Consider the following 55866-nt stretch of genomic DNA (forward strand, 5'->3'; position numbering starts at 1 on the left):
GGCTCCTCGACGCGCAGCGCCTCGATCCGGGCCGCCCGGTCCGGCAGGTCGTACAGCGGGAGTTCGGGCCGCAGTCCGGTGGTGTGGGTGAGCAACTGGAGGACGGTGAGGCCGTGGTGCGCGGCGGCCGGGTAGTCCGGCAGGTGGTCCGCGACGGGGGCGTCGAGGCCGAGGGTGCCGCGTTCGATCTGCTGGAGCGTGGTGAAGGCGGTGAAGAGCTTGGTGAGGGAGGCCAGGTCGAAGGGGGTCGCGGGGGTCACCGCGACCCGTTCGGCGCGCGGCAGTTCGACCGGCCCGCCCAGCTCCTCGTCCCAGCCCCGGTAGCGCAGCGCCCAGCCCGCCGCCGCCTCGACGGCGACGACGGGTCCGCGTCCGGCCAGCACGACGAGGCCCGCGCACCAGGGGGACGGGCCCTCGGTGAGGGCGCGCGCCTCCTGGACGAGGAGCTTGGTCTCCTGCGGGTCGAGTCCGGCCCTGGCGGGGCTGTCGTACCGCAGTCGCGGGATGTTCAGTCCTCGCTCACCTCTTCCGCCGGGTGGGGCCGCGCCTCTTTCGCGGAGGCCGGGAGCTTCTCGGTGCGCACCGTGGCGGAGGCGCGGCCGGCGCCGGGCCGGCACAGCGCGAGGAAGCAGCCGAGGGCGATCAGGACGCTCGTGAGCTGCACGACGGCCATCGGTACGGCGGTGTGCTCACCGGCGATCCCGACGAGCGGGGAGGCGATGGCGCCGATGAGGAACGAGGAGGTGCCGATCAGCGCGGAGGCGGAACCGGCGGCGTGCGAGGCGCGCTGCAGGGCCAGGGTCTGGGCGTTGGGCAGCACGAGGCTCATCGAGGACATCAGGACGAAGAGTCCCACGGCGACCGGGACGAGGCCGGCCTTGCCGAACACCCCGGAGGTCATCACGAGCAGGGCGAGCGCGGCGACGGTGATCAGGCACAAGCCGGCGGCGGCGGCCTTCTCCAGGCTGACCCGGCCGACCAGGACGCGTCCGTTGATCTGGCCGACGACGATCAGCCCGACCGAGTTGACGCCGAACAGCAGGCTGAAGGTCTGCGGAGAGGCGCCATAGATTTCCTGCATCACGAACGGCGAGGCGCTCACGTAGGCGAACAGCGCGGCGAAGGTGAACCCGCCGACGAGGACGTGCCCGGCGAAGACGCGGTCGGCGAGCAGCGAGCGCATGGTGCCCAGCGCCTCGCGGGTGCCGCCGGTGTGCCGGTCGGCGGGGGCCAGGGTCTCGGGCAGGCGGCGCAGCACGACGAGGGTCAGGAGGGCGCCGACGACGGTCAGGACGACGAAGATCCCGCGCCAGTCGGTGAACCGCAGCACCTGTCCGCCGATGAGCGGGGCGACGATCGGGGCGACCCCGGAGATCAGCATGAGGGTGGAGAAGAAGCGGGCCATCTCCATGCCGTCGTACAGGTCGCGCACGACGGCGCGGGCGATGACGATGCCGGCGGCTCCGGCGAGGCCCTGGAGGAGCCGGAAGCCGATGAGCAGGCCGACGCCGGGCGCGAAGGCGCACACGGCGGTGGCGGCCACGTAGATGACCAGTCCGATGAGCAGCGGCCGACGTCGCCCCCACCGGTCGCTCATGGGACCGACGACGAGCTGGCCGAGGGCCATCCCGGTGAGGCAGGCGGTCAGCGTCAACTGGACGGTCGCCGCAGGCGAGTCGAGCGCCTCGGTGACCTTGGGCAGAGCGGGGAGGTACATGTCCATGGACAGCGGCGGCACGGCCGTCAGTCCGCCCAGGACGAGGGTGACGAGCAGGCCGGCGCGACGCTGGGCGGGGAGCCCCGGGGGCGACGCTGCGGCCTTGGATATCGGTCGGTCGGTACGGTCCTGTCGCGTGCCCTGGGCGCGCTTGGGCATTTCGCCTCTCCCCTTGGTGGAATCGGTTACCTATGCTCTCAGCTCGGACGGGGTGGTGAAGACCGTTCGAGGAGGGCTGTGACGAGCCGTTTCACTCCGCGGCGGCGGGCCCGAGGGCGTACTCGCCGGTAGCCGGAGGGGGGTGGTGTCCGCCCATGCCGAGGGACTGGTGACGAGATGACGGCGAAACGCGGACAGGACGGACGCGTGCGCTGGGGCGTACTGGCGACGGGCGGGATCGCGGCGGCCTTCACGGCCGATCTGCTGACGATGCCGGACGCCGAGGTGGTGGCGGTGGGCTCCCGCACCCCGGAGGCGGCGCGGGCCTTCGCGGACCGTTTCGGGATACCGCGGGCGCACGGCTCCTGGGCGGCGCTCGCGGCGGACGACGAGATCGACGTGGTGTACGTGGCGACCCCGCACTCCGCCCACCGGGAGGCGGCGGGCCTGTGCCTGGAGCGCGGCCGGGCCGTGCTGTGCGAGAAGGCGTTCACGCTCGACTCGCGGCAGGCGGTCGAACTCGTGGGCCTGGCACGGGAGCGCGGGCTGTTCCTGATGGAGGCGATGTGGACGTACGTCCATCCGCTGGTGCGCAGGATCGTGGGGCTCGTGCGGGACGGGGCGATCGGCACGGTGCGCGCGGTGGAGGCCGACTTCGCGCTGGGCGGCGAGTTCCCGCCCGGGCACCGGCTGGTGGACCCGGCGCAGGGCGGCGGGGCGCTGCTCGACCTCGGGGTGTACCCGGTGTCCTTCGCGCACCTGCTGCTGGGTGAGCCCTCGGGGGTGCAGGCGACGGCTCTGCTCTCGGACCGGGGCGTGGACCTCCAGACCGGGATGCTCCTGTCCTGGGAGAGCGGCGCCCACGCGCTGCTGCACTGCGGGGTGACGGGGGCGAGCAGGACGGGCGCGACGGTGGTCGGTTCGCACGGCCGCATCGAGATCCCGCGCGGCTTCCACATGCCGGAGAGCTTCGTGCTGCACCAAGCGGGCGCCGGGCCGCGGGAGTTCCTGGCCTCGGCCGAGGAGGGCGGCACCGGCTACGTCCCGGAGGCCGCCGAGGTCATGCGGTGCCTGCGGGCGGGTGAGAAGGAGTCGCCGCTCGTGCCGCTGGAGGGCACGCTCGCGGTGATGCGCACGCTGGACCGGGTCCGGGAGCAGGTGGGCGTGCGCTACGACACGGTGTGAGGGCGAGGTGGGCGCCCGCGTGCGCGGGCGCCCACCTCGTGCGGCGCTCAGCGGGCTCAGGCGGGCTTGAGTCCGGGGTTGCCGGCCTCGGTGACGAAACTGCCGGCGGTGGTGAGCGGTGCACCGGGGGTGGTGACGGCGGACACCGTCTTCCATTCGGCGCGGGCCGCGTCCTGGCCGAGGGTCACGACGGCGTAGCCGCGCCGCCCGTTGTAGAACTTCAGGTGCGGGTTGGCGGCCATGTAGGTGTCCCAGTTGGCGGGCTTGTCGGAGCCGTCGCCGCCGCTGGTGATCGAGCTGGTGACGATCTCGGTGCCGAGGGTCTTGGAGGCCGGGTCGTCGAAGTCGGCCTTGATGTCGAAGCCGTAGTGCACGTGGACGTCGCCGGTGAGGACCAGCAGGTTGTCCTGGCCCGCGGACTGCCAGCCGTCCAGGAGCCGCTGCCGGGAGGCGGGGTAGCCGTCCCAGGAGTCCATCGACAGCTTGTAGTCGGGCGTCGCGCGGTCCTTGCGCTGCGCGAAGGTGACCTGCTGCGGCAGCACGTTCCAGGTGGCCTTCGACTCGCGCCACCCGTCGACGAGCCAGCGCTCCTGCGTCGCCCCGGTCAGGGTGCGCGCCGGGTCCTCGGACTCCGGCCCGGGAACCTGCCAGCCGTCGCCGTACGCCTGGTCGCTGCGGTACTGGCGGGTGTCGAGGATGTCGAACTGCGCGAGCCGGCCGTACTGCCTGCGGCGGTACAGCTGCATGTCGGCGCCCTCGGGCTGCTGCGGGGTGCGCAGCGGCTGGTGCTCCCAGTACGCGCGGTAGGCGGCGGCCCGGCGCAGCAGGAACTCCTCCGGCGGGACGTCGTTCTCGGGGGTGTCGCCGGCGTAGTTGTTCTCCGTCTCGTGGTCGTCCCAGGTGACGACGAAGGGGTGCGCGGCGTGCGCGGCGATCAGGTCCGGGTCGGACTTGTACAGGCCGTAGCGCAGCCGGTAGTCGTCGAGGGTGACCGTCTCCCGGTTGTAGTGCGCGGGCAGCCTGCGGTCGGTGTACTTGCGGTTCCCGCCGACGGCGGTGACGGCGTACTCGTACAGGTAGTCGCCGAGGTGGAAGACCACGTCGAGGTCCTCGTCGGCGAGGTGCCCGTACGCCGTGTAGTACCCGTCGTGGTACGCCTGGCAGGACACGGCGGCCAGCCGCATTTCGGTGAGTCTCGCGTTGTTCGCGGGAGCGGTGCGGGTGCGGCCGGTGCCGCTGATCCACTGGCCGGCGCGGAAGCGGTAGAAGTAGACGCGGTCGGCGTCCAGGCCCTTCACCTCGATATGCACGGAGTGCTGGAACTCGGGATGGGCGACCGCGCTCCCCTTCTTCGCGATCCGGGTGAACCGGCTGTCGTGCGCGAGTTCCCACTGCACGGTGACCCGGGAGGCGGGCAGCCCTCCGTCGCTCTCGTACGGGCTGGGCGCGAGGCGCGTCCACAGCAGTACGGAGCCGGGCAGCGGGTCGCCCGAGGCCACTCCGAGCGTGAACGGGTCCTTGACGATCTTCGCCGGGTCCAGCGCGGCGGCGGCGGCCGAACCGGCGGCCGGCAGATTGGTCGCGAAGGCCAGCGCGGCGGCGGCCCCCGTCACGGTGAGGAACCGGCGCCGGTCGAAGTGACGGGCGAGGGTACGGAGTTCCGGGGCGGTAGTCATGAGGAGTATCTGACGGGCCGACGGGGACGGGGTCCCGTCCGCCACGCGGCTTTGGCATGTCCACCGAATGAACCCTGACCGGCGGGCTGCGGCGGGAGGCCGGGGCGAAGCGGCCACCGCGACCATCCGGCCCGTCCGGTACCGGAAAAGGACAACTCCCCGCGCACCACGCTTCCTTGCGCATATAATCAGCCCTTCTTCACCGAACACGCACACACGGAGCACAACTTGCGCATACGCATCACGGCCCTCGCCCTCGCCGCCGTCGGCGCCCTGCTCGCCGCCGCCCCCGCCGAGGCCGCGCACCAGAGCGGGCTGCACATCGGGCTGGTGCAGTTCGACAGCCCGGGCAAGGACACCCGCAGCAACGCCTCGCTGAACGCCGAGTGGGTCAACATCCACAACAACTCGACGTCGGCCGTGCAGCTCAAGGGCTACAAGCTGAAGGACAACACCGGCTACACCTACACCTTCGGCAGCTACAGGATCGGTGCCGGCAAGACGGTGAAGGTCAGGACCGGCAAGGGGAAGAACGTCCCCGGGACCGTGTACTGGAACCGCGGCTCCTACGTCTGGAACAACACCGGCGACAAGGCCCGGCTGGTCACGCCCTCCGGTTCGCTGCGCGACTCGTGCTCGTGGGGGAAGACGCGCAACGGCCAGCAGAACTGCCACTGACCCGGAAGCAGGGCAGAACGGGGGCCCCGGCGGCCGCGGACCCGGCCGACGCGTGTGCGGAGGCGGGGAATGCGGCACCGGGGCCCCCGGTTGCACCCGGCATGACACAGATCGCCCGCTACGCCGCCTTCACCTCGGAGCCCGCCGCCGGGAACCCGGCCGGGGTCGTCCTGGACGCCGCCGGTCTGGACGACGGCGGGCAGCTCGCCATCGCGGCCGGACTCGGCTACAGCGAGACCGCCTTCGTCACCGAGCCGCCCGCCGGGCACCCCGCCCGCACGCACACGGTGCGGTATTTCAGCCCGCGGGCCGAGGTCCCCTTCTGCGGCCACGCCACCGTGGCCACCGCCGTGGCGCTCGCCGAGCGGGACGGCGCGGGCGACTTCCTCTTCCTCACCCGGGCCGGATCGGTACCGGTCGCCGTGGACACGGTGGACGGCGAGCTGCGCGCCACCCTCACCAGCGTCGAACCGGCGGTGGAGGAGGTGGACCGCGCCGATCTCACGGAGGCGCTGGCCGCGCTCGGCTGGCCCGCCGCCGACCTGGACCCGGCCTTCCCGCCCCGGATCGCCTACGCCGGCGCCCGCCACCTCGTACTGGGCGCCGGGACCCGCGAGCGGCTCGCCGACCTGGACTACGACTTCGAGCGGCTGCGCGCGCTGATGGCCCGCCTCGATCTGACCACCGTGCACCTGGTGTGGCGCGATCCGCGCACCGGGGTGTTCCACACCAGGGACCCCTTCCCGGTCGGCGGCGTCGTCGAGGACCCGGTGACGGGGGCGGCCTCGGCCGCGTTCGGGGCGTATCTGCGGGCGCTCGGCCGGGTGGAGGAGGACGCCGAACTCACCCTGCGCCAGGGCGAGGACCTGGGGCGGCCCGGCACCGTCACGGTGACCCTGCGCCCGGGCGATCCGCGCGTGCGCGTCGCGGGGACGGCCGTGCGCATCCCGCAGGACTGACCACCTCCTCGCGAGGCGGACCGCGTCCGGCAGGGCTGGAGGACGCGGCGGAGCCCCGTTCCGGTACGCCCGGGACGAGAGGGGCGTAGCCTCCTGATCATCACCCGTTCGGCCGTTGTGGCCGGGTGCGCGACGGTGCGAAGGCGGACCGTGGTCGGGGGAGGTCATCCGGGTGCGCGCCCGGGGCGGGTTGTCACTGCCAAGGCCAATTTCGATGACGAGGAGACACACGTGAAGTGTCACGTGAAGGGTTTCGACCGGGGCGCCAGGCGGCGTGACCTGGGGCTGCTCCTGCTGCGGCTGGGCACCGGCGGCGTACTCGCCGCGCACGGCTCGCAGAAGCTGTTCGGCTGGTTCGGCGGCGGCGGGCTCGACGCGACCGGCCAGGCCATGGAGGCCATGGGGTACGCGCCCGGCAGGCTCAACGCGCTGGCCGCCGGTCTGGGCGAGGCGGGCGGCGGCGCGCTGCTGGCCGTGGGCCTCGCGACCCCGGCGGCGGGCGCGGCCGCGGCCGGCACGATGGCGGGGGCCGCGGCGGTGCACTCCCCCAACGGTTTCTTCGCGCAGGGCGGCGGCTACGAGTACCCGGCGTTCCTCGGTTTCGCCGCCGCCGCGCTCTCGGTGGCCGGTCCGGGCCGCTACTCGCTCGACCACAAGCTGGGCCACGCCCTGAACCGGCACTGGATGGTGCCCGCCGCCCTCATCGGCGGGGCCGCCGCGACGCTCACGGTGGTCGCCCAGCGCGGCAAGCGGGTCAAGCAGGCGCAGGAGACCCCGGTGCCGGAGGCCGACGAGGTCCCCGCGACCTGAGTGCGGGACGACCCCGGGCGGGGCGGTGTGCGACGAAAACCCTTCGCCGCGCACCGCCCCGCTGTCGTAGCGTCCGCCCCTGTGACCACCCCCACGTCCTCGGACGCTCCCCCGCCCCGGCTGTCCGCTCTCGCCTTCCACGGTCCGCTGTCCGAGGAGCGGGCCGCGCGGATCGTCGCCCGGCTCGCGGCCGTGGAACCGGCGAGCGTGCTCGACGTCGGCTGCGGCTGGGGCGAGCTGCTGCTGCGGGTCCTGGCCGCCGCACCGGGAGCGGAGGGCGTCGGCGTCGATCTCGACGCGGAGGACCTGGAGCGCGGGCGGCGGCTGGCCCGGGAGCGGGGTCTGGCCGCGCGCGTGCGGTACGTCGAGGAGTCGGCGCGCGGCACGGGGCGCGGGCCCGCCGACGTGGTGCTGTGCAACGGGGCGGGGCAGGCGCTCGCGGAGCCGGGGCGGCCGGAGCGCTACCTCCCGGAGCTGTTCGCCGCACTGCGCTCGCTGGTGAACCCGGGCGGCCGGGTCCTGCTCGGCGAGGGCTTCTACCGCCGTCCGCCCACCGGGGCGGAGCTGAGCCGGATGTGGCCGGGGGCCACCGCCGAGGAGCACCCGAGCCTGGGCGTCCTCGTGGACGCCGCCGTGGCCGCGGGTTTCCGGCCGCTGTGGACCGAGACGGCGAGCGACAGCGAGTGGGAGGAGTTCGAGTCCGGCTACCGCGCGGCCCGCGAGGAGTGGCTCGCCGCACATCCCGGTCATGCCCTGGCGCCGGAGGTGGCGCGGGCCGTGGACACCCAGCGGTCCGCCTGGCTGCACGGCTACCGCGAGGTGCTCGGCATCGCGTATCTCACGCTCGTGCCCGTGGTCTGAGCCCGCCCGGCGACCAGGGGCGCGCACGGCGGCTCCCGGATGTACGACAATACGGGCGTACCCGTGGGCCGCCCGTGGTGGTGTCCCCGGGCACGCCGGCGTTTCTTCGCCCCCTCCGTCCCCTCCGTACGAGGAGCACCGCACGATGCAGCACGCACAGCTCTCCGCCCTGGGCCGGTCCCTCCGGTTGCTCGGCGAGCACGGCGAGCAGCTGGGGCAGGACGTGCCCGACGCCCGGCTGCGCGAGATCACCACCGACGTCCGGCGCGCCCTCGAACTGCTGGAGAAGGTCGTCGAGGGCCCGGCCCCGACGACGCGCTGCGCCGAGCACCCCGACGGTCCGGTCGACGAGGAGGCCCCGGACCGGTGCCTGCTGTGCGAGACCCGTCGCCGTTCGGCCCGCCGGGGGCGGTACGGCGGCGGGCCCACCGGTCCGCGCGGCGGCGAGGAGAACCAGGTGCCGGTGGTCTCGCGCTACGGGCTGCGCGAGGAGCGGCCCCGGGCCCGCGAGCGCTGGCTGCCCGAGGTGTGGAACGGGCAGGCCTGGCAGCTGTGCGGAACACCCCGGCACGACCGGGACGAGGCGGAGCGCTACCTGGCCGCCGAGCGGCGCGGCCCGCGTCCGGCACCGGCGTACCGGCTGGTCCAGGAGTTCACGGACTACGAGGTGGTACGGGTGTGGGGCACCCCGGTGCGCAGCGTGCCCGACACGATGGGCGGGCCGGGGCGGCCCGGGATGCCGTAGGGTGTCGGGCGCACGCCCACCCACGGCCGAGGAGGTGAGTCCGATTTCCGTCAGCACCGGACGGGCGCTCCCTCCTCGTACCCCGGCGGCCCGCGCCGCCCAGAGGTGAGGACGGGGAACGCCCTCTTCAGGTGATCCAGTGATCCCGAGAGGTCTCCCCTCATGTCGGCACTCCCGACTTCCCCTGCTTTTGCCCTTGTTGTGAGCCGTCTGCGCGCGGCCGGCTGTGTCTTCGCCGAGGACGAGGCGCGGCTGCTGCTCGCGTCCGCCGGTGAGCGGCCCGAGGTCCTCGACGCGCTCGTGGAGCGGCGCGCGGCCGGTGAGCCCCTCGAACACGTCGTGGGTCACGCCCGTTTCCACGGCGTCCGCGTCGAGGTGGGCCCGGGGGTGTTCGTCCCGCGCCGCCGCACCGAGTTCCTGGTCGACCGGGCGCTGGCGCTCGCCCCGCGTCCCGCCGTGGTCCTCGACCTGTGCTGCGGCTCCGGAGCCGTGGGCCTGGCCCTGGCCACGGCGCTGGGGCCGGGCTGCTCCCTGCACTGCGCCGACGTGGACCCGGGCGCCCTCGCCTACGCGCGCCGCAACGTGGCGGGGGTGGGCGGCACGGTCCACGAGGGCGACCTCTTCGACGCGGTGCCGGACGCGCTGCGCGGCCGGATCGACGTGCTCACCGCGAACGTCCCGTACGTGCCCTCCGGCGAGGTGGCCCTGCTGCCGGCCGAGGCGCGCGTGCACGAGCCCCGGGTCGCGCTGGACGGCGGCACCGACGGTCTGGACCTCCTGCGCCGGGTGGCCGGGCGGGCGGCGGCCTGGCTGGCCCCGGGCGGGCACCTCCTCGTCGAGACGAGCGAGCGCCAGGCGGACGCGGCTCTCGGCGTCCTGCGCGGGGCCGGCCTGCTCCCGGCCGTCGCGGTGTCGCGGGAGCTGTACGCGACGGTGGTGACGGGCCGCCGCCCCTGACCGGACGGCGGCCCCTCGTCGCCGGGGCCCCTCGTCGCCGGAGATCCTAGGGATAACGGGTGTCGAGGAGGACCCGGGGCGCGGCCTCCCCGGCCCGGTACTGGTCGATCACCTCCCGGGCGAGGGAGAGGTAGTAGAAGCCCCAGCCGTCGGACTCCGCCCCCTTGAGGGTGGTGACCTTGGTCGGCTCGATGTCGTTGCTCCCGGCCACGCTGAACTGGTCGGGGGCGCCGAACTCGTTCCACTGCTGCACGAGGGCGAGTTCCGGTTCGAAGTCGTAGATCCCCTGGGCCTGGCGCAGCAGGGTGGCTCCCGACATGCGCGGCTGGGCGTCCCAGTTGCCAAAAGCTCCGTAGTACTCGTTTCCGGGCTGCGCGGCGGCGGCGGTCACGATCTCCGCGCGCTGCTGCTGAAGGCCGAAGAAGCCGATCCAGCCGACCGGCGGACCCTCCGTGCGGTTGCTGACCGCCTCGAAGACGACCTCGCGCCCCTTCAGGTCCGCGACGTTCCACTGCCGCACCATGAAGTACGTGTCGGTGCCCGGCGGTTCGTGCCAGCGCAGCACCTCCCCGGTGGCGGCGTCCTTGAGGAGGTACAGGTTGCGGCTGTCGGCGCCGGGGACCTTCGCGCTCCGGTGGGCCGGGGGATCGGTGCCGATCGCGTTGAAGGAGAGGACCTCGCGGGTCAGCGTGAACGGCGCGCTGGTGAGGGTCCCGGTCTTCTGCTCCGCGCCCTCGGCGGGCCTGGTGGAGGCGAAGGTGATCTCGGGAACACCGGGGTAGGCGGCGTTCACCGACATCTTCGCGAGCTTCCAGGCGGGGTCCGCGTGCCAGTCGCGCAGACCGCCGTCCGCGAAGTCGCCGACCGGCTCGCTCTGCCCGTTGGCGTACGGGCTGCGGTCCACCCAGGACCACTGCCCGCCGGGGTTGAGGACGACCTCCCGGTAGGCGCCGGTCCACCGCACGGTGAAGGCGGGGTCGCGCCAGGCGGGCGGCTCGGTCCAGCGGGCGCCGGTGTACACGGTGAGCAGCGGTTTGCCGTCGTACTCCATGAACAGCGGGCGCAGCCTGGGGCTTTCGAGGTACCGGGTCTTGACGCGCTCGATCTGCGCGTCCCAGTTGGCGGTGTCCGTCGCGCCGTTGTCGAGGCCGAGCAGGAGCACGACCTCGGGCCGGTCGTCGAGGTCCGCGTAGACGTCCAGCAGCGCGTCGGTGCCCTTCATGATCTTCTCGGCGACGCCGTTGTCCCAGTTCCCGCCGAGGTTGTTGGACCAGTCGACGAGGACGAAGTCGTAGCCCGCCCAGCGGATCCACCGGGCGTGCTGCCTGATCACCTCGGGGTCCTCGGAGTCGTACCGGCCCAGCAGCGGTTCCGCCTCGGTCGACTCGAAGTCGATGACGCCGCCGAACCACGTCTCGTAGCCGATGCCGAAGCGGGTGCGTTGCCGCCTGCCGTGCGCGGCCTTCCGGGCGCGCGCGGGCCGGCCCACGAGCCGCTCCCCCGAGGGCAGGACGGGGCGCCCTTTCTCCGTCGGGGCCGCCGCCGAGGCGGCGGGCGACCCGGGACCGAGGACGACGGCGCCCGCGGCGGCGGCCGTCGTACCGGCCAGCAGGCCGCGTCTGCTGATGCGGGAGGAGCGGGTGGGCTCTTGGGACATGCGGATCTCCGTACGCGAGAGACGGAACACGGGAGAGCAGAAGTGCGCGGGGGCGGGCAGGAGGCCAAGTCCGCGTCCCCCGGCTCCGTTCGGGCCGGGGCGGGCGATCTCCTGCCTCACCGTCGAATGAAAGGATTCAAATAACGCGGGCACGGTATCCACGCCGCGCGAGCGCGGTCAACCCCAGAGACGCGAGAAGGTGAACCGTCTTCATGAATCGTTTTACGCGAGGTCTCGCCCGCCCCCGATCACCGCCCCTCGCGCCTCAGTTCGCGAGGTCCGTGGTCCCCTCGGTGGTCACGAGGACGGCGGCCAGGGGCTCCAGCCGGTCGACGGTGAGTGTGACGGTGCCGTCCGCGACCTGGGCGCGGACCCGGTTCTGCGCACCGAGAGCGGCGCTCTCGGCCGCGCCGTCCGCGCGGTTGAGGACCGTGAGCACGTTCAGCGCCTCGGCGCCGCCGAGGCTGCTGCCCGGCACCTGCACGGTCCGCCCGCTCAGTTCGGAGTCGGCCGAGGGGTTCCACAGCAGTGCGGCGAAGCGGCCCGCCCCGTCGTCGGTGGCCAGCACCTCCGTGACGGAGGGGTCGGTCCACGCGGTGGAGGAGACCGCGCCGAGCGCCTGGTAGGCGATGAGGGCGCGCAGTTGACCGGTGAAGGTGAAGTGGCCGTTCTCCGTGGCGTCGGCCCGCATCATCCCCTGGAGGTTGACGTAGAAGACCATCCGGACCCCGTCGGACAGCTTCCCGGCGCGCTCGGCCTGCGCGAGGTCGCCGATGACGAAGGCCGGGGAGTTGCCCGTCCCGGCCGGCACGCTGTCGTCGCCGTACTCGGTGACGTACACCTCCTTGCCCGGATAGGTGCGCAGCGACTGCCAGCCGCCGTAGGTGTGGTACGAGATGTGGCTCAACTCCGGCCGCCCGAGGTGGTGCTGGAGTATCTGCCCCTCGAAGGCGGTGGCCGGGCCGAGTATCCCCGCGGTGTCGCCGTTCATGGCCGAGGTGAGGCGGTCGAGGTAGTACGCGTAGTCGCCGACGTCGTCGGGGTTGGCGACGAACCAGACCCCGTCCGGCTCGTTGACGGTCTCCACGAACCGCACGTTGTCGTAGCGGCGGTAGAGGTCGGCGGCGTGGTCGAGGTAGGGCCCGTCCGCGATCTGCCGGATGGTCTCCTCGGGCTGCGTGTTGTTCTGGGCCCACCAGTTGTCGTAGCCGTCCACCGCGGAACCGGTGATGATCATGGGCAGTCCGGCCGCCTGGGCGCGGGCCACCACCGTCTCGACGCTCGCGGGGTCGTCGGTGTGGTGCCCGGTCTCGTTGTCCCAGCGCACCCAGGCGCCGGGCAGCACCTGGTGCAGTTTGGCCAGCGAGGCCTGGGTGAGGTCCCAGTCCCGCCACTGTTCGGGGATGTCGGGGATCGCGTAGATGCCGATGCGCTCGGGATGGATCGGCACGCTGCCGAAGGCGGCGCGCCCGGCGGCCGAGGCGGCCGGAGCGGTCAGCGCCGCCCCGCCGAACAGGCCGACGCCACCGAGGACCGCGGCCCCCTTCAGCACGCCGCGCCGGCTCGGTCCACTGCTGTGCGCGGCGGCGGGGGCACCGCTCTCGATGCGCCCGGGGTACGACTTCCTGTGCATGGGGGACTCCTCTGCTGCCTGAGACCTGGTCCGCGCCGGCACGGCGGCGGACGGGCGGGTGCGAAGAACGCACACGCGGCCAACAAGGCTTTTCCGGGGGGACATTGGCCACGCGCGCACATGACGCCGCAGCACGGGGGCCGTCAGGATCACGACACCGATCCGGCCGACGGCCGCCGCACCGGTGCCACCCTAGAAGCGAGTTACATCGATGTAAATACACGGGACGGTGAAGCCGTCCGGGCGGCAACTAGCGGTGTGCACGGTGGTGTTGATCGTCAGCTGGCCGGGTGCGCCCGGGTGCGTACGCGGGTGCGGGGACGCCGGACCGCCGCCGCTCAGCGGACGAAGGACACGATGCGGCAGACCGCTTCACCGAGGGCGCGCTCGCCCTGGGCACGGGCACGGGCGAGGGCGGCCCCGGGCTCGATCCCTCGGGTGCACAGAAATATGCGCCGGGCGTCGACGGGCGGCCCGAGCCAGGCGGTCGCGGCGCCGCAACTCCCCCGCGGACTTACAGCCGGGACCTCCTCCTCCACCGGCACGCCCTCCTCCCGGCGGTCTCGGCCCTCACGTGCGACCGATACGCCCACGCCGCTGGGCCGGTGCGGGGCGGGGCGGGGCGGGGCGGTGCGAGCGTGCTCGGCGAGGGACGGGCGGGGCCGCCCGGTCAGCGGCGGGCGCCGCACCTCGTCTCGAAGCGATGGAAGGGAGTGCGTGCAGGGCGTCGCGCGGCAGACGGGAAGGGCCGAACGCGCCTCAGCGCGGCAGGCGCTTGATCCCGACCCCGCCGAACGCGTCCACGTCGGAGGGCAGGCCGCTGCCGCGTTCGTCGGGGTGCCATGCGGAGAGGCGGACGAATCCCGGGTCCACCAGCTCCAGCCCGTCGAACAGCGTCTCGATCTCGGCCGGTTCGCGGACGTGGTAGGGCAGCGCGCCGCTCTCCATGTACGCCTTCTCGGCCGCGATCATGCCCTCGCTCGTACGGGTGCCGTCGTACACGGCGAGCGCGCTGCCCTCCGGAAGCCCCGCCATGAGGGTGCGCACCACCTCACGCGCGCGCCCGAAGTCGGGGGCGTGGCCGAGGACGCCGAGCAGCATCACCGCCACCGGACGGCTGAAGTCCAGTGTCTTGACGGCCTGTTCGAGGATGTCCTGCGGGCGGTAGAAGTCCGCGTCGAGGTAGTCCGTACGTCCCTGCGCGGAGGAGGTGAGCAGTGCGCGGGCGTGTGCGAGAACGAGCGGGTCGTTGTCGACGTAGACGATGTGCGCGTCCGGCGCGAGACGCTGCGCGACCTCGTGCGTGTTGTCGGCCGTGGGCAGCCCGGTCCCGATGTCGAGGAACTGCCGCACTCCGCGTTCGCGGACGAGGTGCGTCACCGAGCGGCGCAGGAAGTGCCGTCCGGCCACGGCGACGTCCACGAGCCCGGGGAAGAACGACTTGATCTGCTCCCCCACCTCCCGGTCCACCTCGTAGTGGTCCTTGCCCCCGACGAAGTAGTTCCAGAAGCGCGCCGAGTGGGGGCGGGAGGTGTCGACGCGTTCCGAGAGGGCGCTCGAAGCGGTGGTGGGCGGATGCTGCTCGGTCATGGACACGGCCTCCAGTGCGCCTCGGCTGATCTTTCGGCCAACCTATCTCTGAAGCAGGCGAGTTGGGAGGCGGACCGGGTGACGGGACCTCGGCGGCCGTCACCGCACAGGTGGTGCCGGTGCGTGCGCGGTCCGAGGCCGTGTCCGACGTGCGCGGTCCCGGACACGGCTGACGCACGTGGGGTACGGCGCGCGTGGTGGCTCGCGGCGCCTCTCCGGATGCGGGCGGGGCGCTCGCCCGGGCCGGTGCCGCGCCCGCCAGCGGGGTGACCCTGTCCCCCGCGCGGCTCAGCGTCACGCCGCCGCGTCGCGCGCGCCTCCCGGGCCCGTCCTAGGGTGCCGCCGTGGACCTACCCGAGTACTTGATCACGCTGCAGAAGTCGGCCGACGACGAGGGCCGGCGGCTCGAACACCTTGAGGGCGAAGAGCTCCAGCGGCAGCGCCGCGTGTGGTTCAACGCCTCGGCCGAGGTCCAGCTCGCCGTCACCGACTGGGCGAAGGACCAGGGCCTGAACCGTCACGACGTGGAGAAGGAACTGCGACAGCAGGTGCGTCACGGCCGCCCCGAGGGCCACTGACCGAGCCCCGGGGGTGTGCGCGGGTCCCGCTGCTCCACGGCCCCCTCACACCGTCCCCGCCTCCCCCTGGGGGCTGCTCTCCTCGCGCACCCACCCGCAGGAGGCGCACACCCAGAGGTCGCGTTGGAGCCACATGGTGCGCCGGCAGCGCGCGCAGCCGGTCGTGCGGATTCCGTGCGGGCCCATCAGGGGCGGGTCGGGGGTCGTCGTGGCGTACTCGATGATGCCGTCCCGGTCGTCGCCCGGGGCGGCCATGCGCAGGAGCCGGGCGGTACGGGAGCGGGCCTCGTCAGCGAAGTCGGTCATCTCGCGCGCAGACTAGCGTTCCCCGCCCGCGTGGCGGGAGCGGCCCTTCCTCTTCGCCCGCGCCGCCCCGCCGGGAACCGCCGCCCCCTCGGCCGTCGCGCTCCGCACCCCCGCCCTCGTACACCTCCGCACGGGCGTACGACCGCGCGCGGTCGAGACGGGGCAGGACGCGCCGCCGCCCGGCCGCCCTCCCCGTGAGGAGCGGCGACCGGGCGGTGCAAGGGAGGTGGCGGGCCGGGGAGTTGGCGTCCTCCCTGGACTGCGGCGCCGTCAGGCCTTGGCCTCGACGGCGTCCTCCGGGGCGGCGTCGGGTGTGGCGCTCGGGCGCGGGGCGGTGGCCGTGACGGGGATGACGGCGGCGACCACGGCGGCCACCAGGCCCACTCCGCAGCCGATCAGCATGGCGGTGCGGAAACCGGACTCGCTGGGCAGCGCGTAGCCGCCGAAGTCGGTGGTGAGCTGGGCCAGGACCACGCCGATCACGGCCGCCGAGACGGAGCTGCCGATCGAGCGCATCAGCGTGTTGAAGCTGTTGGCCGACGCGGTCTCCGACTGGGGTACGGCGCCCATGATGAGCGCCGGCATCGCCCCGTACGCGAAGCCGACCCCGGAGTTGCAGACGAGGGTCACGACGAGCAGGCCCCACGGCGAGTCGGTGCCGATCATCGGGACCGACAGTCCGTAGCCAACGGCGACGACGAAGCTGCCGAAGGCGAGGGTGACCTTGGGCCCCTTGGCGGCGGAGAGCTTCGCGCCGATGGGCGACATGACCATCATCATGAGTCCCGCGGGGGCCATCCACAGGCCCATGGCGAGCATCGACTGCCCGAGTCCGTAGCCGGTGGCCTTGGGCAGCTGGAGCAGCTGCGGCACCACGAGCGACTGGGCGTACATCGCGAAGCCGACCAGGACCGAGGCGACGTTCGTCATGAGCACCTGGGGCCGGGCGGTGACGCGCAGGTCGACCAGCGGGTCCTTGATGCGCAGCTCCCACCAGCCCCACACCAGAAGGAGGACGACGGCGGCACCGAGCAGGCCCAGGGTGGTGCCACTGCCCCAGCCCCAGTCGGCGCCCTTGGAGACGCCGAGCAGCAGGCACACGAGCGCGGCGCCGAGGCCGAAGGCGCCGAGCAGGTCGAACCCGGCGGGCGCGGGACGGCTGTGGTCCCCGGGGACGAGGGCGGCGATGAGCGCACCGACACCGACGGCCAGGGCGGCGACGACCCAGAACAGGACGCGCCAGCTGGTGTTCTCGGCGATGGCCGCGGAGAACGGCAGGCCGAGCGCGCCGCCGACCCCCATGGACGCGCTCATGATCGCGATGGAGGAACCGAGCTTCTCGGCGGGCACCACGTCGCGCAGCAGGCTGATGCCGAGCGGTACGACACCCATCCCGAGGCCCTGGAGGGCGCGTCCGGCGACCATCGGAAGGAGGGAGGTGGACAGGGCGCAGACCACGGAGCCGAGGACGAGGGGGGCGAGGGAGGCGAGCAGCATGCGCCGCTTGCCGTACATGTCCCCGAGCCGTCCGGCGACCGGCGTGGCCACGGCGGCCGCGAGCAGAGTGGCGGTGATCACCCAGGAGGCGTTCGAGGCGGTGGTGTCGAACAGCTTGGGCAGCTCCGCGATGAGCGGGACCACCAGCGTCTGGGTGAGCGCCGCCACGATGCCGCCGAGCGCGAGGATGCCGACAACGCCGCCGGCACGGGCTGCTGGCTCGGTACTTTCCACGGGGCACTCCCTCTGGGAATCTGCTGGCACGGGTGCTGCGCATCATGCACAGCACGTGCAATATACAGGTTATATGCATGATGCACAGTGCGTGCAGAATACACACATATCCTGATACGGTAAGCACGACTGAGCGGGCCCTCTTTCAGGGCGGCCCGTACGGAGCCGAAGGAACGACGCCTCGTGGACCTGCCCCTTGACCGGATCGAGTTGGAGACCACGCTGCTCAGCCGGTACTCGCAGCTGATCACGCCGCGCGCCGACTGGCGGCTCGACCGCAGCGCCTACATCCTGCTCACCCGCATCGAGGCCGAGGGCCCGATGTCCATCGGCCAGCTCAGCGAGGCTTTCGGCCTGGACCAGTCCACCCTCAACCGGCAGACGGCGGCGATGCTGCGCTCCGGCGTCGTCGAGCGCATCCCCGACCCGGAGGGCGGTATCGCGCGCAAGTTCGCCATCACCGCGGAGGGCCAGGAGCGTCTGGAATCCGACCGCGAGCGGAATCTGACCGGTCTCGCGAAGGTCCTGTCCGACTGGACCCCGCAGGAGGCGGCGGGCCTCGCGGAGGCGCTCAGCCACCTCAACCGCTCCATCGAACAGCTCGACGGAAGGCCCTGGCCACGGAAGTGAGGGGCGCCCGGACCCCGGAACTCCTGGGTTCCACGCACCCCTTGGGGCTCCCGGGTCTCTGGGCCCCTGGCCCCCCTCGGGCCTCCTGGGTCTCGCGGCCGCCGGGAGAGTCACGCACGCTCACCGAATCCCACGCCGGATTCCCGCGGCGTCTCGGCGCGCGCCTTCCGAGGCCGGTCGCATGACTGTCACGCACCAGCCGCCCGCTCCCCGTGCCGCCCGCCGCGCCCGAAGAACCGCGTGTCACCGACGACTCCGGGCGCGTGCCGCACCCGTTCACGGCGAGCGCCGACGGTGTTCCCGTCGCCTGCGTGGGCAGTCCCCTGCGCTGCTGTCCGCGCCCCGTAGAAGCCGGGGAGCGGGTGACCCCTCGCCTCCTGCGCGCGGTCACGGCGCCGCCGGGCGGAGGCGCACGGCGCCGCACGGGCGCGTACGACGAGGCCGGGCCGGTGTTCCTTCACGCCGAGGCGTGCCCGGGCCCGGGCCAGGGCCAGGGCCGGGGCGCGGGCGGAGGCGACGCGGGCTTCGACCGGGCCCTCGCGGCGCCCTTCGAGGAACCGGATGTGGCCCTGGTGCACGTACGGGCCGTGGAGTACGGCTGCTTCCCGTTCGAGGCGCCGCGCCCGCTGCTTCCCGGAGGGCAGGGCCGAAGCCCGCGCCGGTCCGCAGCTCCCGTCAGGATCAGCCCTGAGGCCCGGTCAGAACGTGGGGCGCACCGCTCCGACCGGTTCGCCGTGGCCGAGGACCGGGGCGGTGGCGAGCGCGCTCAGCGTCTCGTCGCCGTCCACGTCCACGCCCAGGCGCCGCAGCGCGGCGACCATCACCACGGGACGGGACCGCTGGGAGCCGTCGGCTATCTTGAGCGCCACCGCCGAGCCGTCGGGCAGGCCGAGCGCGTACACCCCCTCGGCGCCGTCCTTGGCGACGGCCCCCGGCAGGGCGCTCATGAGCCGGGTCACGTCCCGGCCGGTGCCGCCGACGTACCCCGGGTACGTGTTCATCGCACGCGCCACCCGGTGTTCGAGGCTGCCCTCCGGCGCCGAGGACAGGCGCCCGAAGGCCCGCGCGAGTCCCCGCAGGCTGATCGCGAAGAGCGGGGCGCCGCAGCCGTCGATCCCGGTGGCGGCGACCCGCTCCCCCGCCGTCTCCTCCAGCGTCTCGCGCAGACGCACCTGGAGCGGGTGCCCGGGGTCGAGGTAGCCGGCGGTGTCCCAGCCGTTCGTCACGCAGGTGGCCAGCATCGCGGCGTGCTTGCCCGAGCAGTTCATCGTCAGCGGCGAGGGCCGCCCGCCACCGGTCAGATACGCGCGCAGCGCGCCCTCACCGATCGGCAGGGCCGCCGTGCAGCGCAGCGCCTCGGTGCCGAGGCCGGCCCCGGCCAGGATCGTGCGCACGCCCTCCAGGTGGACGTCCTCCCCCGAGTGACTGGCGCAGGCCAGCGCCAGCAGTTCGCCGTCCAGCCCCAGACCGGCCCGGAGCATGCCGAGCGCCTGCACCGGCTTGTTGGAGGAGCGCGGGTACATCGGGGCGTCGGCGTCCCCGATCCGGAAGGTCTCGGAACCGTCCGGGGCGGTCGCGAGGACCGTCCCGTGGTGCACGGACTCCAGGAAGTCCCCACGCCAGACCTCGGCCACCACGTTGTGCATCGGTTATGCCCGCCTCTCCCAGCTGAAAAGTCAACTGTCGACAGTTATCACTTCGCGGGGACGGATGTCGAGAGTGGCGTCGATCGCACCGGAACCCCTTGACAGCTGCGGAAACGCACCTGTCAACTGGCGACTGTCAACAGTTCTTCGGTCGTAGGAGGCACCGCCCCGTGAGTGACACACTGCAGCGCGGCCTCGCCGTCCAGATCGCCGAGGTACTGCGCGAACGTCTGCTCGGCGGGCACCTGCCGCCCGGCACCCGCATCAACGAGGTGGTGCTCGCGCGGGAACTCGGCACGAGCCGCGGCCCCTTGCGCGAGGCCGTGCGCCAGCTCGTCAGCGAGGGCCTGCTCGTGCATCAGCCCAACCGGGGGGCCACCGTCTTCGCGGCCGGGCCCGAGGACGTACGGGCCCTGTTCGAACTGCGTACGGCGCTGGAGACGGCCGCCGCGCGGATGGCCGCCGAGCGTCGCGACGACAAGGACGTCACCGCGTTGCGCGCGGCCTGCGCCCGGGCCCGCAGGACCATCCAGGGCGGGCGGCGCTTCGTGCACCGGCTGGACCTCGACTTCCACCGGACCCTGACCGACACGGCACGCAGCCCTCGGGTCACCGAGCAGTTGTGGCGGGCCCAGCAGCAGATCATCCTGCTGCGCAGCCCGCTGGACGTCCCGGCGGCCCACACCGCAGACTCGCTGGACGCCCACGAGGAGATCGCCGAGGCCGTCGCGGACGGCGACGGCGAGCGGGCCGCCGCACTGATGCGCGGCCATCTCGACCAGGTACAGGCCCATATGACGGCTTCCCTTGCCGACCGCCGAGGGGCTTCCCCGACCGGCCCCTGACGGCTTCCGCGACCGGCCCGTGACGGCTTCCGCGACCGGCCACTGAGGTCCGCTCGCGAGACCGCTCCCCTCCTCTCCTCCCTCCCGCCACGGCAGGCGTCCGCACGCCACGGCGCGCCCCCGCACGCCCTCCCGCCTCCGGACGCCCGCATCAGCCGTCCCTCCCACCCCGTACCGACTCGCCCGACCACCGGGCCACTGGAGTACCCCCATGACCGACTCCCCCGTCGCGGCACCGCCCCCGCGCGAGCGCCGTGTTCCCGGGCTGTTCGTCGCCGCGCTGCCCGTGGTACTGATGCTGACCCTGATGATCACGGGCACCGTCTGGCTGGACCTGGACCCCGTGGTCCTGCTCGTCGCCGCCTGCGCCGTCACCGGCGTCATCGCCTGGCGCCTCGGTGTCGGCTGGGACCGGATGCTCGCGGGTATCCGGTCGAAGATCGACGACGCGATGCCGGCCCTGCTGATCCTCGTCTCCATCGGCATGCTCATCGGCACGTGGACGCTGAGCGGCACGATCCCGATGATCGTCGACTGGGGCCTCAAGGCCATCCAGCCCTCGTGGATCGTGGTGCTGTCGTTCCTGATCACCATGGTCGTGTCCACGGTGACCGGCACCTCCTGGGGCTCCGTCGGCACCGTCGGCGTCGCCCTGATCGGGGTGGCCGGGGGGCTCGGTGTGTCCCTGCCGATGACGGCGGGCGCCATCGTGTCGGGCGCCTACTTCGGCGACAAGATGTCCCCGATGTCGGACACCACGAACCTGGCGCCCGCCGTGGCCGGTTCGACTCTCTTCGAGCACATCCGGCACCTCCTGTGGACGACCGGCCCGGCCGCCGTGCTCTCCTGCGTCCTGTACCTGGTCCTGGGCCGCACCCAGCACGCCGACGGGCAGGCCGCGCAGCGCACCGAGTCCCTGCAGAACCTCCTGGAGCAGGGCTTCCACTTCAACCTGCTGCTCCTGCTGCCGCCCGCCGTGATCCTGGTGGGCGCGATCATGAAGAAGCCGCCGCTGCCGACCATCATCGCCTCCTCAGCGGTCGCTGGGGTCCTGGGCGGCGCCTTCCAGGGGTTCTCCCTGCAGCAGATATGCGCCTCCGCCTCGACCGGCTTCACCACCTCGATGCTGGAGGGACACGGGGGTATCGACCCCGGCCACCTGTCGGCGGCGGCCGGCACCCTCCTCAACCGGGGCGGCATGGCCTCGATGACCTCGACCATGCTGATCGGCCTCGCCGGCTTCGCCTTCGCCGGCATCCTGACCGAGACCGGCTGCCTCGACGTCCTCATGCACCGGCTGCTCGCCCGGGTCCGCCGCACGGGCGGGATCATCCTGGCGACCTCGCTGTCCTCGCTGGGCACCGCGTTCGCGATGGGCGTCTCGTACCTGACGATCATCGTGCCGGGCCAGGCGTTCCGCGACATCTACCCGGAACGGGGCCTCGCCCCGAAGAACCTGTCCCGCACCCTGGAGGACTCCGGCACCGTCTTCGTCCCGCTGGTCCCCTGGACCGAGGCCGCGACCTACATGTCCACGACCCTGGGAGTCGCCACCATGGCGTACGCCCCCTACGCCTTCCTCAACTACTTCGGCGTGATCATCGCCGTGATCTGCGGCTACACCGGTATCGGCATAGCCCGCCAGGAACCGGTACGCAGGGCGGAGGCTGAGCGGGTGAAGGCCGCCGTGTGAGCGGTGGGGGGTTGCGTCGCCCGGGGGGCCGGGGGTGGAATCCGCCCATGGCACGCTCCTGCCGGCCGATGATCCCGCCGTCCCCGGAAGGCACCACCGCATGAAGCGCACGGCACCCGATCCCGCCGACACCGACGCGTGGAACGCGTACCTCGCCGAGGGCAACGCCACGCAGGCCCGCAAGCGCGTGGCGGCCGATGTGCTCCTGAGGGACCCGTCCGGCCGTGTGCTCCTGGTGAACCCCACCTACAAACCGGGATGGGACCTGCCCGGCGGGATGGCGGAGGCCAACGAGCCGCCGGAGGAAGCGGTACGCCGGGAGCTGATGGAGGAGCTCGGCGCGCGCGTCACGCCGCTCAGGCTGCTGGTGGTGGACTGGGTGGCCCCGCACGGCCCCTGGGACGACCAGCTCGCTTTCGTCTTCGACGGCGGCACCCTGGATCAGGAACAGGCGGACCGGCTACGGCCACGAGACGACGAACTGTCCGAAGCCGCCTTCGTCACGACCGCCGAAGCCACCGGCCGCCTCCGGGACCGGGTCCGGCGCCGGTTCGAGCACGCCTTGAGGGCTCTGGACGCAGGACAGCCGCAGTACCTCCACGACGGCGCGCCCCTCAGATGACCGACAGTTCCCCGCCTGTCTGTCGTACGCACCGGACGCCCAGCTCCGGCCTCACGAGGCATGGCTGCTCCGGTGGCCACCTACGTAGTCGCGGGATCCCGTGCACACCAGTGGGACTGGCGGGCCGGAGTCCGGCAAGGCCCTCCACCAGTACCCGAAAAATGGCCTCTGCCCAGCGCTTCAGCTGATCAGAAACCCTGAGCGGCAGACGAGTCGGGCTGTACGCCGGATTCTGTCGCCCGGGCGCCTCGCCCTTTCCGTCGGCCGCCCTGAGAACCCCTCACTGCCCTTTCGGGAGTCCGTTGGGATCCAGACGCCTGGACTGCACGGTCGCCGACCTCCTGCCGTGACGCTCCTCGCCCCGGCCGGGGTGATGCCGGCGGGGGCGAGGGTCCCGCCCCCGCAGACGGGGTGGCATGCGGGACGGGGCTGGTGGGGCTACTCGGTGGGCCTCGCGGCCAGGCGTGCGGTCGATATCTCGACAAAATCCCGGTGCCCGGTGGTGGACGCGTGCTCCAGCGCCCACTCGTCGCCCTCGGGCTGGCTCACCGGCCCGGAGTGCTCAGGGCAGTCGCGGCAGCCGGTCTGCCGCGTGGGCGCAGCCGGCTCGCCCATCTCGTCCACAGCGGCCGCGATGGTCCACGCGATGCGGCGGATCAGACGTCGAGCCATGACGTCCCCCGCTCCGGCAGGCTGCTCTTCGCGGCGGCGATCTCCTCGCGCGAGGCGAGGGCGAGGTCCTCGCACCGGCAGACGGCGCCGAGGCGGACGAACTGGACGTACACCTTGCCGTCGCCGAGGTCCTTCGTGACGATGCCCGTGCCCCAGGCCCATGCCAGGTGACGCACGTACCGGCCGACAGGCTCAGCGAGGGTGGCCCTCATGATGCCGACCCCGCGCACGGCCGGCAGGCCCGTGGGTACCAGACGGCGAAGTACGTCACGCGCGGCCGCTGCCGGACCCCGAGGTCGACCTCGGCACCGGGCTTCAGGGGGCTGGCGCACCAGACGCAGGCGGTACCGCGTACCTGCTGGGGCGTCAGGGTGTCGAGGGGCGGGAGCGCGGGGTGCTCACTCCGATCGCTCACTTGCTGGGCTCTGGTCATTCTCCGAGCTTCGGCGTGAGCAGCAGTTTGTGCGATGACCGGCGGGTGTTACCTAGGCGGTAATACGCTCGTTAAGCACGGTGGATGTCTCGCTAATCCGTCTGTTGAAGGTGATCTGTATGGCCGTCACGACCACCGGGCCGCTGCCTCCCGGGCTCCTCGACCGGGACGACATGCGTCGCGCCCTCAAGGAACACGACTTCGCGGCCGTCTTCGCTCTGGCGAAACAGCACGGCGGGCTTTCGCAGAACCGGATCGCCTCCGCGTGCGAGCTGACGCCGGGGAAGGTCTCCAATGTCATCAACGGTGCGCAGCAGATCACAAGCTTCGAGGTCGTATGCCGCATCGCGGACGGCCTCCGTGTACCTGGCCCCCTGCTCGGCCTTGCCACTCGCCCCTGGGAAGCTGTGTCCGAGGATGAGGCGGCACCGGTCGACGAGCGTACTGGCGACGAAGACGAGGCTGACCTACCGTGGCGCCGCGACGCCACGGTAGCAACGGCTGCCCGTTTGACCAGGAGCGACTTAGTGCTTGATCGCCGTGCAGCGTCGAAGGCGCTGGCCGTAGCAGCGGTGGGTGGCGCCGCTCTACTGGAGCCTCTGGAAGGGTGGCTGGTCGATTCCCCGCAGACTGCGCCGATCACCCTCGCCGGGCGGCTTGGGATACGCGAGTGTGCGGAGCTTGAGGCCGCGGCACGAACCTTCAGGCAGTGGGACCACAAGTACGGTGGCGGGCTGCGAAGGAAAGCTGTCGTCGGCCAGCTCGCGGAGGTGGCCGATGCCCTGCAAGAGCACCAGACGGCAGCGGTCGAGGAACGGCTGTTCCGGGTGATGGCTCAGCTTGCGGGGATGGCTGCCACCATGTCGTGGGATTCGGGGATGCAGCGCCGCGCGCAGGACTACTACAAGACGGCGCTGAGGGCCGCCCACGCTGGCGGTGATGTGGAGTTCGGGACGAACATCCTAGCCGGAATGGCCCGTCAGATGCTCTACCGAGGCCGCCCGAAGGATGCGGCGGAACTCGTGCGGCTCGCCCAGGACGGAGCCCGCGGGAAGGCCGGTCCGCGCGTTCTGGCGATGCTCCACACTCGCGAGGCATGGGCCTATGCCGCGATGGGCCGGGTAGCTGCCTTCCGCCGCGCGACAATGCAGGCCGCTGAAGCGCTGGCGGACGCCGGGCCGGCCGAAGAGGAGGGCGCTCCGTACTGGATCGCGTACTTCGACGAGGCGGAGCTGGCCGGCGTGACGGGTGGACGTCTGCTCGATCTCGCACGCCAGGACCCAGCAGACCAGCGCTGCGGTCGACGCGGCGGAGCTGACGCAGTCCGAGCGTGTGAGAGACCTTCTCAGCGGGCTCTATCCCTACACGGTGGGGCGTGACGCGAGCCGGGGGTTGCGTGAGGCGAGGGATAGGATTCGCGGCCTGTTGGCGGGCTGACGAAAGGGGACCTGGCCGTGACGACCTATGCCGTTACCGGGCACATGGACTTGACCGACGATACGGCGCGTCTCGTGCGGACAGCTCTGAAAAGTCTCTTCGAAGCGGACTCGGGAAATCTTGTCGGGGTCTCATGCATCGCGGCGGGAGCTGACTCGCTCTTCGCCGAGGAGCTGCTTGCTGCGGGTGGCCGACTGATCGTGGTGCTGCCTTCTCGGGACTACCGGGAGACGAAGGTGAAGCCCGGCCACGCCGCGACGTTCGACAGTCTGATCCGGGCGGCCTCCGAGGTGGTCGTCATGACGCATGCCACGGCGAATCGGACGGCTTACGAGGCGGCCAACGGCGAACTACTGAGGCGCGGGGACCGGCTGGTAGCCGTTTGGGACGGCGCTCCTCCCTCGGGCGAGGGCGGCGGCACAGCAGACACGGTCGCCCAGGCGCGAGCGGAAGGGCTTGAGGTAGTAGTCGTGTGGCCCGGGGGGGCTCGTCGGCAGGGCTGACCGGCGGCGCACAGCCCCCAGCGCGTCCAGGAGGCGCGGGAAGCCGGCGCTCGTGCGCGCAGGCGTTATCCCGCCGCCGGAGGTCGAGTACATCCAGGGGGTGGGGGGTGGGGAAGAAGCCGTGGGCGAGGAAGGCGTGGAACATGCCGCGAGAGAACGGCCTCCACGTCCTGCGCCACACGTTCGCTTCCTATGCCCTCGCCGAAGGTGAGGCAATTACACAGCTCGCCGCGGGGCTGGGTCACAGTGTCCCAGCCTTCACGCTCCGGACCCACGCGCACTTCATGCCACGGTCCGGCAGCCGGGGCATCGATGCCCTTGAGGCGATGTTCGCGCGCCGCCGCACGAGCGAGGCGACAGATAATCCCCTGGAAATTCCCAGGCCCATCCCGAAGCAAAGCGGGGAGGGTAAACTCGCTGGTCAGAGCGAGTAGCGGCAGACGAGTCGGGCTGTACGCCGGATTCTGTCGCCCGGGCGCCTCGCGGCGGCCGGGGAGACGGCCATCCATCTAGGGCCGGCGTTGCCGCCGGCCTCGTGCGGTCTACCCGCGGACTCGGGCGGGCAGCCCTCGTACGTCCGCGCAGGAGCACCGGGGTGCTCCCTTTTGACCTTGCTCCAGGTGGGGTTTACCTAGCTGCCCAGGTCACCCTGGGCACTGGTGGTCTCTTACACCACCGTTTCACCCTTACCGAGGACCGAGGTCCCCGGCGGTCTGTTTTCTGTGGCACTGTCCCGCGGGTCACCCCGGGTGGCCGTTAGCCACCACCTTGCCCTGTGGAGTCCGGACGTTCCTCGGGAACATCCCGGAGGATGTTCACGCGGCCGTCCGCCCGGCTCGTCTGCCGTGCCGCCATGATACGGGGTCCCCCGCGGCCCCCGCCCCGCGCGGCTCCCCTCCCTTTCGGCTCTCCGGGTCCCCGGCGCTCCCGTTGCCTATCCTGTGGGCGGACCGTTCACTCAAGTCCGCCTTCACACAGAGGAGTTCGTCATGCCCGGACCCGCGAACGACGGCACCGCGGCGGCGGTCGACTCCAGTAGGCCGCACCCCGCGCGGATGTACGACTGGTTCCTCGGCGGGAAGGACAACTTCGCGGCGGACCGGGCGCTGGGGCAGCAGATGGTGGCCGTCGAGCCCGGGGTGCCGGTGATGGCGCGGGTCAACCGTGCCTTCATGCACCGCGCGACCCGCTGGCTGGCCGGCCACGGCGTACGACAGTTCCTCGACATCGGCTCGGGGATACCCACCGAGCCCAACCTGCACCAGGTCGCGCAGGCGGCCGCGCCCGACGCCCGGATCGTCTACTGCGACCACGACCCGATCGTGCTGGCCCACGCGGAGGCCCTGCTGAAGGGAACCTCTCAGGGCGCCGTCGACTACGTGCAGGCCGACGCCTGGGACGTGGACCGCATCCTCGACCGCGCCACGAAGACCCTGGACTTCGGGCAGCCGGTCGCGCTGTCGCTGATCGCGCTGCTGCACTTCGTGAGTGACGAGGACGGCGCCTACGAGCTGGTCGACCGGCTCACCGGCATGCTGGCGCCGGGCAGCTACCTGGCGATCTCGCACCTGACCGCCGACTTCCACCCGGAGCAGGCGCAGCAGGTCGACGACCTCTACAAGGCGAACACCCTCACGCTGGTCCCGCGCACCCGGGACCAGTTCACCGCGTTCTTCACCGGCCTCGAAGTCGCCGGGCCCGGCATCGTGGCCGCCGAGAAGTGGCATCCCGAGCTGGGAGATCCGGTGCCCGGCCAGGAGGACATCGTCAGCCCGGGCTACGTGGCGGTGGGACGCAAGCCGTGACCGGCCGTTCACGCGATGGCTCGCGCCGTGGCCGGTCCGCCGGTTCGCTTACCCTGGCGCGGGGCCCGTCGAGTGACCGAGGAGAGAGAACACCGTGCTGGTACTGCTGCCGCCGTCCGAGGGCAAGGCCGCCGCTGGGCGGGGCGCCCCGGTGGATTTCGCGGGGCTCTCGCTGCCCGGGCTGAACGCGGCCCGCGCCGCCGTGCTCGACGAACTCGTGGAGCTGTGCTCCGGGGACGAGGCCAAGGCGCGCGAGGTGCTGGGCATCGGCGAGGGGCTGCGTGGCGAGGTCGCGAAGAACGCGGGGCTGCGCGAGGCGGGGACCCGTCCGGCGGGCCGGGTCTACACGGGTGTCCTGTACGACGCTCTCGGTCTGGCCTCGCTGGACGCGGCGGCCAAGCGGCGGGCCGCCCGTTCGCTCCTGGTGTTCTCCGGGCTGTGGGGCGCCGTCCGCACGGGCGACCGCATCCCCTCGTACCGCCTGTCGATGGGCGTGAAGCTGCCCGGGACCGGTCCGCTCGCCTCGTACTGGCGGCCTGTCATGGCCGAGGTGCTGCCCGAGGCGGCGGACGGCGGGCTCGTGCTCGACCTGCGCTCGGCCGCGTACGCCGCCGCGTGGAAGCCGAAGGGCGAACTGGCCGGGGCGACGGCGACGGTGCGGGTGCTGCACGCGCGCACGGTGGACGGCGTCGAGAGGCGCTCGGTGGTCAGCCACTTCAACAAGGCGACGAAGGGGCGGATCGTGCGGGACCTGCTCGCGGACGGCCGGCTGCCCGGCTCGCCCGCCGAACTCGTGACGGCGCTGCGCGACCTGGGCCATGTCGTGGAGGGCGGGGCGCCCGCCGACGGCGGCGGGCCGTGGGCGCTGGACGTCGTCGTGACCGACGTGCACTGAGCTGACCGCCGCGCGCTGGAGGAGACCGCCGCGTGCTGAGGGGGATCCCCAGCCTGTTGCATCCTCCGCAACGGGCTTTGCGCCCTGCGCACACAGCGAGGCAGGATGAGGTCATGACTTCTCCCTCGTCCCCCTCCGCCTCCTCCTCGGCCTCCGTCTCCGTGCTGGAACTCGCGCCCGTCGTGCCCGTCGTCGTCGTCCAGGATCTCGCGGACGCGGTCCCGCTGGCCCGCGCCCTGGTCGCGGGCGGGCTGCCCGCGATCGAGGTGACCCTGCGCACGCCGGTCGCGCTGGACGCGATACGGGAGATCGCGCAGCGGGTGCCGGAGGCGGTCGTGGGCGCGGGGACGGTCATCTCCCCCGAGAACGTGGACGCCTCGGTGCGGGCGGGCGCGCGCTTCCTGGTGAGCCCGGGGTGGACGGACACGCTGCTGGAGGCGATGAAGGCGTCCGGCGTGCCCTTCCTCCCGGGGGTCTCGACGACCTCCGAGGTGGTCGCGCTGCTGGAGCGCGGGGTGACGGAGATGAAGTTCTTCCCGGCGCGGGCGGCGGGCGGCGCCCCGTACCTCAAGGCGCTCGCGAGCCCGCTGCCGCAGGCGCGGTTCTGCCCGACCGGCGGGGTGGACCTGGCCTCGGCGCCCGAGTACCTCGCGCTGGACAACGTGGGCTGCGTGGGCGGTTCCTGGATGCTGCCGGCCGACGCGATCGCGGCGAAGGACTGGGGCCGCGTCGAGGCCCTGGCGCGCGAGGCCGCGGCGCTGGGCGCGGTCTGACCGGTCACCCCGGCCCGTCGCGCTCACACCGGCCGCAGCTCACACCGGCCGCCGCTCACCCCGTCCGCGGGGCGGCGGCGGCCGGTTGCAGGTGGTGCGTGTCGTTGAACCCGCGCAGGCTCGCGTTGCCGTCGGCCCAGTAGGCGAGCCGGGACAGTGAGGCCGGGGCCAGCTCCATGCGGTACAGGGACTGGGGCGGGGCGCCGAGCGCGAGCCGTACGAGTGTCTTGACCGGGGTCACGTGCGTCACGAGGAGCACGGTGCGGCCCGCGTACCGGGCGCGCAGCCGTTCGCGGGTCTCCTCGACGCGGGCGGTGACGGCGGTGAAGCTCTCGCCGCCGGGCGGTGGGGTGCCGGGGTCGGCGAGCCACGCGCGGAAGGCCTCCGGGTCGCCGTCCCGGGCCTCGGCGAAGGTGAGCCCCTCCCACTGCCCGAAGTCGGTCTCGCGCAGCCCGTCCTCGGTCTCCACGGGCAGGTGGAGCAGGTCGGCGGCGGCCTGCGCGGTCTGGAGGCAGCGGGTCAGCGGGGAGCTGACGATCGCCTCGACCGCGTCTTCGGTGCCGTGGAGACGGGCCAGTGCCCTGGCGGTGCGGGCCGCCTGTTCCTGACCTGCCGGGGAGAGCGCGGGCCCGGTGGTGCCGGGGCGGCCGCCCGAGAAACGGCGCTCCGGGGTGAGGGCGGTCTCGCCGTGCCGCAGCAGGACGAAGGTGGTGGGTGTGCCCAGGTCGGCGGGCGCGCGGCGCCCGCCGACGGTGCGGGGGTGAGCCCCGCTCACAGCCCCGACTCGGAGGTGCGGACGAGGATGCGGCGGCAGTTCTCGCAGCGCACGACCTCGTCCGGCCTCGCGGCCTTCACCTCGTTGACCTCGGTGATGTTCAGCTCCAGCTGGCAGCCCTCGCAGCGGCGCTGGTACAGGCGGGCGGCGCCCACACCGCCGCTCTGGGTGCGCAGCTTCTCGTAGAGCTTGAGCAGGTCGGCGGGGACCGAGCCGGCGACGACCTCGCGCTCCTTGCCGACGGTCGCGGCCTCGGCGTCGATCTCCTGGACGACGGCCTCGCGGCGCGCGGTGGCGTCCTGGATCCTGGCCTCGACGGAGGCGACCCGGTCGGTGAGTTCGGCGACCCGCTCCTGGGCGGCCTCGCGGCGCTCCATCACTTCGAGGACGACGTCCTCCAGGTCGCCCTGGCGCTTGGCGAGGGACACGATCTCGCGCTGGATGTTCTCCAGGTCGCGTGGGGAGGTGACGGTGCCGGAGTCCAGGCGCTGCTGGTCGCGGGTGGCGCGCTTGCGCACCTGGTCCACGTCCTGCTCGGCCTTGGTCTGCTCGCGGGCGGTGTCGCCCTCCTCGGTGCGGGCGGCGACCAGCAGGTCGCGCAGCTGGGTGGCGTCCTTGGTGAGGGCGGCGATCTCGGCGTGCTCGGGCAGCGACTCGGCGCGGTGGCCGAGCTGGGCGAGCCGGGTGTCGAGGGCCTGGACGTCGAGAAGGCGGATCTGGTCGGCGGGCGCGGCGTTCAGTTGGGGGCTCCTGTGGAATCGAAGTGGGTGGACCAGGGATCGGTGACCGTCTTCGAGACGTGCACGCGCAGCTCCCAGCCGTGGCGGTCGGAGATCTCGTCGAGCTGGGCGGCGGCCTGCTCGCACCAGGGCCACTCGGTGGCCCAGTGAGCGGCGTCGACCAGCCCGAGCGAACTGTGCTGGGTGGCTTCCGAGGCCGGGTGGTGACGCAGGTCGGCGGTGAGGAAGGCGTCGACGCCGCTCGCCCGCACCGCGTCGAACAGGCTGTCGCCCGAGCCGCCGCTGACGGCGACGGTACGGACGGGTGCGGCGGGGTCGCCGGCCAGCCGGACGCCCTGCGCGGTGGCGGGGAGGCTGCGGGCGGCGAGCCGCGCGAACTCCCCGAGGGTCATGGGCTGCCGGGGCTCGCAGATCCTGCCGAGTCCGCGCCGGCCCCCGGGGTCGCCCGGGTCGGGCACGAGGGGGCGCAGCACGCGCAGGTCGAGCGCCCCGGCGAGCGCGTCACTGACTCCGGGGTCGGCGGTGTCGGCGTTGGTGTGCGCGACGTGCAGGGCGACGTCGTGCTTGATGAGGTCGTGGACGACGCGGCCCTTGAAGGTCCCGGCCGCGACGGTCGTCGTCCCGCGCAGGTACAGCGGGTGGTGGGTGACGAGCAGCCCGGCCCCGAGCCGTACGGCCTCCTCGGCGACGGCCCGTACCGGGTCGACGGCGAACAGCACCCGGTCCACCTCGGCGTCCGGGTCCCCGCACACCGTACCGACGGCGTCCCAGGACTCGGCGCGGTCCGGCGGCCAGAGGGCGTCGAGCGCGGCGATGACTTCAGACAGACGTGGCACGGGGAAAGGCTACCTGCAAGCGGACCCGCCGACGCAGTCGCGCACAGGGGGTGAGGGGCGGGCGACCCACGGCGACGGGCGGGCGCGGGAGCCGAACGCCCGCGCGCCCGGGGACGCGCACCTCCCGGCAGGCCGAACGCCCGCGCGCCCGGGGGAACCTGGTCCACGCCGGGCCGCGGGGTCCGGCCCCGCTCGCCGCTACTTCGCCAGGTAGCCCTGGAGGTCGTCGAGGACGAGGTTGGCGGCGGTCACGCCGAGGCCGAGGTACCAGGTCTCGTCCGGGACGTTCTTCGCCTGTCCGTCCTTGACGGCGGGCAGCTTCTTCCAGAGCGGGTTGTCCTCGGCCTTGGCCCGGTCGGTCTTGCTCGCGTCGCCGTAGACGCCGGTGAAGATCCAGTCGGCGTCGGCGGAGTCGATCTTCTCGGGGCTGATCTCGGTGGCCAGCTCGTCGATCCGCTGGTTCTTGGGGCGGGGCACCCCGACGTCCTTGAGGATCGTCCCGATGAACGAGGCCTGTCCGTAGAGGCGTACGCGGTCGGGCATGTAGCGCAGCATCGTGACGGTCGGCTTGTCGGGACCGATCGCCTTGCCGACCTTCGCGGCGTGCTCGTCGTACGCGGCGAGTTCGGCCCTGGCCTCGGCGGTCTTGTCCAGCGCCGAGGCGTTGAGCAGGTAGTTCTCCTTCCAGGTGAAGCCCGGGCGGATGGAGAACACGGTGGGCGCGATCTTCGAGAGCTGCGGGTAGAGCTTGGCGGCGCGCAGCTGGCTGCCCAGGATGAGGTCGGGGTGGAGGTTGGCGATGGCCTCCAGGTTCAGGCTGTTGAGCTGCCCGACGCTCTTGGGGCTGCCCGCGTCCTTCTTGAGGTAGGACGGGATCGCGGACCCGTCGGTCTGCGCGTAGCCGACCGGCTTGACGCCGAGCGAGACGACGTTGTCGAACTCGCCGACGTCGAGCACCACGACCCGCTTGGGCGCGGACTTCAGCGTGGTCTCCCCCATCGCGTGCTCGACGGTACGGGGGAACTCGCCGGCCTTCGCGGTGGTCCCCATCTTCGCGGTCTTCGCGGCGGCGGTGGCGAACTCGTCGCCACCGGTGGCGACCGACTTCGAGCCGCTGTCGTCCGCCTTCGCGGCGCCGCCCTGCTTCGCGGAGGACGAGGAGGAGCCGTCGCCCCCTTCGTCGCTGGAGCAGGCGGCGAGGGACAGCGCGGCGGCCACCGCGAGGGAGACGGCGGCGGTGCCGCGACGGCGTGGGGACATGGGAAGGGACTCCAGGGGGCTCGCACAGCCGCCACCGAGCGGCGACTTAGGTTTGCCTTACTTTACGCAGCCGATCATCGCGCGGCACACCGGCCCCCCGACGCAGCACACCCGGCCCCCTCCCCTCAGCCGAATTCGGACATTGCCACCCGTTGGGGTGAAGTCGCGGGTGCCGTACCACCGAAAGGGCCCGCGGTAATTAGCTTCGTCGCCGGAGGTGACAGAGCGATGACGGTCAGTGAGACCGCACGACGGGGCACGGGGTTCGTGATCGCTGCGGACGGTTCGTACGCGGCCCGGCTGGTGACGTCCCCGCACGCCCGGCAGGAGGCAGCCGCTCCGGACCGGGCCGGCGGGCCGCCCGGGCCGGGTGCGAACGCGCCGGTTTCCGGCGGGGCGGCCGAGAGCGGTGCCGGGCCCGGCGCGGGCGGGCGCGGCGCATCCCGGTACGCGGAGCGGTGGACGCTCGGCGGCCCCGAGCCGTACGCCGTCGTGCTGCCCACGGCCCGCCCCGAGGAGCCCGGGGCGGAGGTCCTGCCGATGCCGGACGGGCGGGTGCTGATCCACCGTTCCTCGGACGCGACGCACTTCTTCTCGCTGCTCTACCCCACCGGCCCCGAGACCGGCGAACTGCCGCTCGGGGCCGTCGAGTGCCTGCGGGCGGACGGCTCGCCGGGACAGCTGTCCCTGTTGCCGCCGCCCCCGGTCGCGCAGCGCGCCTACGCGCTCGCGCCCGGACTCCACTCGACCTCGGTGTGGCTCGTGGCGGGGGGCGCCTTCGGGCCCGAGCACCTCGCGGAGATCCCCGGTCACTGCACGGGCGGGGTGTGGCTGGACCGGGCGGGCCGCATGCTGGCGGTGGACCGGGCCGGGGAGGACGGCGTGGTCAAGGCGGTGGCCGTGGACCTGGAGCGCGGCGGGGAGGTGTCGCCGCTGCTCCAGATCGCGCAGTCGAGCAACGACCGGCTGCTGCTCGCCGACATCGACAGCGGGCTGCTGCTGATCCGCTCGGACGCTCCGGGCCAGGACCGGCTGGCCTGGGGCGTGCTGGGCAGTTCCCTGCCGGTCAGGTTCCCCGAGTGCCTCGCGGGCGGGGACCGGGCGCTCACCCCCTTCGCGATCCAGCCGGGCCAGGACCTGCTGCCCGAGCACAGCGCGGTGGCCTTCCGCGTCGACGGCGTCACCGGCGGCAGCTGGATCGGCGTGTGGCGCCCCGCGGGCCGCAAGCTGCATCAACTGCCCTCGCCGCGTGGCTGGCTGACCGGCTCGGGGCTGTGGACCAGGGAAGGCGTGCTGCGGCTGCCGCAGGTCACGGAGGACGGCTCCTGCGGACTCGCCCGGGTCACCTGGCCCGCTGGTTCGGAGACCGGCGAGGTGGCGCTGGGCGAGGCGGCGCACGAGGACACCGCCCACGAGGCGACCGCCCCGGCGCGGTCGCCGGAGCACCGCGCACAGCCGCGGGGCGAGCGGGACCGGGAAGAGGCCGAGGGTGCGTCGACCGGGCCCACGGCACCGCCATCGGCATCCGCGCCGCCCCCGGCACCGGCACCGGCCTCCGCGCGACCACCAGCACAGGCACAGGCATCCGTACCGCCACCGGCGTCAGCCCCCTCGCGTCCGGAGACTCCTCCCCAGGCTCAGGGCGCCGCCCCCCACCCGCACACCCACGAACGGACCAGCGACGTACCGGACTCGGCCACCCGCCCTCTGCCGCGGGTGAACCCCGGGGTCCCCCTCGCCCGCGCGGAGGCCGGGGCGGACGTCACGGCGGACGTCACCGGCGGCGTCACCGGGGACGCCACAGCGGCGGCGACGCAGGAGGCACCGGCGCGTCCGCCCGCCGAGGCGCGCCGGCCTCCACAGGAGCCGATGCCGCCGACCGCACCCCCGCCGGCCCCCTCGGCCGCGCCCCTGCCGACGCGGCAGGGGCACCGGGCGCCGCCCCCGGCCGCGGACTCCGAAGTGCAACTCCCCGAGCAGCCCACGTCCTTCGCCCTGTCGGTGACGGCGGTCTCCGGTTTCGCCGGGGTCGCGGGCCCGTCCACGCTGGCGTCCGGGGTCCGGTTCGCGGGAGCGGCCATGCGGACCGGGCTGATCACGACGGGCAGGGCGGCCCGGGAGAACGCCACCCCGCCGGACTCCCGGTCCGCCACCGGCGGCCGCCCCGCGCAGGAGCACCCCTCCGGCATCACCTGGACCACCGCCCCGCCCGCGGGCCCGTCCGGGGCGGATGATGGCGGGCCCGTTCCCGCACAGGAGGCCCCCCTCACCAGATGACTGACGGGGCGTGAGAAAATCCCGGGGCTGTTGTGCATGTGAACGAGTACTACGGGGTGACGTTCCTATGACCGAAGCCAGCATCGAGCACGCCACGGAGCCGTTGACCACGGCGGGCGGAACCGGGGGACCGGGCCGTCATCGTGGCCCCGCCTCCTCCCAGCCGGGAGAGGGCGCGGCGCGCCACTCGCAGGGCCGCCACCGCAAACCGGTGGAGGCGGCGGGGCGCGAGCAGAGTGCCACGCGGGAGCAGGCGGCCGCCTGACGGACCGCCGTCCGGGTCCGCTCCACGGGGCCCGGTTCCTGCGGGAGGGGCCTCGCGACGCAACTGTCGCGGGGCCCCTCCCGTGCGTACGGCGGCGGTCAGCGCCCCGCCCCGTGCTCCAGCAGCACCTCCCCCAGGACGGGACGGACCGCGTCACCTGCCGCCTCGGGCCCCGCCGGGCCGGCCGACACCTCGGCGACGATCCGGCCGGTCGCCCCGGTGTCCGCTCCCGTCCCCGGCTCCGTACGGGGCCCGGTTTCCGGCCCCGGCCCGGTGACCCGCCACATCCGCACGTGCAGGTGCTCCCCCGGGTACACGACGCCGGTGAAGCGTGCCGCGTAGCGCCGTACCCCTTCGGGCCGCCCCGCGAGCAGGGTGTCGACGAGGCAGCGCAGGGTCATGCCGTAGGTGCACAGGCCCTGGAGGACGGGGCGGCCGAAACCGGCGCGGGCGGCGTACGCGGGATCGGCGTGCAGAGGGTTCCAGTCGCCGCTGAGCCGGTACAGGAGCGCCGCGTCCTCCCGTACGGCGAGTGACCGTACGGCGTCGGGTGCGCGCCGAGGGGGCGGGCAGGCGCGGTGGGCGGGGCCGCGGTCGCCGCCGAAGCCGCCGGCCCCGCGGGCGAAGAGCCGGGAGCGGGCCGTCCACAGCGGCCCGGTGGCGTCGGTGGCCTCGGTGCGCACGCCGAACACGGCGGCCGTCCCCTTGTCGTGGACCCCGGTGATCCGGGTGCGGGTGCGGGCCGTCCCGGCGGCGGGCAGTGGCCGGTGGAGCTCGACGTCCTGGGAACCGTGCAGGACCCGGGCGAGGTCGAGGTCGAGGCCGGGTACGTCGAGCGCGCCCAGGACGTCGACGCCGCCGGCGACGGTCGCGAAGGAGGGCAGGACCCGCAGCCGGTCCTCCAGGGTCCAGTGCGGCTGCCCGGGACCGGCGCCGAGGCCGAGGTGGTAGAGCAGGACGTCCTTGTGTCCCCAGCGGACGGTGCGCTCGCGGGGCGCGGCGGCGAGGACGCGGCCGGGGTCGACGGGGGAAGGCATGGGCGGGCGGCTCCTCGGCGTTGACCGTCACGGGGCGCCGGGGCGGCCGGTGCGCCGCCCCCGGGCACCCATGACATTTGTCCTGCCGCAGACCGTACAAGCGCCTCTACTGGCGGGACGCTCCCAGTCCTTAGGGTCGGGGCATGACGAAGACACGAGGCGGCGCCACGGCGGTCGCCTTCACGGGGGCGGTCAAGAAGTTCGGTGCGGTACGGGCCGTGGACGGGATGGATCTGGAGATCGGGCGCGGGGAGACGGTCGCGCTGCTCGGCCGCAACGGCGCGGGCAAGTCGACGACGATCTCGCTGCTGCTGGGCCTGAACGAGCCCGACGCGGGGACGGTGTCGCTGTTCGGGCGCACCCCGGCGGCGGCGGTCGGCGCGGGCCTGGTCGGGGCCATGCTCCAGGAGGGGCGGCCGGTGCCGCGGGTGACGGTCGGCGAACTGCTGGACTTCGTCGCGGGCACGTACCCGGCGCCGATGGAGCCGGCCGAGGCCCTGCGGCTGGCGGGCATAGCCGAGCTCGCGCGGCGGCGGGTCGACAAGCTGTCGGGCGGGCAGTCGCAGCGGGTGCGGTTCGCGGTGGCGCTCGTGGGGGACCCGGCGCTGCTCGTGCTGGACGAGCCGACGGCCGCGCTCGACGTCGACGCGCGGCGCGCGTTCTGGACCTCGATGCGGGCCTACGCGCGGCGCGGGCACACCGTGCTGTTCTCGACGCACTACCTGGAGGAGGCCGACGCGTACGCGGACCGCATCGTGGTCGTGGACCGGGGCCGGGTCGTCGCGGACGGCAGCGGCGACACCCTGCGGGCCGCGGCGGGCGGGGCGCTGGTCGCCTTCGATCTCGCGGGACGCGGCAGCGAGGGGCTCGCGGAGCTGCCGGGCGTGACGTCGGTGGAGATCCGCGGGGACCGGGCGCGGCTGCGGTCGGCGGACCCGGACGCGACGGTCGTGGCGCTCGCCGGTCTCGGTGCGGTGCGGCGGCTCGAAGTCCACCCGGCCTCGCTGGAGGACGCGTTCCTCGCGCTCACCACGCCGCCCGGCGCCACCGCCCCCGCCGCCCGCCTCGCCGGGAACCTGCCCGCGCACCCGTCCGAGAAGGAGACCGTCTGATGTTCGGCTACGTACGTCTTGAGGTGCGCCGCGCCCTGCGGGACAAGGGCTTCGTGATCTTCGGGGTGGGGATGCCGGTGCTGATGTACCTGCTGTTCACCAACCTCGGGGAGGGCAGTGACGGGGAGTGGAAGACGGCCTCCATGGTGGGGATGGCGGCCTACGGGGCGCTGGGCGCCGCCCTCGGTACCGGGACGGGCGTCTCGGAGGACAAGTCCATCGGCTGGCTGCACCAGTTGCGGGTGACCCCGCTCTCGCCGCGCGCGGTGGTGCTGGGGAGGGCCCTGACCGGTTCGGTGACGGTGCTCCCGGCGATCCTCGCGGTGCTCGCGGCGGGCGGTCTGGTCAACGGGGTGCGGATGGCGCTGTGGCAGTGGCCGGTGCTCGGGCTGCTGCTGTGGCTGGGCGCGCTGCCCTTCACCCTGCTCGGCATCGGCAACGGCTACCGGCTGTCGGCGCAGACGACAGGGGTCGTGAACGTCGCGTGCAACCTGGGGCTCGCGGTGGTCGGCGGGCTGTGGTTCCCGGCGGACGCCTTCCCGGGCTGGCTGCGTTCGGTCTCCCAGTACACGCCGGCGAGCCGCTTCGCGGATCTCGGCTGGTCGACGACGACCGGTTCGGCGCCGGGCATGCTGACGGTGACGGTGCTGCTGGCCTGGCTGCTCGTGTTCGCCCTGTACGCGACGTACGCGTACCGCAGGTCGGCGCGCACGCTGTGAGGGCGCCGGGCGTGCCGCGGCGGCGGGAGGGGGCGGACTGCGGACGGGCGAAGGCGGAGGAGCGGCCCGGTCCGCGCAGCCCGTACGCCTTCCTGCCCTGGCTGATCCTGGGCGCGGGGGCCTTCTCCAACCTGGTGCAGGGCGACTCGCCGAACCCGTGGCTGGGCGGGGCTCTGCTGCTGGCCTTCAACTCCCTGTACGTCGCGGTGGTGTTCCGCGCCTTCGACGAGCGGGCGCGGACGAGCCGGACGACGCTGTACCTGATCTGCGCGCTGACGGTGGTCACGGCGATCGTGTCGGTGGGCTTCGGGAGCAGCTGGCTGGTGTTCGTCCCGTTGCTCGCGCTCGCGCTGGGGACGGTGCTGCGGGGCCGCGGGCTCGGGATCACGCTGCTCGTGCTGAGCATCGCCGGTTCGGCGCTCGCGGCGGTGCACGGCGACGCGTGGGAGGCGGTGAGCATCGGCTACGGGACCTTCCTGTCGGGCCTGGTGACCTCGACGATCCTGTCGCTGTCGGAGACGGTGACGGAGTTGCGGTCCACGCGTCAGGAGCTGGCGCGTGCGGCGGTGGAGCGGGAGCGGCTGCGCTTCTCGCGGGATCTGCACGATCTGCTCGGGCACACGCTGTCGGTGATCGTCGTGAAGTCGGAGGCGGCCCGCCGGCTCGCGCCGCGCGACTTGGACGCGGCGCTCGCGCAGGTCGGGGACATCGAGTCGGTGGGCCGGCAGGCGCTCACCGAGATCAGGGAGGCCGTCACCGGCTACCGGGAGAGCAGTCTGGTGACGGAGCTGGACCGGGCCAGGGACGCGCTCGCCTCGGCGGGCGTGGAGCCCGTCGTACGGCAGTCGGGGCCGCCGCTGCCCGCGCAGACGGCGGTCCTGCTGGGCTGGGTGGTGCGGGAGTCGGCGACGAACGTGGTGCGGCACGCGGGCGCCTCGGAGTGCGTGTTCGAGGTGACGGTGGCCGGGGGCCGCGCGGTGCTGGAGGTGAGCGACGACGGGCGGGGCTGTGCGCAGGGGCCGGCGGGCAGTGGTCTGAAGGGCCTCGGGGAACGGCTCGCGGCGGCGGGCGGCGCGCTCACGGCGGGCCCGGGACCGCGCCGGGGCTTCCGGGTGCGCGCGGAACTCCCGTACGAGGAGCCGGAACCCGCGCGGGAGAAGACGTGAGCGGGAGCGTGACGCGCCGGGGGCCGGTCCGCCTACGCTGACGCGGTGACGACGACGGAGGAACCCACGGCGGGCGGCGCCCCGGGCGCGCGCCCCATCCGGGTGCTGCTCGCTGAGGACCAGGGCATGATGCGGGGCGCGCTGGCCCTGCTGCTCGGCATGGAGGAGGACATCGAGGTCGTGGCGCAGGTCGCCTCCGGGGACGAGATCGTGCCGGCCGCCCGCGAGTCGGCCGCCGAAGTGGCGCTGCTGGACATCGAGTTGCCGGGCCGCAGCGGTCTGGACGCGGCGGCGCAGCTGCGTACGGCCGCTCCGGACTGCCGGGTGGTGATCCTCACGACCTTCGGGCGGCCCGGGTACCTGCGGCGTGCGATGGAGGCGGGCGCGGCCGGTTTCCTCGTGAAGGACGGGCCGGTGGAGGAACTGGCGGGCGTGGTGCGGCGGGTGCTGGCCGGGGAGACGGTGATCGACCCGGCGCTCGCGGCGGCCGCGCTGAGCGCGGGCCCCAGTCCGCTGACCCCGCGCGAGGCGCAGGCGCTGAACGCCGCCACCGACGGTGCGACGGTCGCGGACATCGCCCTGCGGCTGCGGCTGTCGGAGTCGACGGTGCGCAACTACCTGTCCTCGGCGATCGGCAAGACCGGCACCCGCAACCGGATGGAGGCGGTGCGCGAGGCGCGCCGGCGCGGCTGGCTGTGACGCGGGTCGTACGGCGCCCGGGCGGGCGCGGTGGCAGTCCCCTGTCGCCGGTGACGCGACGGCGGCCTCGGGCACGGGCGCCGGGCGGCGCCGGCCAGGACACAGCCGCTGACCCGGAAGGCCGGCGCGTAGCCGGAATTGAGCGCCTGCGGGCCCCTTCCTCCGGCGGTGCGGGAGGCTGCGACGGTGGAGAGGACGGCGGGGCCGAGGGCGGCGCCCATGGTGCGGGAGGTGGTGACGAGCCCGGAGACGAGTCCGGCGGCACCGGGGACTCGGCGCCGGGGACGCGGCACCGGTGCCGGCGTGCCGGGCTCCGCCCCGCGCCCTTCGAGGCGCCCCGCGCCCACCGCGCCCGCCGCGCCCCGCCCGCCGCATCCGGCGCACCCACCCCACCCGCACCGCGCACCTCGCACCGCCCCGGCCGCCGTGAGCCGTCCACCCCGCCGGCCTCCTCCGCGCGCCCCCTTCGCGCCGCACAACCCGTCTCAGGGAGCGGCGGCCCGCCTCCGGGGGCGACAACCCGTCTCAGGGGGCGCACAGCCGTCCCCGCTGAACGCCCCTCCCGCTTCCGTGCGACCAAGATCGCCCCCCGCCACCGCGACCACGGGGCCCTACGCTCCGTACCGAACCACTTTCACTCCGCATCTATCGCCGCCCTCCGGCGCGACCGGCCGAGGGCGGCGTGCCGTGGCCGTTCACCCCCGGGAGGCCCTCTCAGATGTCGCAGCCCTCGCCCTCGCACGACGGGTCCCGCCGGGGCCTGCCCCGGATATCCGGACGGACCGCCGCACCGCCGCGTCCCCGCCCCCGCGCCACCGTCGCGGCCCTCGCCTTCGCCGGTATCGCGGTGGCCGTCATGCAGACCCTGCTCGTGCCCGTCATCAAGGACCTGCCCGTCCTCCTCGGCGCGGCCCCCGCCGACGCCACCTGGGTCATGACCTCGACGCTGCTCGCGGGCGCGGTCGCCACCCCCGTCATGGGGCGGCTCGGCGACCTGTACGGGAAGCGGCGGATGCTGCTGGTGAGCCTCGCCGTGATGGTGTGCGGCTCCTTGGTGTGCGCGTTCACCGACTCGCTGGTCGTGATGATCACGGGCCGGGCCCTCCAGGGGTTCGCGATGGGCGCGATCCCGCTCGGCATCGGGATCATGCGGGACGAACTGCCGCGCGAACGGCTCGGTTCGGCGATGGCGCTGATGAGTTCCTCGATCGGGGTCGGCGGTGGTCTCGCGCTGCCGGGTGCGGCGCTCGTCGCCCAGCACGCCGACTGGCACGCCCTGTTCCTGTGCGCCGCCGGTCTCGGCCTCCTCTCGATCGTGCTGACGCTGCTGTGCGTCCCGGAGCCCGCGCTGCGCGCCGAGGGCCGTTTCGACCTGCCGGGCGCGCTCGGGCTGACGCTGGGGCTGGTGTGTCTGCTGCTGCCGGTCACCAAGGGGAGCGAGTGGGGCTGGGGTTCGGGCCGCACGCTCGGGCTGTTCGCCGCCGCCGTGCTGATCCTGCTGGGCTGGGGCTGGGCGGAACTGCGCCTGAGCGCCCCGCTGGTGGACCTGCGGACCTCGGCCCGCCGGGAGGTGCTGCTGACGAACCTGGCCTCGGTCATGGTCGGGGTCGCCTTCTACGCGATCTCGCTCGTACTGCCGCAGCTCCTCCAGTTGCCCGAGTCGACCGGTTACGGGCTCGGCCGTTCCATGGTCGTGGCGGGGCTGTGCGTGGCTCCGCTGGGGCTGACGATGATGCTGACGGCCCCGCTGTACGCGCGGATCGCCGCGAGACGCGGGCCGAAGGTCTCGCTGCTGCTGGGCCTCGGCGTCATCGCCGTCGGGTACGGCGCGGGGCTCGGCCTGCTGGACACCCCGTGGCAGACCGTGCTGATCTCGGTCCTCGTCGGCGCCGGTATCGGCCTCGCCTACTCCTCGCTGCCCGCCCTGATCATCGCGGCCGTGCCGCCCGAGGACACGGGCGCGGCGAACGGCCTCAACAGCCTCATGCGGTCCATCGGCACCTCGGTCTCCAGCGCGGTGATCGGCATGGTGCTCGCGCACATGACGGTGGTCTCGGACGGGACGACGGTGCCCTCGCTCGGCGGTATCCGCACCTCCTTCGTGATCGCGGCGTGCGCGGTGCTCGGCGGGATGGTCCTCGCCGCGTTCCTGCCCGGCGCGGCGAAGTCGGCCCGGCTCACGCTGGTCACGGCGTCCGCGGAGCGGGCGGACGAGGCGCTGATCCCGGACGGCTTCAGCGGCTTCCGCGGCCGGGTGCGCAGCGCGCGGGGCGCTCCGATGGCGCGGGCCACCGTGACGCTCATCGACCGGCACGGCCGGCAGGCGGGGCTGACCACGACCGACGCGGAGGGCCGCTACGCGCTGCCGGCCTTCACCCCGGGCCCGTACGTCGTGGCCTGCCGGGCCGGCGGCCACACCCCGCGCGCCGCCGCCGTGTCGTACGAGGGCGGCGGGGCGACCTGCGTCGTACCGCTCGTCCTCGCGCCGCTGCGGGACCGGCGCGAGGACGCGGAGCCGGTCGGCCACGGCTGAGGCGGGGCGGGGCGGGGCGGGCCGGCGGGACCCGGCGCGCGGGCCGGGGACGCCGTACGACACGATGCGGCGTACCGACCGTGCACACCGGCACGCCGCCCCGCGCGGCGTGGAGAAGAGAGACCGCATGCCCGAGATGCCCGAGCCCCAGTCCTCCCCCTCCCCCGAGCCCCCCGGGCCCGCCCCCGAGGTGCTCGCCGCCTTCGAGGCCGCGAAGGGGTTCATGCCGCGCCACGAGGGGCTCGCGCTGTACGCGGCGGCCGTCGAGGCGGGGGCGCTCGGGCTGCCGCTCCTGGAGGTCGGCACGTACTGCGGGCGCTCCACCCTGCTGCTCGCGGACGCGGCGCGGGCCGCCGGGGTCAGCGTGGTGACGGTGGACCACCACCGGGGCAGCGAGGAGCAGCAGCCCGGCTGGGAGTACCACGACCCGCACACGGTGGACGAGGAACTGGGCGTCATGGACACCCTCCCGCAGTTCCGCCGCACGCTGTACCGCGCGGGCCTGGAGGAGCACGTCGTGGCGGTCGTCGGCCGCTCCCCGCAGGTCGCGGCCGTGTGGGGGCAGCCGCTCGGGCTGGTCTTCGTCGACGGTGGCCACACCGACGCGCACGCGAACGCCGACTACGAGGGCTGGTCCCCGAAGCTCGCCGGGGGCGGTCTGCTCGTGATCCACGACGTGTTCCCCGATCCGGCGGACGGCGGCCAGGCCCCGTACCGGATCTGGCGGCGCGCGGTGGAGTCCGGGGAGTTCGACGAGGTGCGCACGGTCGACTCGCTGCGCGTCCTGCGCCGCCGCACGCCGGCCCCGGCCGCCTGACCCGAGGGGCCGGCTGCGTCCGGGGCAGGCCCTGGTGTCCCGCGCCCGGGGGACGTTCGCCGGCCCCCGGCCATGGCCGGTGTCACCGTCAACGGCTGGCCGAGGGTACGTCGTTCGACGTCGTGACCGCATCTGGAGCGGTGGAACGTCGCGGTACTGCGGAGCCCTCCGCAGGCTTGGGCCTTGCCAGCCACAGTCCGGTGAACACGGCGGTGGCCGAGGTGATGACGCCCGCGGCGAGGAAGGCGCTGTTGATGCCGGCCTCGAAGGAGGCACCGCCCGATTGCCGGGTGCGGACGATCGCTCCGAGTAGCGCTACGCCGAGCACCGCGCCGATCTGCCGGGTGGTGCTGCTGACGCCGGACGCCAGGCCGCCTTCCTGCGGGCTGACCGCTTGGATGGCGGCTCCCGTGAGGGGGGACATGGCCAGGGCGAATCCGGCGCCGGCGACTGCCAGGCGCCACCACACGTTCACGTAGCCGGTGCCGGCGTGGACGGTGCCGAGCGCCAGCAGCCCCAGGCCGGCCAGGGCGAGGCCGGTGGTGACCACGCGGCGGAAGCCGTATCGGGCGGCGAGTCGTCCCGCGTACGGGCTGACGACCACCATGGCGAGGGACAGGGGCAGGGTCTGCAGGCCGGCACGCAGGATCGAGCTGCCTTGGACGTAGACGAAGAACTGGGAGAAGAAGAACGAGGAGCCCATGAGGGCGAACCCGACCACGACCATGGCGGTGTTGGACACGGTGAACAGGCGCTGCCTGAACAGCCGCAGGGACAGCATGGGCGCGGCGCGGCGGCCCTCGACGGCGATGAAGGCGGCGAGGAGGATCACCGCGGCGGCGAAGCAGCCCAGGATCTCCGGTGACGCCCAGCCGCGGGCGCCGCCCTCGATCAGGCCGTAGGTCAGCACGCCCACGGTCAGGATGGACAGTGCCGTTCCGGGGATGTCGATCGCGGGGGCGTCCGGGTTGCGGGACTCGCCGAGGTGGCGCAGGCCGACCAGCAGAAGGCCCACACCGAAGGGCAGATTGACGAGGAAGATGGCGGGCCAGCCGAAGGCCTGGGTCAGCACGCCGCCGGCCACGGGCCCTGCGGCGAGGCCGATTCCACTGAGTCCGGCCCACAGTCCGATCGCCTTGACGCGTTCTTGCGGCAGGGGATGCGCGGCGGCGAGGAGGGCGAGCGAGGCGGGGGCGAGTGCCGCGGCTCCGACGCCCTGCAGGACCCGGCCGGTGATCAGCCAGCTGACCGAGGGCGCGAGAGCACAGACCAGTGACGCGGCGGTGAACACCGCCACACCGGTCAGATACACCCGCTTGCGGCCGAACCGGTCGGCGAAGACGCCACCGGACAGGAGCAGCATGGCGACCAGGAGCACGTAGGCGTCGACGATCCATTGCAGGCCGGTCAGTTGCGTGTGGAGTCGGTGCTGCATGTCCGGCAGCGCCGCTCCGACGATCGTGTTGTCGAGCAGGACCATGAACTGGCCCAGGCAGGTCACCGTGAGCAGCACGGCCCGGTTCGGCCGGCTGCCCACTGTCGCAGGCGATGCAGCCATGGAGATTCCTCTCGATCGTCGATTGCGCCCGGCCACGACGGGCGTGGTGAGCCCCGGACGCATTAAGGCAGTCAGTGGCTGCGTTAGTGGACTATACGAAGGGTCACCCGTAAACGCAAGTACTGACTGCGTTAAGGTGGGGGCATGAACGAACAACAGCGAGCCCGGCGGCCCGGCGGGCGCAGCGCCCGCGTCGGCGCACAGGTGCATCAGGCGGTGACCGCTCTGATCAGTGAGCGGGGTTACGGCCACTTCACCGTCGGAGAGGTCGCCGCCCGCGCAGGTGTGGCCGACAGCAGCATCTACCGCCGGTGGGGCAGCCTGGAGGACCTTCTCTCCGAGGTGACGCTCACCCGCCTCAACGCGCGTTCACCCATGCCCGACACCGGAAGCCTCGCCGGCGACCTGCACGCCTACGCGGCCAACGTCGCGCGCGAGATCACCGGACCCGACGGCCTGGCACTCGTGCACCTCGCCGTCGCCCTCGCCGGCACCGGTCAGCAAGGCCGGCCGGGCCGGCAGGCACGTGACGGCCTCCGCGACGAACGCGTCCGGCAGTTGCAGTCCATGCTCGACCGCGCCGTCGAACGCGGCGAGCGGCCCCCCGACGCCCTCGACGTGCTGGACCACGTCCTCGCCCCGATGTACATCCGCGTCCTGTTCGGCATGGAGCTCACTTCGGACTATGTCGACGGGCTCGTCGACCGGCTGCTGTGAGCGCCGGACGCGCCCTCGGCGTCAACGCGGGCGTGGAGGCGCCGGGCGGGCTCAGCGGTGACGGAGCAGAGGCGTTTGGTGGCCCGGGTCAGGGCCACGTACAGGTCCCTCTCCCCACCGGGGCGGGCCGTGACGATTTCCTCGGGGTTCATGACGACGACCCCGTCGAACTCCAGGCCGCGCGCTTCGGACGCCGGCACGATGCGTGCGAGGTGCCCGACGCCCCGGGCCGTCAGCTCGCCCACCCTGGTGTCCGCGCAGATCACCCCCAGAAGCTCGTCCGGGTGCGCGGCGCTCTGCGCGCGGAGTTCCTGGACGACGGCGCTGACCGCCCCGTCCGCAGAGGTGGTCACGGAGCGCGGGCTCTCACCGCTTCGCAGTGACCGGGTGGGCTTCTGGTCCGGAGCGATCCGCGTGAGCAGGTCCCGGACGCTCTCCAGGATCTCCTGGGTGGTGCGGTAACTGACCGTCAGGTTGTGCAGGGTGAACCGCGGTCCGACGTGGGGACTCAGCGCTTCCGTCCAGTCGCGCGCTGTCGCGAGGGGGCCTGCCTGGGCGAAGTCGCCCACCAGGGTCATCGCTCGTGCCGGGCAACGGCGGACGATCATCCGCCACTGCATGGCGGTCAGTTCCTGCGCCTCGTCGACGACGACGTGCCCGTACGTCCGCTCGGGGGGACCCTCGACCAGGCTCGCCGCCTCGTCCAGCAGCGGGACATCGGCGGCGGTCCACGGGTCGTCCGGACCTCGCAACAGCAGGGACCGCTCCTGCACCGTCATGCCGGGCAGGTGCTCGGCGAGGGCGCCGGCGTCCGTCAGGAGCTCTTTCACGAGACCGCCCGGCAGGAGCCGCGGCCACAGCGCCTCGACCGCCCGGTCGACGCCGGCGTCGTCGAGGAGGTCGGCCCGGATGGCGTCCAGGTCCAGTTCGTGGGCCGGTTCCGGGGTGGCCGCGCCTTCGGCACGGCGCTGGGCGGCCCCCGTGAACCGGTCGAGGTTCAGGCCCGTCATCTTCTCGGTGTCGGCGTCGATCCGCTCCAGGACGTCGCCCATGTCCCGCTGCATCGCATCGGCGACGGCATCGGCCAGGAGCTCCTTGAACACCTGGCGCGCGGGGTTGTGCCCCGGTGCGGCCGCCACGGCGGCGACGCGTGCCGCGGCCACTTCGGACTCGGGCAGGTGGACCATTTCCTGACCGACCCGCACGGTGAAGTCCCCGGCGGGGGCCTGGTGGACGCGCACCAGGCCGGCCAGGGCGTCGGCGAGACCGCAGCCGCCCTTGAGACGTGCCGTGCCGAAGGGGTCCGCCGCCTGCGTGGACACTCCGGCCAGCTCCTGGCAGGTCGCCAGAACCACGTCGTTCTCTCCCAGCGAGGGAAGGACCTGGGAGATGTAGTCGAGGAACCGGGCGTTCGGCCCCACTACCAGGACCCCCTCTTCCGCGGCGCGCGGAAAGGCGTACAGGACGTAGGCCGCCCGGTGCAGGGCGACGACCGTCTTGCCGGTGCCGGGCCCGCCCTGCACCACGGTCACCCCCCGGTGGGGGGAACGGACGATCTCGTCCTGCTCGGCCTGCAGCGTCGCGACGGCGGCGTGCATCCTGCCCGTGCGCCCGGCCGACAGGGCCTCGGTCAGCGGGCCGTCCCCCACGACGTCCTCGTGGGTCGGGGCGGTCCCGTCCAGCAGTTCGTCGCTCACCGAGACGACGGTGCGGTCCTCGATGCGCAGGTGCCTGCGGCGCCGCAGGTCCATCGGGTGGACCGGTGTCGCCTCGTAGAAGGGCCGCGCCGCGTTCGCGCGCCAGTCCACGAGCAGCGGCAGGTCGTCGTCCTCCGTGTGCAGCCCGATCCGTCCGATGCGCAGGGCGGTGCCGTCCGTCCAGTCGACGCGTCCGAAGACCAGCCCTTTTTCGGCGCCCTCCAGCCGGCCGATTTCCTTGGCCAGACGTTCGGCGGCGATTTCCCTCTCGTATGTCTCACCGGCGCCGCCGGCCGGGGCCCTCAGCACACTCGCTCTCTGCGCTCGTGCCTCGGAAATCCGCTCGGTGAGCACCGCGTACAACGAGGACACATAATCCTGCTCCGATGCAACCGCACGCACAGCAGAATCATTTTTCTTCGACAACAAGAAGCTCCTTCGATTCGACCCACACCATACGAGCGGAGCTCCCCAAAGGTAAGTCTTGACTTACTTGTCGGGACTATGCCCCGCTGGCCGGCACCATGACGGCCGACCCCATTTACGTGTCGCGCATTCGGCTGCTCCCTATATCGGAATGCTGGACGGAATGACCCTTGAGCGAATCGGGCCGAAGCCGGAGGCGCGCGGCGGTCTGTGCCGCCTGATCCTCGACGGCCGGGAAGTGATCTGCCTCGATGTACCCGGCCGGCCGGGACAGGATCCGGCTGGACGTGGGGCCGAGAGACGTCGGTTCGTCGGCGCCGTCCGCGGCCGGATGCCGGGCGACGGTCGCACCGATGCACCGATGCCGCCGGTGACCTGTGGACTTCAGCCCGCTGCGGTCTCCTGGAACGGTGCGACGTGGCCGGCGTTCAGTTCCACGTGCCTGCCGGTGAAGCGGGTTCGCATCCGGCGGTCGTGGGTGACGACGACGACCGCGCCTCGGTAACAGGCCAGGGCTCCTTCCAGTTCTTCGACCAGGACGGGGGAGAGATGGTTGGTGGGCTCGTCCAGCAGCAACAGGTCGACGGGCTCGCTGACGAGGCGGGCCAGTTCGATCCGGCGCCTTTGCCCGTAGGACAGTTCGCCCACTTTCAGGCGCAGGTCGGCAGGGCTGAACAGGCCGAGGGACAGCAGCTGGTCGATGTGCTCGTCCAGTTCGCCCCCGCGGCCGTGAGCGAACGCCTGTGGGACTGTCAGGCCGGGCGGCCAGGGTGTCTCCTCCTGTCTCAGGTGCCCGACCCGGCCCCGCGTGCGCACCGCCCCCTCATCGGGCCGCAGCTCACCCGCCAGCACCCGCATGAGCGTGGTCTTGCCGGCCCCGTTGGGCCCGGTGACCAACAGCCGCTCCTCGCCGCCGATCCGCAGCGACGGCACGTGCAGCCGGTCCCCGACACGGATGCCGGTGAGTTCCGCCGCGGCCTGCGAGGTCCGGCCGTCGGCGGTGGTCATCCGGGCGGCGAACACCAGCGGTTCGGGCGGCGGTGCGACCGGATCGCCCGTCAGCCGTTCGACACGCTCCTTCGCGTTGCGGATACGGACCATCGCCCCGTGACCACGGCCACGGGCCCGGAAGCCGCCGTGGCCGAACACGGAAAGCGGCACCTTGCGCGGGATCGCCTCCAGCCGTGCCACGTTCGTCGCGGCCAGCTCCTGGTTGCGGGCCAGCTCCGCGCACCACTCCGCGTACTCCTGCAGGCGGCGCCGTCGCTCGGCGGCCTTGGCGGCGAGGTAGCCGTGGTAACCGTCGCCGTGACGCGTCACCTTGCCCTCGCCCACCTCCAGGATCGTGGTGGTGACCCGTTCCAGGAACACCCGGTCATGGGTGACCGCGAGCACCGTGCCGCGATGCGCCCGCAGGTGTGCCTCCAGCCAGCCCACCGCCTGGTCGTCCAGGTCGTTGGTCGGCTCGTCCAGCAGCAACAGCTCCGGCTGGGACGCCAAGGTCGCGGCCAGCGCCAGCCGTGCTCGCTCACCGCCCGACAGGGTGCCCAGGGTCCGGTCCCGGGCCAGACCCGGCAGGCCGAGCCCGTGCAGGGCGATGTCCACCCGGGCATCGGCCTCGTAGCCGGCGCGCGCCTCGTACTGGGCGACCAGGTGGGCGTAGGCAGCCAGCGCGGTGGTGAGCTCCGCCCCCGCCAGGCCCGTGAGTCCGGCTTCGGCGTGGTGCATCGCCGCTTCGAGTTCACGCAGGTCGGCGAGGGCCATGTCCACCGCGGCCTGGACGGTGGCCTCGGGGGGCAGGGCCAACGACTGGGCCAGATAGCCCGAGCCGCCCGGTGCGATCACGGTCAGTTCACCGTCGTCGGGCCCGTCCTGCCCGGCGATCAGTCGCAGCAGGGTGGATTTCCCGGCTCCGTTGTCGCCGATCACACCGACCCTCTCACCCGGCTTGACGCTGAAGGACACGTCGTCCAGCACGATGTGGTCGTCGTAGCGGCGGGTGACGTTCTGAAGAGATAGCTGTGCGGTAAGCATCGAGTCCCCTGTTCTCGGCCAGGCCGATCGGCACGGGTGAATGGACGCATCCGCGCACGCCGGAAACACTCCGTGGCACGCCGGACAGACGGCATCACAGGAGAGCGGAAGCACGGATGAGAACGCGCGACGACGGAGCCGAGCTCAACGCGGCCGCACGGGGAATATCACAGAGAACCCATGCGCAGCACCATAGACGGGGAATCCGTGGGGCGGCAAGCCGTTTCTTCGACGAGGTGGCAGAAAGGCGCGGTGGAGGCGGGCCATTCCCCGCGGCCGACCCCGGGGGCCCTCGGCCGGAGGCTGGGGGAAGTGCCGGGCCGGAAGCTCCAGCACTGGACGCGCCCGGGTTTTCGGCCGGTGCGGCGCGCGTGCGTACCGGGGCGCCCGCGACGAGGCGAACATCGCCCGCCGAGGCACTAGCATCGCGGTCGTGTCGTACGACTATCCGGGCTTCCCTCAGGACCCCGCACCCCGGCAGCGCTCCTCCACGGCCCGGCGCCTCGCGACGGTGGCGGCCGTCGTGGTGCCCGCCGCGCTCGCCGGATGGATCGTCTACGGGGTGGTCGGCCCCGGCGGCGAGGACGACGGGGCGACCGCGCCGGGGCCCTCCGGCAGCTCCAGCGCCCGCCCCTCTCCCGGGACCGACGGGACCGACGGGAAGGACGCGTCACCGGAGGCCAGGAGCGGGGCGGGGGCCTCCGCCACGGGGGCCGCGCGGCCCGCGCTCACCGGCCCGCTCAGCGGGAAGGTCGTGGTCCTGGACCCCGGCCACAACAACGGCAACCGGCTGCACACCACCGAGATCGGCCGCCAGGTGGACGTGGGCAACGGCCGCAAGGAGTGCGACACGACGGGGACCTCGACCAACGCCGGTTACGCCGAGGGGAGTTTCACCCTCGACGTGGCCCGCCGGGCCCGCGAGCTGCTGGAGCAGCAGGGCGCGAAGGTCACGCTGACCCAGGACGGGGACCGGCCGTGGGGCCCGTGCGTGGACGAGCGCGCCCGGATCGGGAACGCGGCGGAGGCGGACGCCGTCGTGTCGGTGCACGCCGACGGGGCGGGCCCCGGGCAGCGCGGTTTCCACGTGATCCTCCCGGCCCCGGTGCACGCGGGGAAGGCCGACACCCGCGAGATCACCGGCCCGTCGAAGGAGTTGGGCGAACGCCTGGCCGGGGCCTTCGTCAAGGAGACCGGCAGCGCGCCCTCCAACTACATCGGCGGCGGTACGGGCCTGGACGTGCGCGAGGACCTCGGCGGGCTCAACCTGTCGCGGGTGCCGAAGGTGTTCATCGAGTGCGGGAACATGCGGGACGCGCAGGACGCGGCCCTGGTGACGAGCGCGGCGTGGCGGCAGAAGGCCGCCTCCGGCATCGCGGGCGGCATCGCCGCGTTCCTGGAGAAGTCCTGAGAGGACCCGGGAGCGGGGGCCGGGAACGGGGACCGGAGCGGGGCCGCCCCGCCGCGCCGTGCGGTGCCCCGCTGACGGCCGGCGGACGTACGGGCCCGCGAACCGGGCGGACGGGCACGGGTACCCCACGGTAGGGTCCTCGGTGAGATCGGGGGACCTCCCGTACCGGACGCCGCTTTCGGACCGCAGCCGGCGGTGAGCCTCCCCGCCCCCTCACCGACGACATGCCAACGAAGGACCTGAAGTGAATATCCGCTCATCGACAAGAGGCGACGGCGTGGTGATCGGAGCAGCGGTGTTGCTGTTCATCGCTTCGTTCCTCGACACCTATGGCTGCGACGGTCCCAACTGCAGTGACGTGCCCACCGCCTGGGACAACCTCGGGCTGCTGATGGGCGTGTACGTGGCGGGGATCGCCGGTGCCGTCCTCGTCGTCCTCACGCGGGCGCTGCCGCAGTCGCAGCCGCGCCGGGTGGCGGGGATCGAGCTGCGCCAGTTCGGCGTCGCCCTCACGGTCTTCAGCGCGTGGACCGCGCTGTGGACGCTCTTCGACCCGATGGGCGCCTTCAACGGCCTGGCCGGCCTGCCGGACGTCGACGCGGGCGCGGGCCTCATTCTGGGCCTGATCGCCGCCCTGCTGCTGGCGGCGGCCGCCGTCGCGACCCCGCTGGTCCCCGCCCTCAAGGCCCCGCTGCTGGGTGCGCCGCGTCCGGCGACGCCGCAGCCGTACGGCGGTCAGCCGCAGAGCGGGTACGGCTACCCGGGGCAGCCGCAGCCCGGTGGCCAGCCGCAGGCCGGTGGTTACGGCTACCCCGGTCAGCACGGCCCCGCGTCCGGCACCGGGGCGCAGCAGCCCTTCGGCCAGCAGGGCGGCCCCGCGCCGTACGGCCAGCAGCCCGGCGGACAGCAGCCGCTGGGACAGCAGGGCGGTCAGCAGCACTCCGGTCAGCAGCCGGCCGGGGCGACGGCCGCTCCGGCTCCGGCGCCCGCGCCCGGACCGCAGGACGCACCGGCTCCGGCGGCCGAGTTCGCCCCGTTCTGGTTCGCGGTCCCGGCCCCCCGTCAGCTCTACGGCGAGGACGGCTCCCCCACCCCGATCGCCGAACTGGCCCCCGGTACCTGGTACTTGGCGGTCGACCAGCATGGCAGCGGTCTCGTCGCCCAGACCCAGGACGGGCGGCGCGGCGTCCTCCAGGACACGAGCGGCATCCAGCGCGGCTGAGCCCGCGCCACCCGGGCGACCCGAACGGGGGTGCCTGGCCGACCACGGCCGGGCACCCCCGTTTCGCCTACCTGCCGCACGGCCCCCCCGACTGGTTTCACGCACGCACAAGCGGCAAGACGGGGTGCATGTCCAGTCGAAACGGAAACGCAGCGGGCCGGCTCATCGCGCTCATAGCCGATGTCCTGGCCGTCATCCTGGTCGTGTGGATCGTCATGTACCTGTTGGACGCGAACCGCGCCAACGACCTGGTGCAGTGGGTCCACGACGCGGCGAACTTCCTCGCCGGTTGGTCCCGTGACCTCTTCACCTTCGACGAGCAGTGGGCACGGGTGGTGTGCGGCTACGGCCTCGCCGCCGTCGTCTACCTGTTCGTCGGACACGCCGTCGCCGGCCGGATCAGCCGCTGACCGCGCGGGCGGCCGGCGTCCCGCGTACGGGAGTCCGGGAGTTCAGTGGATGCGGCAGCAGTCGGCCGTGGTGTCGGCGTCGTCGAGTCCGCGCGGCAGTTCCGCCCCGCTGAACACGGCGCAGGTCGCCTGGTCGCCGCCGAGCGCGGCGACCGCGAGGAGCAGCGCGCCCGCGGTCCAGGTGGTCTGCTCGCGGGGCCACACGGCCTTGTCCTCGAAGACGTACCCGGTCCAGTAGAGGCCGGTCCCGGGGTCGCGCAGCCGGCCGAGGCTCTGGAGGATCTCCAGCGCCCGGTCGGACTCGCCGACGGCCCACAGCGCGAGGGCGAGTTCGGCGCTCTCGCCTCCGGTGACCCACGGGTTGGGCACGACGCACCGCACGCCGAGCCCGGGGACCACGAACTCGGCCCAGCGTTCCGCGATCCGCCGCTCGGCCTCCCCGCCGGTGACGGCGCCCGCGAGGACCGGGTAGTACCAGTCCATCGAGTAGCGGGACTTGTCGAGGAAGCGTTCGGGGTGCCTGCGGACGGCGTGGCGCAGTGTGCCGGTGGCGAGTTCCCAGTCGGGCTGCGGTTCCTCGCGCTCCTCGGCGATGGCCAGCGCGCAGCGCAGCGCCTGGTGCACGGAGGAGGAGCCGGTGAGCAGCGCGTCCGGCACGGCCGTGCCGTCCGCCTCGCGCTTCCAGCCGATCTCCCCGCCGGGCTGCTGCAGGCGCAGCACGAACTCGACGGCCGCGTACACGACGGGCCACATCGTGTCGAGGAAGGTGTCGTCGCCGGTGGCGAGGTAGTGGTGCCACACGCCGACGGCGACGTACGCGCAGAAGTTGGACTCCTTCGCGCGGTCGCAGGGCCGCTCGTGGTCCCCGTCCTGGTAGGCCGCGTACCAGGAGCCGTCCGGGTTCTGGTGCCGGGCGAGCCAGGCGTAGGCGCGGGCGGCGGCCTCGTGCTCACCGGCCGCGTCGAGGGCCATCGCGGTCTCGGTGTGGTCCCAGGGATCGAGGTGGTGGCCGCGGAACCAGGGGATCGCCCCGTCGGCCCGCTGCTGTCCGAGCAGGCCCCTCACGGTCGCGGCGGCCTCCTGAGCGGTGAGGACCCCGGGCAGCACGAGGTGTTCTGTCCGGGGGGTGCTCACGCGGGGTCCGTGGCGTCGGCCCGCGGCGCGGCGTCCGCGGTCGGCAGGTGCGGTTTGGTCGCGTACGCCACGAAGCTCTTGCCGAGCACCGGGTTGAGCGCCTGCTCGGCGAAGCGGGTCGCGAAGGGCTTCTTCATGATGTCCCACACCAGCAGCTTGTGGTACGCCCGTACCGGCAGCGCCTTGTCGTTGTCGACGCCGAAGGCGCACTTGAGCCACCAGTAGGGGCTGTGCAGGGCGTGGGCGTGGTGGCTGCCGTAGGGGCGCAGTCCGGCCTCGCGCATCTTGCGGACGAGTTCGTCGGCGCGGTAGATGCGGATGTGGCCGCCCTCGACCTCGTGGTAGGCGTCGGACAGTGCCCAGCACACCTTCTCGGGGCCGTAGCGCGGGACGGTCACCGCTATGCGTCCGCCGGGCTTGAGGACGCGCACCATCTCGGCGAGCACGCCCTTGTCGTCGGGGATGTGCTCCATGACCTCGGAGATGATCACGACGTCGAAGGAGGCGTCGGGGAAGGGCAGCGCGAGCGCGTCGCCCTCCATGGCGGTGGCGCTCGCTCCGGCGGGGGCCTCCTTGGCCTCCTTCATCGCGGCGAACCACGTGGCGACCTCGCGGATCTCCTCGGCGTTCCGGTCGAGGGCGACCACCTGCGCGCCGCGCCGGTAGCACTCGAAGGCGTGCCGGCCCGCGCCGCAGCCCAGGTCGAGCACGCGATCGCCCGGGGCGAGCGGGAAGCGGGTGAAGTCGACGGTCAGCACGTGGACCTGCTTTCGCGGTCAGGGGTTGCGGTGGTGACGGCCACGGGCGTCGCACGGCTCGCGGGGGCCGGGGCGACGGTCCGGGCGGGGGCGCCGGTGAGGGACCGGGCGGCGGGGCGCCGGGCGTCGAGCGCGGCCCGGTACTGCTCGGCGGTGCCCTGCGCGGCGCGGGCCCAGGTGAAGCGGTCCAGCACCCGGGCGCGTCCGGCCGCGCCGAGCCGGGCCCGCAGGCCGGGGTCCTTCAGCAGCCGGCCGAGCGCGTGCGCGAGGGCGCCCGCGTCCCCGGGCGGGACCGCGAGGGAGGTCTCCCCGTCGGGCCCGGCGACCTCGGGGATGGCTCCTCCGGTGGTGGCGACGAGCGGGGTGCCGGTGGCCATGGCCTCGGCGGCGGGCAGCGAGAAGCCCTCGTAGAGGGAGGGGACGCAGGCGATCTGCGCGCCGCGCACGAGGTGCACGAGTTCCTCGTCGGAGATGCCCTTGACGAACTCGACGGCGCCGCCGAGCCCGTACCGCTCGATGGCCTGCGCGACCGGCCCGTCCTCGGCCCGCTTGCCGACGACGACGAGGTGCGCCGCGGGATGTTCGGCGCGCAGCGCGGCGAGCGCCTCCACGAGGTGGACGAGGCCCTTGAGCGGGACGTCGGCGCTGGAGGTGGTGACGATGCGTCCGGGGATCTCGGGCACGGCCGGGTCGGGCGAGAACAGGTCGGTGTCGGCGCCGATGTGGACGACGTGGACCCGGTCGCGGCGCACCCCGAGGTGCTGGACGATCTCCTGCCGGGAGGAGCCGGACACGGTGAGCACCGAGGGCAGCCGGCGCGCGACGCGCTTCTGCATCCGCGTGAAGCCGTACCAACGGCGCACCGACAGGCGGCGTTTGAGGTTCTCGGCGGCGGCCAGGTCGAGGGCACGGTCCACGGTGATGGGGTGGTGGATCGTGGTGACGAGCGGGGCGCCGAGGGCGCCGGGCCCGCCGAGCAGCCCGTAGCCGAGCGTCTGGTTGTCGTGGACGATGTCGAACGCGCCGCGCCGGGCGGCGAGATGGCGGCGGACCCGCAGGCTGAAGGT

The 55866-nt window shown here is 73.3% G+C and carries 50 protein-coding genes, 1 other RNA gene and 3 pseudogenes (2 of these 54 running past the window's edge); 29 read left to right on the forward strand and 25 right to left on the reverse strand.

The window, feature by feature from the left end; all coding sequences use genetic code 11:
* Both AB0J21_RS14185 and AB0J21_RS14190 read right to left on the reverse strand, forming a co-directional pair.
* Nucleotides 1-512: the 5' end (the start) of a serine hydrolase domain-containing protein gene (locus AB0J21_RS14185; RefSeq protein ID WP_363146258.1), read on the reverse strand. The gene continues 619 nt to the left of window position 1, outside the view; only the first 512 of its 1131 coding nucleotides appear in the window; it begins with the start codon at nucleotides 510-512; the stop codon falls past the left edge of the window.
* The gene (locus AB0J21_RS14190; protein ID WP_363146170.1) at nucleotides 509-1876 is read right to left on the reverse strand and encodes a multidrug effflux MFS transporter; all 1368 of its coding nucleotides are present in this window, start codon (nucleotides 1874-1876) and stop codon (nucleotides 509-511) included. Before AB0J21_RS14190 ends, AB0J21_RS14185 begins: the two co-directional genes overlap by 4 nt.
* A gap of 177 nt (nucleotides 1877-2053) precedes the next feature.
* Between AB0J21_RS14190 and AB0J21_RS14195 the strand changes: the two genes are divergently transcribed.
* Nucleotides 2054-3061, forward strand: a complete 1008-nt coding sequence (locus AB0J21_RS14195; RefSeq protein ID WP_363146171.1) for a Gfo/Idh/MocA family oxidoreductase — start codon at nucleotides 2054-2056, stop codon at nucleotides 3059-3061.
* 56 nt (nucleotides 3062-3117) lie between these two features.
* Here the strand turns inward: AB0J21_RS14195 and AB0J21_RS14200 are convergent, their stop codons facing one another.
* On the reverse strand, nucleotides 3118-4737 hold the full coding sequence (locus AB0J21_RS14200) for an alkaline phosphatase D family protein (RefSeq protein ID WP_363146173.1): 1620 nt from the start codon (nucleotides 4735-4737) through the stop codon (nucleotides 3118-3120).
* Between the two features lie 228 nt (nucleotides 4738-4965).
* Between AB0J21_RS14200 and AB0J21_RS14205 the strand changes: the two genes are divergently transcribed.
* The 6 genes from AB0J21_RS14205 to AB0J21_RS14230 all read left to right on the forward strand — a co-directional run bounded on the left by AB0J21_RS14205 (nucleotide 4966) and on the right by AB0J21_RS14230 (nucleotide 9747).
* Complete coding sequence (locus tag AB0J21_RS14205; RefSeq protein WP_363146174.1) at nucleotides 4966-5415, forward strand: lamin tail domain-containing protein; 450 nt, start codon at nucleotides 4966-4968, stop codon at nucleotides 5413-5415.
* A gap of 101 nt (nucleotides 5416-5516) precedes the next feature.
* Nucleotides 5517-6374, forward strand: coding sequence for a PhzF family phenazine biosynthesis isomerase (locus tag AB0J21_RS14210; protein ID WP_363146175.1), 858 nt, complete (start codon nucleotides 5517-5519; stop codon nucleotides 6372-6374).
* Between the two features lie 231 nt (nucleotides 6375-6605).
* Nucleotides 6606-7184: a DoxX family membrane protein gene (locus AB0J21_RS14215; RefSeq protein WP_363146177.1), complete on the forward strand. Its 579-nt coding sequence runs from the start codon at nucleotides 6606-6608 to the stop codon at nucleotides 7182-7184.
* Nucleotides 7185-7265: 81 nt separating this feature from the next.
* Nucleotides 7266-8045: a class I SAM-dependent methyltransferase gene (locus AB0J21_RS14220; RefSeq protein WP_363146178.1), complete on the forward strand. Its 780-nt coding sequence runs from the start codon at nucleotides 7266-7268 to the stop codon at nucleotides 8043-8045.
* Nucleotides 8046-8190: 145 nt separating this feature from the next.
* Nucleotides 8191-8790, forward strand: coding sequence for a hypothetical protein (locus tag AB0J21_RS14225; protein ID WP_363146180.1), 600 nt, complete (start codon nucleotides 8191-8193; stop codon nucleotides 8788-8790).
* A 162-nt stretch (nucleotides 8791-8952) separates the two neighbouring features.
* Nucleotides 8953-9747: a putative protein N(5)-glutamine methyltransferase gene (locus AB0J21_RS14230; RefSeq protein ID WP_363146181.1), complete on the forward strand. Its 795-nt coding sequence runs from the start codon at nucleotides 8953-8955 to the stop codon at nucleotides 9745-9747.
* 46 nt (nucleotides 9748-9793) lie between these two features.
* Here AB0J21_RS14230 and AB0J21_RS14235 read toward each other — a convergent pair whose 3' ends face one another.
* The 3 genes from AB0J21_RS14235 to AB0J21_RS14245 form a co-directional block, all read right to left on the reverse strand.
* Nucleotides 9794-11404 carry a hypothetical protein gene (locus AB0J21_RS14235; protein ID WP_363146182.1) on the reverse strand — a complete coding sequence of 537 codons (1611 nt, stop codon included), beginning with the start codon at nucleotides 11402-11404 and terminating at the stop codon, nucleotides 9794-9796.
* 265 nt (nucleotides 11405-11669) lie between these two features.
* Nucleotides 11670-13037 carry a hypothetical protein gene (locus AB0J21_RS14240; RefSeq protein WP_363146183.1) on the reverse strand — a complete coding sequence of 456 codons (1368 nt, stop codon included), beginning with the start codon at nucleotides 13035-13037 and terminating at the stop codon, nucleotides 11670-11672.
* Nucleotides 13038-13796: 759 nt separating this feature from the next.
* Nucleotides 13797-14627: an SAM-dependent methyltransferase gene (locus AB0J21_RS14245; protein WP_363146184.1), complete on the reverse strand. Its 831-nt coding sequence runs from the start codon at nucleotides 14625-14627 to the stop codon at nucleotides 13797-13799.
* 344 nt (nucleotides 14628-14971) lie between these two features.
* On the opposite strand from AB0J21_RS14245, the gene AB0J21_RS14250 reads away from it, so the two are divergent.
* A complete protein-coding gene (locus AB0J21_RS14250) occupies nucleotides 14972-15205 on the forward strand; it encodes a hypothetical protein (RefSeq protein WP_363146185.1) in 234 nt (77 codons plus the stop codon).
* A 45-nt stretch (nucleotides 15206-15250) separates the two neighbouring features.
* Here the strand turns inward: AB0J21_RS14250 and AB0J21_RS14255 are convergent, their stop codons facing one another.
* On the reverse strand, nucleotides 15251-15511 hold the full coding sequence (locus AB0J21_RS14255) for a hypothetical protein (RefSeq protein ID WP_363146186.1): 261 nt from the start codon (nucleotides 15509-15511) through the stop codon (nucleotides 15251-15253).
* A gap of 270 nt (nucleotides 15512-15781) precedes the next feature.
* The gene (locus AB0J21_RS14260) at nucleotides 15782-17242 is read right to left on the reverse strand and encodes an MFS transporter (RefSeq protein ID WP_363146187.1); all 1461 of its coding nucleotides are present in this window, start codon (nucleotides 17240-17242) and stop codon (nucleotides 15782-15784) included.
* Nucleotides 17243-17425: 183 nt separating this feature from the next.
* On the opposite strand from AB0J21_RS14260, the gene AB0J21_RS14265 reads away from it, so the two are divergent.
* Entirely contained in the window at nucleotides 17426-17872 is a 447-nt protein-coding gene (locus AB0J21_RS14265; protein WP_363146188.1) for a MarR family transcriptional regulator, read from the forward strand.
* A gap of 188 nt (nucleotides 17873-18060) precedes the next feature.
* Here AB0J21_RS14265 and AB0J21_RS14270 read toward each other — a convergent pair whose 3' ends face one another.
* Together AB0J21_RS14270 and AB0J21_RS14275 are read right to left on the reverse strand one after the other, a co-directional pair.
* The gene (locus AB0J21_RS14270; RefSeq protein ID WP_363146189.1) at nucleotides 18061-18450 is read right to left on the reverse strand and encodes a hypothetical protein; all 390 of its coding nucleotides are present in this window, start codon (nucleotides 18448-18450) and stop codon (nucleotides 18061-18063) included.
* 120 nt (nucleotides 18451-18570) lie between these two features.
* A complete protein-coding gene (locus AB0J21_RS14275; protein ID WP_363146190.1) occupies nucleotides 18571-19518 on the reverse strand; it encodes an asparaginase in 948 nt (315 codons plus the stop codon).
* 170 nt (nucleotides 19519-19688) lie between these two features.
* On the opposite strand from AB0J21_RS14275, the gene AB0J21_RS14280 reads away from it, so the two are divergent.
* From AB0J21_RS14280 to AB0J21_RS14290, 3 genes are all read left to right on the forward strand, one after another.
* On the forward strand, nucleotides 19689-20363 hold the full coding sequence (locus AB0J21_RS14280; protein WP_363146191.1) for a GntR family transcriptional regulator: 675 nt from the start codon (nucleotides 19689-19691) through the stop codon (nucleotides 20361-20363).
* 211 nt (nucleotides 20364-20574) lie between these two features.
* Complete coding sequence (gene nhaC, locus AB0J21_RS14285; protein ID WP_363146192.1) at nucleotides 20575-22056, forward strand: Na+/H+ antiporter NhaC; 1482 nt, start codon at nucleotides 20575-20577, stop codon at nucleotides 22054-22056.
* Nucleotides 22057-22156: 100 nt separating this feature from the next.
* Nucleotides 22157-22678: an NUDIX hydrolase gene (locus tag AB0J21_RS14290; protein WP_363146193.1), complete on the forward strand. Its 522-nt coding sequence runs from the start codon at nucleotides 22157-22159 to the stop codon at nucleotides 22676-22678.
* 438 nt (nucleotides 22679-23116) lie between these two features.
* Here the strand turns inward: AB0J21_RS14290 and AB0J21_RS14295 are convergent, their stop codons facing one another.
* Nucleotides 23117-23350, reverse strand: a complete 234-nt coding sequence (locus AB0J21_RS14295; RefSeq protein WP_363146194.1) for a hypothetical protein — start codon at nucleotides 23348-23350, stop codon at nucleotides 23117-23119.
* Nucleotides 23335-23562 (reverse strand): hypothetical protein, encoded by a 228-nt coding sequence (locus AB0J21_RS14300; RefSeq protein ID WP_363146195.1) that lies wholly within the window; start codon nucleotides 23560-23562, stop codon nucleotides 23335-23337. The genes AB0J21_RS14295 and AB0J21_RS14300 overlap by 16 nt, the downstream gene beginning before the upstream one ends.
* Before the next feature lie 340 nt (nucleotides 23563-23902).
* On the opposite strand from AB0J21_RS14300, the gene AB0J21_RS14305 reads away from it, so the two are divergent.
* Nucleotides 23903-25162 (forward strand): helix-turn-helix domain-containing protein, encoded by a 1260-nt coding sequence (locus tag AB0J21_RS14305; protein WP_363146196.1) that lies wholly within the window; start codon nucleotides 23903-23905, stop codon nucleotides 25160-25162.
* Nucleotides 25163-25237: 75 nt separating this feature from the next.
* Nucleotides 25238-25723 carry a hypothetical protein gene (locus AB0J21_RS14310; RefSeq protein WP_363146197.1) on the forward strand — a complete coding sequence of 162 codons (486 nt, stop codon included), beginning with the start codon at nucleotides 25238-25240 and terminating at the stop codon, nucleotides 25721-25723.
* Nucleotides 25724-26160: 437 nt separating this feature from the next.
* Here the strand turns inward: AB0J21_RS14310 and rnpB are convergent.
* Nucleotides 26161-26562, reverse strand: an RNA gene (gene rnpB, locus AB0J21_RS14315) — RNase P RNA component class A.
* A gap of 150 nt (nucleotides 26563-26712) precedes the next feature.
* Between rnpB and AB0J21_RS14320 the strand changes: the two genes are divergently transcribed.
* The 3 genes from AB0J21_RS14320 (at nucleotide 26713) to eda (ending at nucleotide 29196) form a co-directional block, all read left to right on the forward strand.
* Nucleotides 26713-27528 carry an SAM-dependent methyltransferase gene (locus AB0J21_RS14320; RefSeq protein WP_363146198.1) on the forward strand — a complete coding sequence of 272 codons (816 nt, stop codon included), beginning with the start codon at nucleotides 26713-26715 and terminating at the stop codon, nucleotides 27526-27528.
* A gap of 94 nt (nucleotides 27529-27622) precedes the next feature.
* The gene (gene yaaA / locus AB0J21_RS14325) at nucleotides 27623-28423 is read left to right on the forward strand and encodes a peroxide stress protein YaaA (protein WP_363146199.1); all 801 of its coding nucleotides are present in this window, start codon (nucleotides 27623-27625) and stop codon (nucleotides 28421-28423) included.
* Nucleotides 28424-28536: 113 nt separating this feature from the next.
* Complete coding sequence (eda, locus tag AB0J21_RS14330) at nucleotides 28537-29196, forward strand: bifunctional 4-hydroxy-2-oxoglutarate aldolase/2-dehydro-3-deoxy-phosphogluconate aldolase (RefSeq protein WP_363146200.1); 660 nt, start codon at nucleotides 28537-28539, stop codon at nucleotides 29194-29196.
* 55 nt (nucleotides 29197-29251) lie between these two features.
* Here eda and AB0J21_RS14335 read toward each other — a convergent pair.
* The 4 genes and pseudogenes from AB0J21_RS14335 to AB0J21_RS14350 form a co-directional block, all read right to left on the reverse strand.
* Nucleotides 29252-29932, reverse strand: a pseudogene (locus AB0J21_RS14335) (histidine phosphatase family protein); the annotation flags it as partial.
* 35 nt (nucleotides 29933-29967) lie between these two features.
* A complete protein-coding gene (locus AB0J21_RS14340) occupies nucleotides 29968-30711 on the reverse strand; it encodes a C4-type zinc ribbon domain-containing protein (protein ID WP_363146259.1) in 744 nt (247 codons plus the stop codon).
* Nucleotides 30708-31547, reverse strand: coding sequence for a Nif3-like dinuclear metal center hexameric protein (locus AB0J21_RS14345; RefSeq protein ID WP_363146201.1), 840 nt, complete (start codon nucleotides 31545-31547; stop codon nucleotides 30708-30710). Before AB0J21_RS14345 ends, AB0J21_RS14340 begins: the two co-directional genes overlap by 4 nt.
* Nucleotides 31548-31745: 198 nt before the next feature.
* On the reverse strand, nucleotides 31746-32807 hold the full coding sequence (locus tag AB0J21_RS14350; RefSeq protein WP_363146202.1) for an iron-siderophore ABC transporter substrate-binding protein: 1062 nt from the start codon (nucleotides 32805-32807) through the stop codon (nucleotides 31746-31748).
* 228 nt (nucleotides 32808-33035) lie between these two features.
* Here AB0J21_RS14350 and AB0J21_RS14355 point away from each other — a divergent pair.
* Together AB0J21_RS14355 and AB0J21_RS14360 are read left to right on the forward strand one after the other, a co-directional pair.
* Nucleotides 33036-34148 (forward strand): annotated as a pseudogene (locus AB0J21_RS14355) (hypothetical protein); the annotation flags it as partial.
* Nucleotides 34149-35151: 1003 nt separating this feature from the next.
* A complete protein-coding gene (locus AB0J21_RS14360) occupies nucleotides 35152-35349 on the forward strand; it encodes a hypothetical protein (RefSeq protein ID WP_363146203.1) in 198 nt (65 codons plus the stop codon).
* Nucleotides 35350-35447: 98 nt separating this feature from the next.
* Here the strand turns inward: AB0J21_RS14360 and AB0J21_RS14365 are convergent, their stop codons facing one another.
* Nucleotides 35448-36386 carry a MaoC/PaaZ C-terminal domain-containing protein gene (locus AB0J21_RS14365; RefSeq protein ID WP_363146204.1) on the reverse strand — a complete coding sequence of 313 codons (939 nt, stop codon included), beginning with the start codon at nucleotides 36384-36386 and terminating at the stop codon, nucleotides 35448-35450.
* Between the two features lie 143 nt (nucleotides 36387-36529).
* Between AB0J21_RS14365 and AB0J21_RS14370 the strand changes: the two genes are divergently transcribed.
* From AB0J21_RS14370 to AB0J21_RS14385, 4 genes are read left to right on the forward strand one after another with little or no spacing between them, the layout of a single operon-like run.
* Nucleotides 36530-37498 carry an ABC transporter ATP-binding protein gene (locus tag AB0J21_RS14370; RefSeq protein ID WP_363146205.1) on the forward strand — a complete coding sequence of 323 codons (969 nt, stop codon included), beginning with the start codon at nucleotides 36530-36532 and terminating at the stop codon, nucleotides 37496-37498.
* Complete coding sequence (locus AB0J21_RS14375) at nucleotides 37498-38217, forward strand: ABC transporter permease (protein WP_363146206.1); 720 nt, start codon at nucleotides 37498-37500, stop codon at nucleotides 38215-38217. Before AB0J21_RS14370 ends, AB0J21_RS14375 begins: the two co-directional genes overlap by 1 nt.
* A gap of 11 nt (nucleotides 38218-38228) precedes the next feature.
* Entirely contained in the window at nucleotides 38229-39383 is a 1155-nt protein-coding gene (locus AB0J21_RS14380; protein ID WP_363146207.1) for a histidine kinase, read from the forward strand.
* A 45-nt stretch (nucleotides 39384-39428) separates the two neighbouring features.
* Nucleotides 39429-40082 carry a response regulator transcription factor gene (locus AB0J21_RS14385; protein WP_363146208.1) on the forward strand — a complete coding sequence of 218 codons (654 nt, stop codon included), beginning with the start codon at nucleotides 39429-39431 and terminating at the stop codon, nucleotides 40080-40082.
* On the opposite strand, the pseudogene AB0J21_RS14390 reads toward AB0J21_RS14385, so the two are convergent.
* Nucleotides 39998-40351: pseudogene (locus AB0J21_RS14390) on the reverse strand (hypothetical protein); the annotation flags it as partial. The gene AB0J21_RS14385 and the pseudogene AB0J21_RS14390 overlap by 85 nt on opposite strands.
* A gap of 449 nt (nucleotides 40352-40800) precedes the next feature.
* Between AB0J21_RS14390 and AB0J21_RS14395 the strand changes: the two are divergent.
* On the forward strand, nucleotides 40801-42615 hold the full coding sequence (locus tag AB0J21_RS14395) for an MFS transporter (RefSeq protein WP_363146209.1): 1815 nt from the start codon (nucleotides 40801-40803) through the stop codon (nucleotides 42613-42615).
* A 136-nt stretch (nucleotides 42616-42751) separates the two neighbouring features.
* A complete protein-coding gene (locus tag AB0J21_RS14400) occupies nucleotides 42752-43432 on the forward strand; it encodes a class I SAM-dependent methyltransferase (protein ID WP_363146260.1) in 681 nt (226 codons plus the stop codon).
* An 88-nt stretch (nucleotides 43433-43520) separates the two neighbouring features.
* Here the strand turns inward: AB0J21_RS14400 and AB0J21_RS14405 are convergent, their stop codons facing one another.
* A complete protein-coding gene (locus AB0J21_RS14405; protein ID WP_363146210.1) occupies nucleotides 43521-44990 on the reverse strand; it encodes an MFS transporter in 1470 nt (489 codons plus the stop codon).
* 144 nt (nucleotides 44991-45134) lie between these two features.
* Between AB0J21_RS14405 and AB0J21_RS14410 the strand changes: the two genes are divergently transcribed.
* A complete protein-coding gene (locus tag AB0J21_RS14410; protein WP_363146211.1) occupies nucleotides 45135-45707 on the forward strand; it encodes a TetR/AcrR family transcriptional regulator in 573 nt (190 codons plus the stop codon).
* Here AB0J21_RS14410 and AB0J21_RS14415 read toward each other — a convergent pair.
* Both AB0J21_RS14415 and AB0J21_RS14420 read right to left on the reverse strand, forming a co-directional pair.
* Complete coding sequence (locus AB0J21_RS14415; RefSeq protein ID WP_363146261.1) at nucleotides 45674-47776, reverse strand: AAA family ATPase; 2103 nt, start codon at nucleotides 47774-47776, stop codon at nucleotides 45674-45676. The two genes, AB0J21_RS14410 and AB0J21_RS14415, sit on opposite strands and share 34 nt — an antisense overlap.
* Before the next feature lie 438 nt (nucleotides 47777-48214).
* Nucleotides 48215-49864 (reverse strand): TlrC/CarA/OleB/SrmB family ABC-F type ribosomal protection protein, encoded by a 1650-nt coding sequence (locus AB0J21_RS14420; RefSeq protein ID WP_363146213.1) that lies wholly within the window; start codon nucleotides 49862-49864, stop codon nucleotides 48215-48217.
* Between the two features lie 511 nt (nucleotides 49865-50375).
* Here AB0J21_RS14420 and AB0J21_RS14425 point away from each other — a divergent pair.
* The 3 genes from AB0J21_RS14425 (at nucleotide 50376) to AB0J21_RS14435 (ending at nucleotide 52907) form a co-directional block, all read left to right on the forward strand.
* The gene (locus AB0J21_RS14425) at nucleotides 50376-51275 is read left to right on the forward strand and encodes an N-acetylmuramoyl-L-alanine amidase (protein WP_363146262.1); all 900 of its coding nucleotides are present in this window, start codon (nucleotides 50376-50378) and stop codon (nucleotides 51273-51275) included.
* A gap of 244 nt (nucleotides 51276-51519) precedes the next feature.
* A complete protein-coding gene (locus AB0J21_RS14430) occupies nucleotides 51520-52497 on the forward strand; it encodes a hypothetical protein (protein ID WP_363146214.1) in 978 nt (325 codons plus the stop codon).
* A 128-nt stretch (nucleotides 52498-52625) separates the two neighbouring features.
* Nucleotides 52626-52907: a hypothetical protein gene (locus AB0J21_RS14435; protein ID WP_363146215.1), complete on the forward strand. Its 282-nt coding sequence runs from the start codon at nucleotides 52626-52628 to the stop codon at nucleotides 52905-52907.
* A 42-nt stretch (nucleotides 52908-52949) separates the two neighbouring features.
* On the opposite strand, the gene AB0J21_RS14440 is transcribed toward AB0J21_RS14435, so the two are convergent.
* The 3 genes in view from AB0J21_RS14440 to AB0J21_RS14450 are tightly spaced (each overlapping or abutting the next) and all read right to left on the reverse strand, a layout consistent with a single transcriptional unit that may run on beyond the window.
* Nucleotides 52950-54041: a prenyltransferase gene (locus tag AB0J21_RS14440; protein ID WP_363146216.1), complete on the reverse strand. Its 1092-nt coding sequence runs from the start codon at nucleotides 54039-54041 to the stop codon at nucleotides 52950-52952.
* Nucleotides 54038-54799 (reverse strand): methyltransferase domain-containing protein, encoded by a 762-nt coding sequence (locus tag AB0J21_RS14445; protein WP_363146217.1) that lies wholly within the window; start codon nucleotides 54797-54799, stop codon nucleotides 54038-54040. Before AB0J21_RS14445 ends, AB0J21_RS14440 begins: the two co-directional genes overlap by 4 nt.
* On the reverse strand, nucleotides 54793-55866 hold the 3' portion of the coding sequence (locus tag AB0J21_RS14450) for a glycosyltransferase family 4 protein (protein ID WP_363146218.1). The gene runs 333 nt beyond the window's last position; only the last 1074 of its 1407 coding nucleotides appear in the window; its start codon lies beyond the right edge, outside the window; its stop codon occupies nucleotides 54793-54795. Before AB0J21_RS14450 ends, AB0J21_RS14445 begins: the two co-directional genes overlap by 7 nt.

It is taken from the genome of Streptomyces sp. NPDC049954 (genome assembly GCF_040656295.1).
GTDB lineage: Bacteria > Actinomycetota > Actinomycetes > Streptomycetales > Streptomycetaceae > Streptomyces.

Excerpts from the sequence above, each read along its gene's own strand:
- AB0J21_RS14365 (WP_363146204.1), bottom strand. The coding sequence starts at position 36,386 with ATGCCTTCCCCCGTCGACCCCGGCCGCGTCCTCGCCGCCGCGCCCCGC.
- AB0J21_RS14375 (WP_363146206.1), top strand. The coding sequence starts at position 37,498 with ATGTTCGGCTACGTACGTCTTGAGGTGCGCCGCGCCCTGCGGGACAAG.
- AB0J21_RS14305 (WP_363146196.1), top strand. The coding sequence starts at position 23,903 with ATGGCCGTCACGACCACCGGGCCGCTGCCTCCCGGGCTCCTCGACCGG.
- AB0J21_RS14210 (WP_363146175.1), top strand. The coding sequence starts at position 5,517 with ATGACACAGATCGCCCGCTACGCCGCCTTCACCTCGGAGCCCGCCGCC.
- AB0J21_RS14235 (WP_363146182.1), bottom strand. The coding sequence starts at position 11,404 with ATGTCCCAAGAGCCCACCCGCTCCTCCCGCATCAGCAGACGCGGCCTG.
- AB0J21_RS14195 (WP_363146171.1), top strand. The coding sequence starts at position 2,054 with ATGACGGCGAAACGCGGACAGGACGGACGCGTGCGCTGGGGCGTACTG.
- AB0J21_RS14245 (WP_363146184.1), bottom strand. The coding sequence starts at position 14,627 with ATGACCGAGCAGCATCCGCCCACCACCGCTTCGAGCGCCCTCTCGGAA.
- AB0J21_RS14400 (WP_363146260.1), top strand. The coding sequence starts at position 42,752 with ATGCCCGAGCCCCAGTCCTCCCCCTCCCCCGAGCCCCCCGGGCCCGCC.
- AB0J21_RS14360 (WP_363146203.1), top strand. The coding sequence starts at position 35,152 with ATGACCGAAGCCAGCATCGAGCACGCCACGGAGCCGTTGACCACGGCG.
- AB0J21_RS14230 (WP_363146181.1), top strand. The coding sequence starts at position 8,953 with ATGTCGGCACTCCCGACTTCCCCTGCTTTTGCCCTTGTTGTGAGCCGT.
- AB0J21_RS14240 (WP_363146183.1), bottom strand. The coding sequence starts at position 13,037 with ATGCACAGGAAGTCGTACCCCGGGCGCATCGAGAGCGGTGCCCCCGCC.
- AB0J21_RS14225 (WP_363146180.1), top strand. The coding sequence starts at position 8,191 with ATGCAGCACGCACAGCTCTCCGCCCTGGGCCGGTCCCTCCGGTTGCTC.
- AB0J21_RS14290 (WP_363146193.1), top strand. The coding sequence starts at position 22,157 with ATGAAGCGCACGGCACCCGATCCCGCCGACACCGACGCGTGGAACGCG.
- AB0J21_RS14350 (WP_363146202.1), bottom strand. The coding sequence starts at position 32,807 with ATGTCCCCACGCCGTCGCGGCACCGCCGCCGTCTCCCTCGCGGTGGCC.
- nhaC (WP_363146192.1), top strand. The coding sequence starts at position 20,575 with ATGACCGACTCCCCCGTCGCGGCACCGCCCCCGCGCGAGCGCCGTGTT.
- AB0J21_RS14300 (WP_363146195.1), bottom strand. The coding sequence starts at position 23,562 with ATGAGGGCCACCCTCGCTGAGCCTGTCGGCCGGTACGTGCGTCACCTG.
- AB0J21_RS14200 (WP_363146173.1), bottom strand. The coding sequence starts at position 4,737 with ATGACTACCGCCCCGGAACTCCGTACCCTCGCCCGTCACTTCGACCGG.
- AB0J21_RS14295 (WP_363146194.1), bottom strand. The coding sequence starts at position 23,350 with ATGGCTCGACGTCTGATCCGCCGCATCGCGTGGACCATCGCGGCCGCT.
- AB0J21_RS14320 (WP_363146198.1), top strand. The coding sequence starts at position 26,713 with ATGCCCGGACCCGCGAACGACGGCACCGCGGCGGCGGTCGACTCCAGT.
- AB0J21_RS14410 (WP_363146211.1), top strand. The coding sequence starts at position 45,135 with ATGAACGAACAACAGCGAGCCCGGCGGCCCGGCGGGCGCAGCGCCCGC.
- eda (WP_363146200.1), top strand. The coding sequence starts at position 28,537 with ATGACTTCTCCCTCGTCCCCCTCCGCCTCCTCCTCGGCCTCCGTCTCC.
- AB0J21_RS14395 (WP_363146209.1), top strand. The coding sequence starts at position 40,801 with ATGTCGCAGCCCTCGCCCTCGCACGACGGGTCCCGCCGGGGCCTGCCC.
- AB0J21_RS14405 (WP_363146210.1), bottom strand. The coding sequence starts at position 44,990 with ATGGCTGCATCGCCTGCGACAGTGGGCAGCCGGCCGAACCGGGCCGTG.
- AB0J21_RS14370 (WP_363146205.1), top strand. The coding sequence starts at position 36,530 with ATGACGAAGACACGAGGCGGCGCCACGGCGGTCGCCTTCACGGGGGCG.
- AB0J21_RS14255 (WP_363146186.1), bottom strand. The coding sequence starts at position 15,511 with ATGACCGACTTCGCTGACGAGGCCCGCTCCCGTACCGCCCGGCTCCTG.
- AB0J21_RS14190 (WP_363146170.1), bottom strand. The coding sequence starts at position 1,876 with ATGCCCAAGCGCGCCCAGGGCACGCGACAGGACCGTACCGACCGACCG.
- AB0J21_RS14420 (WP_363146213.1), bottom strand. The coding sequence starts at position 49,864 with ATGCTTACCGCACAGCTATCTCTTCAGAACGTCACCCGCCGCTACGAC.
- AB0J21_RS14435 (WP_363146215.1), top strand. The coding sequence starts at position 52,626 with ATGTCCAGTCGAAACGGAAACGCAGCGGGCCGGCTCATCGCGCTCATA.
- AB0J21_RS14275 (WP_363146190.1), bottom strand. The coding sequence starts at position 19,518 with ATGCACAACGTGGTGGCCGAGGTCTGGCGTGGGGACTTCCTGGAGTCC.